Genomic DNA, 57,671 nt, shown 5'->3' on the forward strand with positions numbered 1-57,671 from the left:
TGGGCGATAACTAGGCGGTGAAAGTCCGCTGTGGGCTTGGTAGTGGGAACCACTAGCCAAGAGCAAGGATGTCCATCGAGAGACAAAGGGGATGGTTTGCTATGTATCGGGTAAAATTGAGGATTGCGATTTATAATTATTTCCAAAAAGTTTCCTTGTTTTTCCTCATTCCATTTCCTTATTCTCTCTCCATGTGTTATAATTTTTTTAAGAGCCATTTTTATTCATCTTGATAACTTCACATATGGCAACACGATAAAAAACTTTTGGGGGGAAAGATATTATGGAAAGCTTTGTTTTTTCAAGCCCTACAAAAATTATTTTTGGTAAGGGAACAGAATATCAAGTGGGTGAAGAGGTAAAAAAGTATAGCAGCAAAGTATTATTTTGCTATGGCGGAGGAAGCATAAAGAAATCTGGTCTTTACGATAAAGTTGTAAATTCTTTAAAAGAAGCTGGAGTTGAGTTTATAGAGCTATCAGGGGTAAAGCCTAATCCACGGCTTAGCCTTGTGCAGGAAGGAATAAAATTATGCCGAGAAAACAATATCGATTTTATTTTAGCTGTTGGTGGAGGAAGTGTTATTGACACTGCAAAGGCTATTGCAATGGGTGCGCCTTATGATGGCAATGTGTGGGACTTTTTTACAGGAAAAGCAAAGCTTGAAAGGGCTTTACCTGTAGGTGTTATTTTAACCATCCCCGCAACAGGAAGTGAAGCAAGCGATGCTACAGTCATCACAAATGAAAATGGATGGTTCAAAGTAGGGTTTCATGATGAAATGATTAGACCTAAGTTTGCAATTATGAATCCAAAGCTTACATATACTCTTCCTGCTTATCAAACAGCCTGTGGTGTTGCGGATATTATGGCCCACGTAATGGAAAGATATTTTACAAATGTCAAAAATGTTGATTTGACTGATAGGCTTTGTGAGGCTACTTTAAAAACTGTTATAAACAATGTTCGTATTGTGCTAAAAGATCCAACAAATTACAATGCAAGGGCAGAAATTATGTGGGCAGGTACTATTGCACACAATGGTTTATTGGGCACTGGAAGAATAGGAGACTGGGCTTCCCATAAGATTGAACATGAATTAAGTGCCATTTACGATATTGCACATGGGGCGGGACTTGCAATTGTCTTTCCAGCCTTGATGAAATATGTATACAAACATGATATAAATCGTTTTGTACAATTTGCTGTAAGAGTATGGGATGTGGACCTACCTTATGAAAACCTCGAAGAGATAGCATTAGAGGGTATAAGACGAATGACAGAATTTTTTAAAGAGATTGGTCTTCCTGTTACGCTCAAAGAAGCAGGCATTTCTGATGACAGATTTGAAGAGATGGCCAATAAATGTACAAACAATGGCAACAAAAAAATTGGCAATTTTGTAGAATTAGGAAAGGAAGATGTTATCAATATATATAACTTAGCAAAGTAAGATTTCTGAAAGTCAGTCATTCTTGGCTGACTTTTTTAATGGGATTTTATATTTTTTTAATAATTAATTAATAATTTGTTACAATTTGGACATAAAAAACTGATATAATTTGTGATATAATCAATATGATGCAGTAGAAGTTAGTATTTTTAATATGGGGGATCGATATGGAAAATAAGGCAAATTTAAAGCGCAGTGAAAGAAGAAAGCATAAAGAAAAAAGTAAAAATAAAAGTACAGTAAGGAGTATATTAAAATTTATAATATATGCTGTTATAATCTTGATATTTGCAGGGATTGGGGCGATTGGCGGCAAAGTTTTGGCTATAATTAAAAATACTCCACCAATTTCACAGGAGGCTTTGACATCACAAAACCAGTCCTCTATTGTATATGCGAATGATAGCAATGGACAATGGAAAAGAGTAGCAATACTTCACGGCGCTGACAACAGACTGTGGGTTCCTATAGAAAAAATACCCAAAGATTTACAGAATGCTTTTGTTGCTATAGAAGACCAAAGGTTTTACAGAAATAATCTTGGGATAGACCCGAAGAGAATCATTGGAGCGCTTATTGCAGATATTAAAGCAGGGGGTAAACCGGTTCAAGGAGCAAGTACAATAACGCAACAGCTTGTAAAGAATACTATGCTTTCCAGCGAAAAGACGCTTTCAAGAAAAATACAAGAGGCTGTCCTTGCGTGGAGATTAGAGCAAAAGTACTCAAAACAGCAAATACTTGAAGCTTACCTTAATACCATATATCTTGGAGGACCTAATGTAAATGCGTATGGAGTCCAGGCGGCAGCTTTAGCTTACTTTGGCAAAGACGTAAGCCAGTTGAATTTAGCTGAGTGTGCTATGATTGCTGGTATTACCAATAATCCTTCACTGTATTCACCTTATGCAAATTTAGAAGCTGCTACAGAAAGGCAACACCTTGTTTTGAAAGAGATGCTCGAACAAGGATATATTACAAAAGAACAATATGACAAGGCAATAGCAGAAAAACTGGTATTCAAAAAAACAAATTTTACCACATATGACCATAAATATTTTATAGACCAAGTGATAAACGACGTAGCTGATGCACTGTCTAAAAAGCTCAACATCTCCCATGATGAAGCAATAAACAAAATATACAACGGAGGGCTCAGAATTTATTCAACAATGGATTTGAGAATACAAAGTTATATTGAGGAGGCGTTTAAAAATCCGAAACTTTTCCCTGTAAATTCAAAAATTAAAGATGAAGCCCAAGGTGCAATGGTTGTGATGGATTGGAAAACAGGTGAAGTCAAAGGACTCGTAGGTGGCCGTGATACTTCTAATATAGTTAGAGGATTCAATAGGGCAACTCAAGCTTATAGACAGCCTGGTTCTTCAATAAAACCTCTTACGGTTTACGCACCAGCTTTAGAGAGTGGGCTTACTGCTGCAACAGTTGTTGATGATGTTCCCACGACTTTTGGCAATTGGACTCCTCACAATTACGAAAGTTCGACTTACAGAGGACTTGTAACGTTGAGAGAAGCTTTGACTCATTCATTAAACATTCCTGCGGTCAAAGTTGTTGATAGAATAGGGATAGCTACTTCTGCTAATTATGGCAAAAAGTTTGGACTTGATATAACCAAGAATGACATGTATTTACCTGCTCTTGCTCTTGGAGGCCTTTACAAAGGGGTTACGCCGCTTCAAGAAGCTGCTGCTTATGGGGCAATTGCAAATGGAGGAGTTTACACAACCCCTATCACATTTACAAAGATTACAGATTCTGAAGGGAATTTGATTTTAGAAAATAAACCGTTAAGACATGTAGTTTTAAGCGAGCAAAATGCTTATATATTGACGAGTATAATGGAAGACGTTGTAAAATATGGGACAGGTACTCGTGCAAGGCTTCCTAATATGCCTGTTGCTGGGAAAACAGGTACTACTGATAATTACAGCAATGCATGGTTTACCGGTTTTACACCTTATTATGTTGCAACAGTGTGGATGGGTTATGACAATAATTCAATGACTTTGAGAGATGATAGAAGAGGCGTTGTTGTAGGTGGCTCTTTTCCTGCAGAAATGTGGAAGACAGTTATGCTTCAAATACACAAAGACTTACCCTATAAAGATTTTGTAAGACCGCCAGGAATCATTTCTGTCACAGTATGTAAGGATTCCGGAGAACTTCCTACGGATTTGTGCCATTTGGATCCTCGGGGTGACAGAACCTATGCTGAAATTTTTGCACAGGGTACTCAACCCACAACTTATTGCACTGTTCATGTTACAGCAAAAATAAATTTTCAAAATGGAAAGCTTGCAACTGCTTTAACGCCTCCTGAGCTTGTAAAAGATGCTGTATTTATAGACCCGCCAGGTAGAACACCAGCGCAAAATGCAGTGGCACGAGATGGGAAATATGTAGTGCCGACGCAATATGATGACACCACTTCAATATTACCGGGGAATAATGAATCTAATAATGACAGCGCACCAACTGATAATGGCCAGCAGCCACCATCTGACAATAACAACAACACACAACCTCCTGGTGGAGAATCACCTAATCCGCCACTTAATAATGACAATACTCAGACGAATCCTGACAATACTCAAAATACAAACTCTAATATCTTACAAAAACTCTTTCCAAGAAAAGGAAATAACAGACCATAAAAAACTTAAAGCATACTTGAAGGCCTGGCTTTCGAGTATGCTTTTTTTATAAAATGTGTTATTATTAAGGTAATGGATGGTTGGAGGGGTCAATTTGAAAAAAATTATTTTTTTGATAGTCATTTTAGTGATAATTTTATCAGGATGTAGTGATTTAAAAACGCCAGGGGAAGCTATAAAACCTCCTAAGAATATGGCAGCTGTCATTTCGCAGGATGGAAATTTGCCCCTTTGGACAATTAGCAGCAGTGGAGAGAGGTTTTTTGATACGGCTTTTATATCGGATGACAAAATTGCTACTTTAGTGTATAAAGACAGTGGCATATATTTGAGAAGTTATAAAAAAAGTGAAATGATTAAAGAGAAATTTTTAGGTACAAAGGCAGATTACAGAATATTAGATAAAGCTTTAGGTAGATTTGTTGTTAAAAAAGGTGAGGCAGAAATAATACTTTATGATGACAAACTAAATGCAATTTTAAATTTTAATGTGGAGGCAAAAAAAGATGTCTATCAAAAAAATGCATTAGATGCCATATTATCTCCTGACGGCAATGTTCTTGCTATTTCAAATGTATATTACAAGGACAATTATCCAGTTGACGGTGAAATTATCCTATTCAATAAAGGGAAGATTGTCCAAAAAATAGATAATGTAATACCGCAACTTGCAAATTTCAGTGATGATAGCGGTAAGTTTTTGTTTGTTGACTTAAGTAGTGAAAATAAAGGCAATAACACTTTTGTATATAGTCGAGAAGGGAATCAGATAAAAGGAATGAAAGTGCCCATTTATTCTTCAATAATGAAGGAAAATTTAAACATAGCAAAAGTTGCGGCTGTATTATCTGGCGATGGAAATGCAATTTTGTTTTCTAATTATTATGGTGATGGGCTATATATAGAAAAATTAAATGACAATAAGATAAAAATTCCGATGGCAACAGAAAGATTTTACACTAATAAAAATGCGACCAAATTTGTCATAGGCAATTATGGAGTTTCTAAGATTTATGATGGTTATGGAAAACTTTTAGATTATATTGTAGTGAACTATGGACTTATAAATGATGTACATTTTGAAGGTAACAATACTTTCTTTGCGGTAAATGGGACGACGGTTCCTAATTCAAAGAGTAAAGATTACATAGGTGTTATGGATGAAAGCGGAAATATGGTATGGACTGCGAAAGTTTATGATACTGTGGCTATGCTTAGATTTTCTCCAGATGGCAAAAAGATTATGGCACAGTCCTCAAGATTTATATCGGTGTACGACTATCACAATGATAAAATAGATGTTATACCTCGTCCTATAAATGGTAAATATCCTGAATTTATTTGGAAAAGGGTATTAAATGAAGATAATGAAGGGGAAAGTGCTTTTATATTTACAGATGAAGTAGGAAATATTTATGCTGCGAAAAATAAAACTTTGATAAAATCAACAAAAAATGGTAATCAGTTTTGGATTGTAGATACAAGTAAGCCGATTAAATTTTTCGCTTTGTCTCAAAATGGGGAAATGATCGCTTTAGCTGTAGAAGATGACAAAGGTAGTGAAATTATAGTTTACAATAAGTCGGGAATGGTGATATCTCACAAATATATAAGAAAGGGGCATCAAATCACTTCAATTGCAGTATCCCCTGATGGAAAATATTTTTCTTATGCTGTATCCACTCCTGAAAATGAGGAATATGGGTCATTTATAGACTTATTTAATGATAAAGGGTACATGATATGGGAACAAAAAATTAAATCAATACATGTTTATAATTTGGATATAAATAAAAATGTGGTTACTGCATGTTTTAATGATGGTAAATTTTCAGGATATTTAGCTTTAGATTTTAGTGGTAGAATGCTTTATAATAAAGATATGAAAAACAATATGCCTTTTATAAAAAGTTCGAGAGATGGCCAAATATTTTTTATAATGGGCTTAGATGATGAATTTGCGTTTTATAATAGAGAAGGTACGTCCTTAAGTGAAAGTTATACCAAGAAGGGCATTATACAAGATGTATTAATGTCTGAGGATGGTAAAGTTGCAGTATTGATATCTTCTAGTGAAGATTATAAAAAGTACGATATCACTTTTTTCAATAATTTTAAAGCCATAAAAAATGTAACTTCAGATTGGGGTATTACAAAAGCAGTCATGACACCTGATGGAAAGTACGTTGTAATTCTATCGCGGGAATACAGTAATATAATGAATAATGATAATAAATTGACCATGTATGACAGTGAAGGAAATACGTTATATACTTATTATCATAAAAGTGGTATTTATGATATTTCGGTTACAGATGACGGTACGAATTTGTACTTGTATTGTGCAGACGGTTATGTATACAGATATCGCAATAAATAGTATTTTATTGGAAGGGGGCTTTTAATTTGAAAAGCATTGACTATTTAAAAGAATTAACTAAGTTTGAACACAGGGGCTCTGCGACAAAAAATGAAAGGCAAGCCGCAGAATATATTTTACAACAATTGAAGAGGATGGGGTATAAAGTTGAGAAGCAGACTTTTAAAACTACAAGAGACAATCTATATATGCTTCCTTTACAAGTGGGTGTTTTGCTATTTATTTGCGGTTTTTTCTCATTGATGTACGGCGGACCTTTAGAAATAGCACTATTTTTACTCAGTTTATTTGCGATAAGTCTTTTGTTATTAGAAGTAAGTGGTAAGCCAGTTGAAACAAGTATAATGCCAAAGTTTTTATCTCAAAATGTTTTTACAAGTTTTGATGAAAGCCGCAGCAAAAGAATAATTGTATCAGCTCATTATGATACGCAAAGAGGCAGTATAATGTTTCATCCTAAAATTGTTGATAAACTGAGTATCATTTATAATATTTCTTATGTGGGATTTGGGCTTATACCAATTGGAATTTTGTTTAATATTTTCAATTTAAAATTTATAGCCTCTGCAATATTGTATATTGGACTTGTTATTGTTTTTACTGATATAGTTTTCATGGCTATATGTGAAATAACAGGTAGGTACACACAAGGGGCAAATGATAATGGCACAGGGGTAGCTTTAACTTTAGCATTGGCAGAGTATTATATAAACCATAAAGACAAATTGCCAGATAATGTTGATGTGATATTTTTATTTACTGGCAGTGAAGAAACAGGAGAAAGAGGGATGAAAAGTTTCATAAAAAAATACCGCAAAAAACTTTCTAAAGATACTCAATTTATAATACTTGACAACCTTGGAACTGGTAAAATTACATACCTTGAGGGGGAAGGAATGATATTTTATAAAAAAGCTGGAAAAATGTTACTTGATATAGCAGAAGAGATGGAAAGAAGTCATGCTGGAAAAGTTCAAAAAATGAAAAATTTGCTCCTTCCCACAGATGCTCTTCCAGCTATGGCAGCAGGTTTTGATGCTATAGCTTTCCTTGCAAAAGATGAAAATGGAAGACTAGGTAACTACCACTGGCATACAGATACGATAGAAAATGTTGACACACAACTATTAAGTTATGAAGAAGAGTTTTTTAAAGAGTATTTAGTTAAAGTAGCAGAAAGGTTGAACAAAATGTGAGCTTATTATGAAAAAGACCAATGAAGAGAAGACATTTTTGAATGGGTAGGATTACATCCTCAACTTTGTGCAGATGATGGAGACAGGTATTTAAGGGAATTATTAAGAGGAGCACAAATAGATGAACTTTATGTTGCTGCCTGTGATCCTACAATGCAGAAGAAAATGTACAGAGATGCTTTTAATGATGCAGGTTTTTCAAGAGATAAGCATATTGGAATCGAAATAAGAAACATGAATACACAGTAGGTTATAGATGAAATAAAGAAAGCTGTACACTTAACGGGAAATTGTTAGTTCTACCTGTGAAAGTTAAATAAAGTAACTATCTGGCCGTATGGCCAATTTTTTTTAATAAAAATCTTTGCTTTTTAAAAGAGCAATTTTGCTTTTTGTTTTATGACAAAGATATGTTACAATATGTATGCAAGCAATTACTTGCATACATATTGTGAGGTGTTTTAATGGGTGATTCGGTGAAGGAAAAGATAGTTATGTCTACTTTAAAACTAATTTCTGAAAAGGGATATAAGTCTACAACTACAAGAAATATTGCAGAAGAGGCAGGAGTAAATGAAGTTACAATTTTTAGATGTTTTGGAAGCAAAAAAGATATAGTGCTTTATGCATTAAAAGAGCTGGAATTATTAAAGCCTGTAAATGAAAGAATATTAAACAAATGTACATGGGATTTAAAAGAAGACCTACTCATGTTGGCTCATGAATATCATAAAAATTTTACAGAAGAAAAAGCGAAAATTATGATAGGTTTGAGAAGTCCAGAGATTTTTGAAGAAGTAAAAGAATATCTGCTCAGGATTCCAAAAGGCTTTAAAGAAGTTTTGATAAAGTATTTTGAAATAATGTATGAGAAGGGATTATTAAATACTGAGGATTTTGAACTTTTGGCGTTTGCTTTTATATCATTGAATTTCGGCTTTGTTTTAATGAATGTTTCCTATGGTAACAAGCTATTTGGTTTTAGCGATAGAGAATTTGTCAAAAAAACCATAGAAATTTTTGTAAAAGCAATAGAAAAAAGTGATTGAAGTAGTGTAAAATATGATATATGATGTACTTGGAGGAGAGGAGAGCAAATAATGAAAATAGGTATTCCAAAAGCTTTAATGTATTATTTTTATTATCCATTCTGGAAAACTCTTTTCGAAAGCCTAGGTTTTGAAGTGGTCACCTCTGACGATACTTCAAAAAGTATTTTAGACATAGGGGTAAAAGAAGCAGTTGCGGAAATATGTGTACCTATGAAGGTATATACAGGACATGTTTTAAACTTGCTGGATAAGAATGTTGATTACATATATATTCCTAGGTTTGTAAGCTTAAGGAAAGGTATATTTATGTGCCCTAAATTTATGGGGTTGCCTGACATGATAAAAGGTCTTTTTGATGGCATTGAGAATAAAATTTTGACTCATAACATAGTGTCAAAAAGTACTGACATATCAGAGTTTCACAATTATACAGTTTTTATCGATAAATTGGGTGTGAGTAGAAAAGATTTAAAAAATGCTTTAAAGAAAGCCCGAGACAAATGGCTTGAGTTTAGAGCTTTGAATAAGCAAGGATATGATATAAATGAGCTTTTGACGAGTGATAAACCAAAAAAATATGATGGCGATATTACAATAGGTCTAATTGGTTATGTATATAATGTTTATGATAGATTTGTCAATATGGACTTGCTTAATGTTTTTCGCAAGCTCAACATAAAAGTTGTGACTTTTGATATGATGGAAGAAAGGATAATACAACGTCAATTGAAAAAATTTAAAAAAAATATGTTTTGGGAATTTACTAATATGCTCTTAGGTACAGCTTATGAGTTTATGGAAAGAGATGACATTGATGGTATTATTCATATTACTGCCTTTGGATGCGGTCCTGATTCAATTCTTGAGCCTTTTTTAACTATAGATTCTGAAAAACACAAAAAACCTTTTATGACTTTAAGAATTGATGAGCAAACTGGTGAAAGCCACGTAATTACACGAGTTGAGGCATTTACGGACCTCATAAGGATTAAAAAATATAAAGCTGAAAAATCTGTGGAAGGCGTGATTTAAGTGAAGATAACATTTCCTTATATGGGTTCTCCTTATATGTATGAAAAATTATTTAGTTTGCTTGGTCACGAAGTTATAACGCCACCGCGGCCATCTCAAAGAACGATAAATTACGGTGTAAAATATAGTCCTGAATTTGCTTGTTTTCCTTTAAAGATTATTTTAGGGACTTATCTTGAGGCTTTAGAATTAGGAGCGGATACTATAGTGACTTCTGGTGGGAATGGCCCCTGCAGGGCTGGTTACTATGGAGAGGCTCAGAAAAAAATACTTCAAAACATGGGTTACGATGTAGAATTTATAATATTTGATGAGCCGAAAAGAGATTGGAAATCTTTTTTGGAAAATGTAAAAAAGATAAAAGGAAATAATTCATGGCGACGGGTTATTAAAACTGTAAAAACTGTATATGATATGGCAAAATCAATGGATAAGGTAGAGAAGATTGTAGAAACGAAGAGGGCTTATGAGTGTAATAAAGGGGAGTTTACTAAAGTATGGCGTGAAATTACAGAAGAATATAGGAAAATAGAATCTTCTGAAGATGTAAAGAGGGTAGAAAAAAAGGCGATCGAGAGGTTAAATAGTATAAAGATTTGTGAAGTACCGGAAGAAGAAAAGATAAAGATTGGAATAGTAGGAGAAATATATGTAGTTATGGAACCTTCTATAAATGCTAACATAGAGGAGGTTTTGAATAGTTATGGTGCAGAAGTGGAAAGGTCTCATTACATTTCCGAATGGATTGATTTTAATTTAATACCTTTGCCTTCTTACAAGGAGAAAGAACACGAGATTTTGAAAAAAGCTGAAAAATACATAGAGATAATAATTGGAGGCCATGCTAAGCAATCTGTCGGTGCAATAATTGATTTTATGGAAAGAGGATTTGATGGAGTTATTCACTTGAAACCTTTTGGATGTTTACCAGAACTGGTTTCTCAAAGTGTGATAGATAAAATAATGAGAGAATATGACTATCCAATTTTGTCACTTTCTGTAGATGAGCAAATGGCTATTGCCAATGTATTAACGAGAATAGAAGCTTTTTTAGATGTAATAAAACTAAAAAAACACAGAAAAAGGATAGCGAGGTAGACAAAAGTGGAGAAAATATATATTGGTGTTGATGTAGGGTCAGTAAGTATAAAGGTTGTAGCCATTGATGAAAATAATGAGGTCTTGTTCAATTCGTATGTGAGAAATGTTGGGCAACCAATTGATACTGTAAAGGATGAACTAGCAAAATTACACAATGAATTGCCCGACAAAGAAATAGGCGGGGTTGGCGTAACTGGAAGTGGTAGACAGCTTCTTGGGTATGTTCTAGGTGCAGATGTAATAAAAAATGAGATAACTGCCCATGCTACTGCTACATTGCAGTTTCATCCAGATGTTAGTACTATTTTTGAAATTGGCGGCCAGGATTCTAAACTTATTATTATAAATGATGGAACAATAGCTGATTTTGCCATGAATACAGTTTGTGCTGCTGGTACAGGGTCATTCCTTGACCATCAAGCACAAAGGCTGGGGATAAAGATTGAGGAATTTGGTGAAATTGCATTGACTGCAAAGCGAGATGTGAGAATTGCAGGTAGATGCACAGTCTTTGCAGAATCTGATATGATATCGAAACAGCAATACGGGTTTAGTAAAGCTGAAATATTAAAAGGTCTTTCTAAGGCCTTAGTGAGAAATTATATGAACAATCTTGTAAGAGGAAGAAAATTGAAGCCGGTTTTTGTATTCCAAGGCGGTGTGGCGGCAAATATTGCGATAAAAAAGGCGTTTGAAGAAGAAGTAGGACATGAGGTAATTGTGCCAAAGTATTATGACATCATGGGAGCAATAGGAATAGCGATGTTGGCAAAGGATGAAATGAAACGGACAGGCAATTCTACTAAGTTTAAAGGGTTTGAGGTTTCAGAGGAGAAGTTTGAAACGACGAGCTTTATTTGCAAAGCTTGTCCTAACGAATGTGAAATAATACAAATTAAAGCAAACGGCAAAGTAATAGCGATGACAGGAGATAGATGTGGCAGATGGTCAAACTCTGTTATATAAGCATAAGGAGGCTTAGATATGGCCCATCATCATGATCATGGTGAGATAAGCAAAAAGAACTTAGTTATTGCGATGATACTAAATTTTGTGATAACAATAGGCGAAATAATAGGAGGTATATTGTCAGGCAGTTTATCTCTTATATCAGATGCACTCCACAATTTTAGTGATGGAATCTCAATAATTGTAAGTTACATTGCAATAAAAATATCTAAAAAAGAGAACAATGAAAAAATGACATTTGGCTATAAAAGGGCAGAGATACTTGCGGCGCTGTTTAATTCGGTGGTTTTGGTAGTTATATCTTTATATCTTTTTAAAGAAGCATATGTAAAATTTTTTAAACCGGAACCGATCGATGGCGTTTTAATGATAGTAGTTGCTATTATAGGACTTGTGGCAAATACGTTATCAATGTTTTTACTGAGGGAAAATGCTCAAAAAAATTTAAATATAAAATCGACATATATACATCTGCTTTCTGATGCTTTGTCATCGCTTGGGGTAGTTATTGGAGGTATATTTATCTATGCATACAATATTTACTGGATTGATCCGCTGCTAACAGTTTTAATAGGAGCTTATATAATAAAAGAAAGCTTTGAAATAATAGATGAAACGATAGGAATATTGATGCAAAAAACACCCGAGAATATAAATCTTGACATCATAAAAAAGGAAATTGAGAAACTTCCAGACGTAAAAAATATACACCATGTACACGTGTGGCAAACTAATGATAAAGATATACATTTTGAGTGCCATGTCAACACAAGAGATGACATTAAATTAAGCCAAGCGAAATTATTAATGGATCAGATTGAAACTATTCTTGATGAAACTTTTGGCATACATCATGTTACTTTGCAGATGGAATATGAATGTTGCGAGAATGTTGGGCTGATAAATAGAAAGGGTTAGTAGTACAAAAAAGTCTCTAGCTTAGTTCGCCAAACAAGGGGAGAATAAAACCTTCTCCCCTTGCTTTTATTATTGTTCTTTCGCTTTTTTGAAGTAATTTTCAAGCAATGCAATTACTATAATTCCTAGCGTACCTCCTATTAAAGCTGTTATAAGCTGTGGAGTTGTAAAAGCTTGTACAATTTTTAATGGAACTTTTACATTGAACAGCTGCATTATATATTTTACTGATAGGGCCAGCCATATAAATTTAACTACAGCACCTACTATCATTCCTATTACTTTGTTTTTTTGCGTTGAAAAAAGTATTACATATAATCCATTACCTACCATTATAAAAGGAATCATGAGAGGAAATCCCATTATGCCTACTAAAAATGCAATTACCGGTGTTAAAAGTCCTATTATAATTCCTGACCACATTCCAACAGTACCAGCGGCAATTAGAAGCATAGCGTTTACGAGGGAGCCTGTTATTAGTTGAGGCATTTTTAAAAACTGAAATATTAAAGTAATAGCTAATAGGATAGCTGTTCTAGTTATAAATTTTGTATTCACACAAATCGCCTCCTTTCCTCTTATTGTCAATTATATTTTATTACTTTAGAAGAAGAATGTCAAATAAATATCAACGTTCCAAAGAAATTTTTGACTCTGTTGACTTTCGCACAAAGAAAGGATACAATTTAGATATAAATGTAACAATTGTTACAATAGAGGTGATTTATGTGAATGAAATAGAATTTAAAGATGTAAGCTACAATCGTTTTGGAAAAGAGATATTAAAAAACATTTCTGTAAAATTTGAAGGTGGAGCAATACATACTATTGTCGGCCCTTCTGGAGCTGGAAAATCCACGTTGATTAAACTGATAAACCGATTGATAGATCCAACCCATGGCAGTATTTTAATAGACGATGTGGATATTAAAACAATAGATGTGATAGACTTAAGAAGGAGAGTTGGAATGGTTTTTCAGCAGCCTCATCTTTTTGAAGAAACAGTTAAAGAGAATATTGAGTATGGTCCAATGCTTAAAGGCGAAAAAAATGTCAATGTGGAGTATTATTTGAGCATTGTAGGATTGAATATTGAGTATGCTACAAGAGATGTGAAAAATTTATCAGGAGGGGAACAGCAAAGAGTTTCTATAGCGAGAACTCTTGCAAATAATCCTGAAGCTCTTTTACTTGATGAACCTACTTCAGCCCTTGACCCTACTTCTACAGAAATAGTAGAGAAATTGATATTTAACCTAAAAGAAAAAATGAATTTGACGATTATTTGGATAACTCACAACATGGAACAGGCTAAGCGCATTGGAGATTACACAGCACTGCTTAACAAAGGGCAATTAATAGAATATGCTAAAACTTATGATTTTTTTACAAATCCCCAAAATGAAATTACAAAATTGTTTATACAAGGTAAGTTAAAGGAGGAAGTTAAATGAGTGTATTGTCTTTGACATTGGCGTCAAGTCTTGTGCTAATATCAATTTTTGTTTCTTATTACCAAAAGCTAGGGATTGAAAAGGAAATAGTTATAGGTACTATAAGAGCAGTTGTGCAGCTTACAATAGTGGGATACATTTTACACTACATATTTGCTGCAAATAATGCTTTATTTACCTTGGCAATGGTGGCTTTAATGATAGTAGTTGCTGGAAATAATGCTTCAAAGAGAGGGAAGGGCATACCGAATGTTTTTTATTTTATCACTTTTTCAATTGCCTTAAGTGCCGCGATTACAATTTCTCTGCTCATTTTGTTTGGAAATATACACTTTAGACCCCAGGAAGTTATACCTGTATCAGGAATGATAATAGGAAATTCAATGGTAGCCTCAGGACTTGCTGTTTCAAGACTAAAAGACGAAATAAAAAATAAGTCAGAGGAAATAGAGGCGTATTTGTCACTTGGTGCAACTTCAAGGCAAGCCGCACAAAAAGTGATAAAGACTGCGATAAAGACGGGAATGATACCAACAGTTGACAGCATGAAAACTCTTGGTATCGTCCAACTTCCAGGGATGATGACAGGTCTCATATTGGGAGGAGTGGACCCTATTGAGGCAGTTAAGTACCAGATAATGGTTACTTTTATGCTGGCATCAACTGTTGCTATATCCTGTTTTAGTGTAACTTTCTTGACATATAGAGAATTTTTTACAAGTAATCATCAGTTAAAAGAGGTAGGGAATTAAGTGGCGAGATGGGAAAGAAAAGGCAGGATTACCCTGCCTTTTTATGGAATAGATATTTGTGATTTAACTGGGTTGTATTCATACATTAATGATATTCCATCAGTGGAGATATTGAACATTAGCTTATCTTGATTCCAGAAGTTTGCCTCTATTTCATCAATTTTTGTATCTTTAAATAATGTTTCTAAATCAGTTTTTTCTCCTGTTTTTAGATTGTACAGGTACACTTTTTGCTTTCCATCATCGGAGAAAAAGTTCGCTGCCAAAAAGTTCCCGTTTCCATCAAGCTTAAGTTCAGCAAAAGCTCCATTGTCAATGCTGTTAACAAGTTTAAAAGTTTTTGTGTCTAAGTTATAGCTTAAAAGTTTTGACTGACGGTTATCCAGTCCCAAAACTGTAAAGTATAGCGTGTTTGTCTTGGCGTCAAAAGCAGAAGCTGTAAATCTAAAATTTCCTTCAGGAAGGTATTCTTTTGGAATGTCAGTTTCTCTAAAAAGAGACTTTCCTTTTTCTCTATTAATGCGTTCATAAAAGGTATTATTTTTATCATAAAACTCTAATGTTTCCAAGCCTTTTATGCTGTCAATTATATAACCATTTTCACTGGGTGTAACGTAATATCTTTGTTTTTCTATGGAATAATAGGTATCTCCCCAATATCCCATGTATAGCTCTGCATCCACATATGTCTTTTCACCTTCTTTGCCAGTCCCTAATATATTATATCCTACAGGGTGAGGATTTGATATTGTCAGGAAAGAAGGAGGATTTTTCATAAGCATTTTTGCAAAATCGTCATCCCTTGCTATTAAAGCCTGTAAAAATCTTCTTACAGTGTAGTCAGCTGATAATTTTTCTTTTGAAAGGTCTATTTTCATAAGAGTCATCATATTTCCTCTTACATCTTCATTTAAATTTTTCAAAACATATATACTGTTAGAATCATTGCTCCAGGAAGGCAGATAATAATCATACTCTCCTTCTGTAACTAAGTCGGATTTTATTGGCGAATTTTTATTTTTTTCTTTCACACTTTCTACAAGACTTTTCAAATTTGGCTTTGAAAAGTTCTCTGTAACCTGTTTTTTAGTGGCAAAGCCTACGGCATCAGTGACCCACACATTGCTTATATGCTCTGTTACCTCTACTCCGTCAATGGTAGAGTTTTTTATCTCTGATTTTACATATGCTATATAGTTTCCATCAGGAGATACAGAAGGAAATCTGCCTTCAACTACTGTTTTTTCTTCTCCTGTCTTTAGGTCTTTGTAAATGATCTTATTGTCTTTTTCAAAAACAATGGCATTTTGATTTTTTACATAGCTTCCATAAGAGCCTTCGGCTATTTCTGTAAGCTGTGAAGTTTTGAGGTCATACTCCCATAAAGTTGATTTTTTTTCAAAACCATGACCTCCTTCTCTTGGAGTGTATACATTTTTAGTAAAGATTATCTTATTTCCATCAGGAGAAAAAGAAGGGCTTTCATAGAAAATGTCTAAACCATTGCCTGTTACACGAATTTTTTCTGTTTTATCTATTGAAAGGTCTTTTATATAGTATTGGTAGTTTAAAGAATATAAAAGTTTTTTTCCATCTGGAGATACAGCTACGTCTCCTACTCCAATGGGCACGTTTTTGCTTTTTTCACCCACTATCTGTCTAAAGCCGTTTTTATTATATTCAAAAAGCCCTTTTTCGGGGATGGCTATATAAAGGGTGCCATTGTATTCAGCAATTCTTCCCGTGTTACCCTTGCCAATGTCAAAAAAGGAGATTTGATTGGCAATTTTTAAATCTGCAGCGTTTGCTTTTGAGATGAAAGGACTGGGGCTTGTTATATAATTTGGACTGTAATTGTTGTGGGATAAAAAGCTTGCAAGGGCAAATCCTACGATTAAAAGTAAAGAAGCGGCAATGGCTATAAACTTGTAACTTTTTTTAGTATTTTTCTTAAACTCTTTTTTTAATTTTTCTTTTAATTGATAATTTACAGGGATGTGTTCTTTTAGTTTTTCTAGATTTTTTTCTATATCTTTCTCTTTCATTATTCATCCCTCCAAACATTTAATAACAAGATTTTTTAATTTTTGAATAATCCTATGGGCTTTCATTTTTACTGCATCTTCAGTTTTTTCAATTAACTGTGATATTTCTTTATGGGTCATTCCCGAAAAATACTTTAAGTTTATTATTTCAATTTCATTTTTTGGAAGGCTGTAAATTGATTTTTTTAAGCAATTAAGTTCTACTTCTTTGTTAAATTTGTCCTCCCAAATATCCGGATAATAGTATTTTTCAAGTTCATCATTTGTTACAATTTCTTTCTTCTTTCTATAAAAGTCTGTGACAGTATTTCTTGCAATCGAGAAAAGCCAAGACTTTGGATTGGTTCTTATTGTACTATAATTTTCATAGGCTTTTTTAAAAATTTCACTTACGATGTCATCGGCATCCCAGCTATTACCTACTTTAAAATACACGTACCGGTACACATCGTCAAAAAAAGTTTCATAAAAGCTTAAAAAACCATCTTTCACCCATGGGCCTCCTTTCACTTATATAGACGCATCAAAATTTTATAAGTAACTTTTTGGAACTCGGCTGTTTTTAATTTCCACAATCATAGACGAATTATAAGGCGCAAAGTAACAGTTTTAATTACTTTAATTATAAAGATTTTCAAAAGATATTGCATTTATTTCTATTTTGTAATAAAATAATGTACAAATCAATTTGTAAATGCAATGAAGTGGAGCAGTAGGCATTGTAAGCTTTAAGAGAGCCGTTGGTGGGTGCAAAACGGTAGCCTAAGATGCCGAAACTCGCCATGGAGCAGGCATACTGAAGTGTAGTAGGTATGCACGGTTACTGCCGTTACAGGTTTAAGTGGGCTTATGCCAAGAAGAGTGGTACCACGGAAGTGCAAGTCTTTCGTCTCTTAAAGATGAAAGACTTTTTTTAATAAAATCGAGTTTGCTAAAAAATCATAGATAGGAGTGGAGGTTTATGGCTTACTCAGTGGATGTTGATAGAAAATGGCAAAAAAGATGGGAAGAGACAAAACTTTACAAGTTTAATCCTGAAAATGTAGATAAAAAGCTTTATTGCCTTGAGATGTTTTCTTATCCTTCGGGTGCAAAGCTCCACGTAGGACATTGGTACAATTACGGACCTACTGATTCTTGGGCGAGAATGAAAAGAATGCAAGGCTATGAGGTTTTTCATCCAATGGGATTTGATGCCTTTGGACTTCCTGCAGAAAATTACGCGATAAAAACAGGAATACATCCTTATGATTCCACTATGGAAAACATAAGAACAATGGAAAAGCAGTTAAGAGAAATGGGGGCAACTTTTGATTGGGACTATGAAGTAATAACTTGCTTACCGGAATACTATAAATGGACACAGTGGATTTTCCTTAAGCTTTTTGAGGTAGGCCTTGCCTATAGAAAAAAAGCTCCAGTGAATTGGTGCCCAAGCTGTCAAACTGTTCTTGCAAACGAGCAAGTTATAGATGGAAAATGTGAAAGGTGTGGCACTGAAGTTACAAAGAAAGATTTGACTCAGTGGTTTTTCAAGATAACTGCTTATGCAGAAGAACTCCTTGAAAAACTGGATGAACTTGATTGGCCTGAGAAGACAAAAATAATGCAGAGAAATTGGATTGGAAAGTCGGATGGGGCAGAGATAGAATTTAAAGTTGACGGCAAAGACCTGACATTTAAGGTGTTTACAACAAGAGCTGACACGTTATATGGAGCGACGTATGTAGTTATTGCGCCAGAACATGAGATTGTGGATTTAATTACTACAGAAGAATATAAACAAGCTGTTGAAGAGTATAAAGAATACGCGAGAAAACAGAGTGAGATTGAAAGGTTGTCTACTGAAAAAGAAAAGACAGGGGTATTTACAGGAGCCTATGCTATACACCCTCTGACGGGAGAAAAACTTCCTATTTGGATAGCAGATTACGTCCTTGCAACATATGGAACAGGATGTGTCATGGCTGTTCCTGCCCATGATGAAAGAGATTATGAATTTGCAACAAAATACAACCTTCCTATAAAAAGAGTGATAAAAGGAATAGGAGATATAGACGATAGTTTGCCTTTTGTTGAATTTGGAAAGCTTGTAGACAGTGGAGAGTTTACAGGTTTGAAATCAGAAGAAGCGAGGATAAAAATTGTAGAAAAATTAAAGCAAGAAGGTAGAGCAGAGTTTAAAGTAAATTACAGATTGAGGGATTGGCTTGTTTCAAGGCAGAGATACTGGGGTGCTCCAATACCTGTCATTCACTGTGAACGCTGTGGCATAGTCCCTGTCCCAGAAGAAGATTTACCAGTATTACTTCCTTATGATGTGGAATTTGCTCCAACAGGTGAGTCTCCACTTAAAAAGCATGAGGGCTTTATGAATGTAACTTGTCCTAAATGTGGAGGTAAAGCGTTAAGAGACCCCGATACTCTTGACACTTTTGTAGATTCTTCTTGGTACTTTTTAAGATATCCCGATAACAAAAACGACAAAGAGCCTTTCAATAAAGAATGGATAAATAAAATGTTGCCTGTTGACAAGTACGTAGGTGGAGCAGAGCATGCAACAATGCATCTTTTGTATGCAAGGTTTGTTACAAAGGCTTTGAGAGACTTAGGATATCTTGACTTTGATGAGCCGTTTAAATCTTTGGTGCATCAAGGCACAATATTGGGACCTGATGGCAGCAGAATGAGTAAATCTAAAGGAAATGTAATTTCGCCTGACGAATACATTAAAGAATACGGTTCTGATGTATTCAGACTCTATCTGATGTTTGGATTTGCTTATTCTGAAGGTGGGCCATGGAATGATGATGGTATTAAGGCAATTTCCAGATTTGTCAATAGAGTGGAGAGATTTATAGATAAATTCATAGAGACAAGAAACAATCCTGGCAAGACTAAAGACGAAATGGGAAAAGATGAAAATGAATTAAACTATGTGAGACATTATGCTATAAAAGGTGTGACAGAAGATGCAGAGAGATTTCAGTTTAATACTGCAATAGCGAGGATAATGGAGCTGGTAAACGCTCTTTATAAATACGAGACGGATGTGGAAGTTAAAAATATCAAATTTTATGAAGAAGTGGTGACAGATTTAATAAGACTTTTAGCTCCATTTGCTCCTCACTTTTCTGAAGAAATGTGGGAAAAACTTGGATATGAATATTCTGTTTTCAATCAAATATGGCCAAAGTGGGATGAAAAAGCTCTACAAAGAGATGTTGTAGAGATAGCTGTCCAAGTAAATGGCAAGGTAAGGGGAAGACTTGAAGTTCCTTCAAATGCTACTGACGAAGAAGTACAGAGGATTGCACTTTCAGATGATAAAATAAAATCCTATCTTGATGGAAAAGAGATAAAGAAGGTCATAGTTGTTAAAGGCAGGCTTGTAAATATCGTTGTTAAATAATTAAAGGCAGGAGGCTCACTCCTGCTTTTAAAAAAATAAATATTTTTTAGTGATGGTGAGGTTTATGATAGTAGATGGTGATGTTAGGAAGAGTATAAATGGAGTTAAAAGTGCACTACCTATTGTGTTAGGATATTTGCCAATAGGCTTTGCCTATGGACTCGTTGGTGTGAAAAGCGGTTTTACTATTTCACAAGTGGTGGCATTGTCCCTTTTTGTATATGCGGGTTCAGCACAATTTATTGCTATAAGTTTGCTTAGTGCAGGAACAAGTATTGTTACACTGGTATCTACAATATTTATAGTAAATTTGAGGCACTTTTTATATAGCACATCGCTATCGCAGTATATGAAACACATATCGAGGAAACATATACCAATATTATCTTTTTTTATTACTGATGAGACATATGCTGTTGCGATTACAGATTTGCAAACTAACTCTGAATATACTGAAGGTTATTTCTACCAACTATTTTTAACCTCGTATACTGCCTGGGTATTTTCTTCATTTTTAGGTGCTGTATCAGGAAGTTTGATAGGAGGCTCTATAAACATAGGGCTTGATTTTGCACTTCCAGCAATGTATATTGCCTTGTTGTTAATGCAAATATCAGGGTATAAAAAAGTTTTTATAAGTGTCTTTTCGGGGCTGTTGTCTATAACTTTGATGTTTGTATTACCGGGAAATACAAATGTCATTGTAGCCGCATTAATAGGTGCAGGAATGGGGGTATTGCTTGACAAATGGGTACGAAATTTATAATAAGTGTTATTGGAATGTTTTTAGTGACATATATTCCGCGATTTATGCCTGTTTATGGCTTAACTAAAATAGAACTTCCTCAAGCTGTAAAGTCGTTTCTTGAGTATGTGCCTGTAGCAGTTCTTTCAGCTCTTTTATTTCCGGTAATTTTCATTAAGGATGGAAGGTTATTTCTAGCTTTGTCAAATATATATTTACTTTCAGCAATACCGACATTTATAGCTGCGTATTTTACGAGAAAGTTATTTACACCTGTTGTTGTTGGTATTGTCAGCTATGTGATTTTATCATTTATTATTAAGTAGATTGGTATGCTTTCTGGATAATAATGTTTTTACTGCTTTTTAAAATAAGCAGTTTTTTTGTTTGCATTTTTGTGATATAATATACTTGCAAATGTTTGATAAACAAATAATTGTTTGGGAGTGTATTGATGTGGCATTGACACAGAGGGAAAAAGAGATATTGAGATTTATAAAGAAAAATCCAATGATTTCTCAAGAAGAATTAGCACAGCTTATGGGTATTAGCAGGTCAGCTGTTGCAGGGCACATAGCAAACCTCATGAAAAAGGGCTTTATATTAGGAAGAGGCTATGTGGTGAGGGACTTTAAAGGTATTACTGTAATTGGAGGAGCAAATATAGATATAAAAGGTAAACCCTATTCAGAGCTTAAGCAGCATACTTCAAATCCGGGACACATAAACATAGCACCTGGTGGTGTAGGAAGAAATATTGCTCACAACCTTGCACAGCTTAGCTTACCTGTTACACTTTTGAGCGTTGTGGGTAATGATGATGAAGGAAGAAGGCTTCTTGAGGAGACAAGGCAAGCAGGGGTAAATGTTGAACAGATTGTAATTTCAAACACAAGACGTACAGGCATATATCTTGCCATTCTTAATGCAATTGGCGATATGGATGTAGCTCTTTCAGGAATGGACATTTTAGAAGAGTTAAATATACAATATCTTGAGTCCAAGATGGAAGTTATAAAAAATAGTGAGATTGTAGTTTTTGATACAAATATTCCCAAAGACAGCATCAAATATATTGTGGAGTTTTGCTACAATAATAATATTCCTGTAGTGGCAGAGCCCGTTTCCATCGACAAAGCAAAAAAATTAATAGGTGTACTTGACAAAATCGATTATGTAACTCCAAATAAAGAAGAACTTGAATCGATATCTGGAGTTAAAATAGCAAATGATGAGGATATGAAAAAAGCAGTTAAATATTTAAGACAAAAAGGTGTCAAAAATGTCATAGTAACTTTAGGAGAAAGAGGGGTATATATTTCTTCAGAAGAAGTTGAAAAATTTATAGAACCATATCAAGCCGAAATTGTTGATGCTACAGGTGCAGGAGATGCTTTGACGGCTGGCTTGGTCTATGGTATTTTTAATGGCTATACTCTGGATGTATCGGCAAAACTTGGTCTTGCTGCGGCATCTTATACAATATCCTCACCTTATACAGTAAATCCATTTTTAAATGAAAATCAATTAAAAAATATAGTAAAGGAGATTGTAAAATGAATAAGTTTATTGATTTGTCAAAAGAAGTTAAAGAAGCAATGGAAGAAAGGAAGCCTGTTGTTGCCCTTGAGTCCACTATAATATCTCACGGAATGCCTTATCCTGAAAACATTGAGACGGCTAAAACTTTGGAGAATATTGTAAGAGAACATGGAGCTATACCTGCTACAATTGCCATTATAAATGGAAGAATAAAAATTGGATTAAGCGAAGAAAAACTCGAATTTATGGGAACTTCAAAAGAAATATTAAAAGCTAGCAGAAGAGATTTACCCGTAGTTTTAGCAAAAGGACTTAGTGCAGCCACTACAGTTTCCGCAACAATGATTTGTGCAAATCTTGCGGGCATAAAGATTTTTGTTACAGGAGGTATAGGAGGTGTCCACCGAGGAGCAGAACAAACATTTGATATATCTGCTGATTTACAAGAACTTGCAAATACAGACGTAGCAGTTGTATGCGCAGGTGCAAAGGCAATACTTGACCTCCCACGTACTTTAGAGTACCTTGAAACCTTTGGGGTTCCTGTGGTAGGGTTTAAAACTTGGGAATTTCCAGCTTTTTATACAAGAGAAAGCGGACTTAAAGTTGATTATAAAGTTGATGACGAAATAGAGGCTGCAAAAATTATAAAGATAAAATGGGATTTAGGCTTAAAAGGTGGGGTTTTGATTGCAAATCCTATTCCAGAAGAATATGCCTTGGATAAGGCTTATATAGATAAAGCAATAGAAGATGCTCTTTATGAGGCAGAAAAACGCAATATAAAAGGTAAAGAAATAACGCCTTTTTTGTTGGATAAAATAAAAGATTTGACACAAGGTGAAAGTTTAAAAGCTAATATTGAACTTGTCAAAAATAATGCCCATGTAGGTGCGAAAATTGCCATTGAATTAAATAAATTGTATAAAGAGGCGTAGTCTACTCTTTCAAACTGTAGACAAACTTTCGTAAGGGAGAGATTTTGCATAAGGAGCGACTTGTTACAAAGCGATAACAAAACTTAGCAAGACCGAGGGTGGAGGCAGGGCCGAAGCCATGGATGGCGGAGGCGGGCACCTTAAGGCATGGATGCCGGTTGTGCCCGGTACCCTGCCGGAGCCTGAAGGTCGAGCTTTTAGTTTTGTCGCTTTGGAACATCGGAGCGACGATGCAAAATATCTACTTTGAAAATTTTTTTAACTTTATCAACAAATTGAAAGAGGCGTAATCCGCCTCTTATACCTACTTTCTGTCGTTGTCGTGTACTTCATCTATTATTTCTTCTCTCATGTTCTGTATACTTGTCAGCCTGTTTTTGTTTTTCTGTTTAATCCTTTCTATTTCTTCAGGAGAAAGTTCTTCTGCGTGTAATTTTAGGTAATCTTCTGCTTCTCTATAATTTTCTATAGTATCGTGTATCATCTGTTGCAATTTCTCTACATTATCTGAGCGGTCATCCGGCTTTGGAGGTTTTGTGTATTTATCATTTTCCTTTGCCATAACATCACCCCAATTTTAAAATTTCTCATATTTATTTTGTTCATAAAGAATATTTATATGTATTGTAGAAAAAGCATGTTTTTAAGTGCAGAAAATTTTAAAACATGCTTTTTGTTTTTTAAAATTTGAAGTACATGTAAATAACTTGTATAATTGTGTTAAGTATTTGTGCGTAAAATAAAAGTTAAATATATACTTTTTTACTTGAGGTGATGTCATGGATTTTTATTCTATCACAATCATAGTAATATTTTTTTATATATTTGTAACTGGTTTTCACGACGAAGGAAATCTTGTTGCTACTATTATATTTTCAAGGTCTATAGATGCAAAAAAAGCTTTTATTCTTGCAGCTGTTGCACAATTTTTGGGTACAACAATAATAAGTACTAATGTCAGTCAAACAATGGCAAAGGATATTGTAAAATATGAGTATTTATTTAAAAGCGGTTCCACTATTAGTTTATTGATATTATCCAGTTTAATAGGTGCCATGACATGGAACTTTATCACTTGGTATTTTGGAATACCTTCTAGTTCTTCTCACGCGTTAATTGGCGGAATGTTGGGACCTTTTGTCTTAGAATATGGTTTTAACTCAATAAATGTACAAGGTATACTATTTAGAGCTATTCTTCCGTTGTTTCTGTCTCCTATAATAGGATTTGTTACGGGATATTTAGTAACATTTTTTTTATCAGAAATATTGAAAAATCAAACACCGGAAGCGAATAACGTGCTTAAAAAACTGCAATATTTTACTCTCTTTTTTCTTAATGCAGGACAGGGGTCAAATGATGCCCAAAAAGGAATGGGTTTAATCGTTATTTTAATGATGATAAAGGGGCAAACTCATAATTTTGAAGTACCTTTTAACATAAAATACATGGCAGCTTTAATGATTTCTTTAGGACTTATATTAGGAGGATTTAGGATGATCAAAAGTGTAGGAACAAGAATATACAGAATAAAGCCTTTTCATTCCTTTAATGCACAGCTTTCTTCCCTTTTAGTTGTAAGTATAGCATCAATCATTGGTGCACCAATCAGCGGGACACAGTTAATTAACTCTTCGATTTTAGGCATTGGGGCGAAAGAAAGGCCTACTGCTGTCAGATGGCAGTTTGCCAGAGGAATGATTATGGCGTGGTTCATAACAATTCCCGTTTCTTTTATAATCTCTTATTTAATTTACGGTTTGACTAAACTTTTATGAGGGAGGTGAAGAGAATGAATGTATTTAAATGGTTATTTTCTAAAGAAATAGATTTCTATAAATTACTAGAAGAACAATCAAAATTGACATTACAAGGAGTTTGTGCTCTTGAAAAATACATGATGACAGGGAATATAGAAGATGGGCATGAAGTAAATAAATTAGAAAAAATTGCGGACAGAAAAAGGGAAGCATTAGTAAATGAGCTCGACAAGACTTTTATAACTCCTTTTGACAGAGAAGATATTTTTCAATTGTCGAAGGCTATTGATGATATACTGGATTATTCCGATACTACTGTAAAGGAGATGGAAATGTACAAACTTAAACCGACTGAAGAGATATTGGAAATTGTTACGGTCATAAAAATAAGCACAGAATTTATACACAAATCTGTCTGTAATCTTAATAAAAATAAAAAAGAAGGTATGAAACAGGCATTAAAAGCTAAAAAATATGAAAATGAAGTGGAGAATTTATATAGAAAAAATTTAGCGAAATTGTTTGAAGAAGAAGATGTAAAATATATTTTAAAAATGAGGGAAATTTTCAGGCATTTAAGCAACTGTGCAGACAAAATAGACCTTGCAGGGGATATATTAGGGCATATTTATGTAAAGATGATGTAGAAGCTATAATTGCTTTTATGAAGGAGTCCTGCGGGTTCTTTTTATTTATATAGAAAAATTCCTTAGAAATCTTAATAATGATTAAGTGTTTTAAAGTGTATTATTTTTTGTCTTTTATGATAAAATGTATCGTAAAGGTGGCGAAGGATGTGAAAAGAATTGACAAAGTTTATAATTGTCTAAAGGAATTGTGCAATAAGCAATTCGCTGAAAAAAGAGAAGTAGTGGGAGTTTCAGCTATGGAAATTGCACATGCCCTTAATATACAAAGAACAAATGCTTCCAGCGATTTAAATACCCTTTTTAGAGAAGGAAAAGTCATAAAAGTTGAAGGTAAACCAGTTTTGTATAAGGTTAAAGAACTTGATATGGTTTCTGATGAAAGTGATATGGTAGTGAAAGATGTATTTGACAGCATAATAGGAGCTAATTTAAGCCTTAAAAATGCCGTACAGCAAGCAAAAGCTGCTATAATTTATCCTCCTAATGGCCTTCATACACTTTTGCTTGGGGAGACGGGTACTGGCAAATCCATGTTTGCAGAAGTCATGTATAGTTTCCCAAAAGAAATTGGGAGAATAAAAAGAAATGCTCCTTTTGTGACTTTTAACTGTGCTGACTATGCTAATAATCCGCAACTTTTAATGTCACAACTGTTTGGAGTGAAAAAAGGAGCGTATACAGGTGCCGATAAGGATAGAATAGGCCTTGTTGAAAAAGCAGATGGTGGCATACTTTTTCTTGAAGAATTATCCGAAAACAATGGATTTGTTGATTAATCATAACCGGTTTTTTCGCCGGTTATTTTTTTATCTTCAATTTTGTCAAAGAAAACGAATGACAAAACTGATTTTCTTTGAATTGCATAAATGCATATAGGGGTTTACAATAATTATAGAAGAATAAATGCAAAAAGGAGGTAAAACTTATGCAAAATACTAATGCTCTCATAACTGGTGGCGGAAGTGTGAAAGCGAAGTTGCAAAAGCTTGGTGGCTTCTTGGCTGGCATGGTAATACCTAATATTGGTGCCTTTATAGCATGGGGACTTATTACTGCTTTCTTTATTCCAACAGGGTGGATTCCAAATGAACATTTGGCTAAACTTGTTGGACCTATGATAACTTATCTTTTACCAATTTTAATCGGTTATACAGGTGGTAAACTTGTATACGATGTAAGAGGTGGAGTGGTAGGAGCCATTGCAACAGCAGGTATCATAATCGGTTCATCTATACCGATGTTTCTCGGTGCTATGCTGATGGGTCCTTTAGGAGGCTATGTTATTAAAAAATTTGACGAGCTTGTAGAGGGAAAAATCCCAGCAGGTTTTGAAATGCTTGTCAACAATTTCTCAGCAGGCATTTTAGGTGGTTTATTAGCGATTATAGCATTTCTTTTCATTGAACCTGTTGTAAACGGCATCTCAGTAGGGTTGGGCGCAGCAGCTCAATGGGTTACAAATAAAGGCTTATTACCGTTAATAGCGATTTTTATAGAACCAGGGAAGATATTGTTTTTGAATAACGCTATAAATCACGGTATATTGGCTCCTCTTGGAGTAGCAGAAGTTAAAGAGTTTGGAAAGTCAATATTCTTTTTGCTGGAAACTAATCCGGGTCCAGGTTTGGGAGTTTTGCTGGCATATTGGTTCTTTGGAAAAGGCGATGCAAAACAATCAGCTCCAGGTGCCATCATAATACACTTCTTTGGCGGAATACATGAAATATATTTCCCTTACGTTTTGATGAATCCATTACTACTCTTGGCAGTTATAGGTGGTGGAATGGCTGCAGACGCGACATTTGTTTTGACAAAAGCAGGGTTGGTAGCTACACCTTCACCTGGTAGTATATTTGCAGAGATAGCTATGGCACCAAAAGGCGGACTACTTCCTGTACTTGCAGGTATTACAGTTGGTGCTATTGTTTCCTTCCTCATAGCTTCTGTTATTGTAAAAAGGGCAAGTGAAGAAAGCATGAGTGCCGAAAGCATGACTTTTGCTCGCTCGATCGTTAGCGGACTTAAAGCGCAAAGCAAAGGACAAAAAGTTGAAGAAGTAAATCCTAGTGTACAAAAAATAGAAGGTATGCCTAAAATGATTGTTTTTGCTTGCGATGCTGGTATGGGTTCTTCAGCAATGGGAGAAACTATTTTAAAGAAAAAATTAAAAGAAGCAGGATTGGATATTGTAGTTAAGCATTCTGCTGTAAATCAAATACCAAAAGAGGCCGATGTTGTATTTACACAGGAAAACCTTGCAGAAAGAGCTTCTCAAGTTGTGCCCCATGCTAAAATTGTAACGGTCAAAAACTTTTTAGACAATACAGTCTATGATGAATTTGTAAAGAACCTTAAAAAATAAAATAAAATTTATGGTGAAGAGTATGGAAGATCTAACTGTAAGACAAAAATTTATATTAAAAACTTTATTAGAGAAAGGTCCTTTCAATATAAAGGACCTTTCCAACCTTATGGATGTAAGTGAAAGAACTATTATGAGAGAAATAGCCTCTATAAACAATAATTTAAAAAAATATAAAGCTGTTATTATAGAGGACAATGGACAAATCATTTTAAAAGGAGAGGAAGAAGCGTTAGATAAAATCCATGCTTCTTTAGGCGCCATTCCTCTCCAATGGCTTTTAACTCCAGAGCAAAGGCAAATATTGATGACAATACAATTGTTGCTTTCAGAGGAACCTATAAAAGCTGCTTATTTTAGTTATCAATTTAATGTTGTAGAAGGAACTATAAGTCTCTATCTAGACAAAATAGAAGAATGGTTGAAAATGAGAAATTTATCTCTTATCAGAAGAAGAGGTTACGGGATTAAAGTAGAAGGAAGTGAATTAGATAAAAGAAATGCAATTGTGGAGCTGTTTTATAACTATAAACCCATAGAAGAACTTTTAGCTTTTGTCTATAATGATGAAAAAGACAAATATGTATACACATTTTTTAGCACAGTTTTTGACAATGAGTTAGTTCAATTAGTGAAAAGAATTGTACAACAAATTAAAAATGTTATACATGATCACTTATCTGACTTAAATTACTTTGGAATGTTTATACATTTACTTGTTTCTATTTACAGAACAAAAATAGACAAGCCAATACAACTTAACGATGAATTTGTAAAGGACATTTTACTTTCTAATGAATTTATTTTCATGAAAGATGTAGAAAAAATATTGAAAGAAAATGAAATATATTTGCCAGATGCTGAATTGGCATATTTGGCTATTCATTTAAGTCCCAAAAAATACGTTTATAAACAAAATAGATTTGAAGAACTTGGCATTTCTTTACAAGATTTATCAAAAGAGGTTGTGGAAGAAGTTTCTCGGCTTTTAAACATAAAGATAAATTGCGACGAACAACTTATTGTAGGGCTGTCACAGCATTTTGAACCTGCCCTTTATAGATTGACAATGGGACTTCAGACTACCAATCCATTAGTAGAAGAAATTAAAAATTACTATGGTGATTTGTTTAAAGCGGTAAATAGAGCTTGCAAGTTAATTTTTTCTAAATATAATCTTATGATACCTGAAGAAGAGATTGGTTATATTACAATGCATATTGGAGCTGCAATTGAAAGACAGCAAGCTTTATCAAAAAAACTGAGAGTTTTTGTTATATGTCCGAATGGAATGGGAACTGCGAGAATATTATCAGCTAAATTAAAAACTCTTTTTAGAGAAATTGATGCTATTGACATAGGGTCAATATGGGAGTATAAGAAAAAGAGTGATGACTATGACCTAATAATTTCTACAGTAAAGCTTGAAGATTTAAAAGATAATGTAATTGTGGTATCGCCTTTTTTGACAGAAGAAGATATTAAAAAGGTCGAAGAGTTTATAGAGAAATATGCAGTCAAGAAAGAAAAAGAATTGCCAGGGAATTTGCCGATGGTGAAAAAGAGACAAAACTTTGAAATAGCAGATGAAATACTTCGGAATTTGCAGTTGAAATACGTGGAAGCAAAAACTATTGCAGATTTAATAAAATTCATTGCAAAAGATTTATATGATTTAATGCTTACTGAAGATGCAAAAGAAATAGAAGAGCTAATCTTTAAAAGGGAAGCCATGGGCAATGTTGTCATACCAAACACACACATTGCTTTAATTCATACAAGAAGTGACAAAATGGTAATGCCTTTTGTCGGCGTCTATAAACTAAAAACTCCATTGAAAATGAAAAGTGTTGGTTTTTCTTATGAAGAAGTAGATACTTTTCTTGTGATGTTAGCAAGGAAAACAGAAAGCAGTGAAATATTAGAGATGTTAGGTAAAATAAGTATTTCGCTAATTGAGGATAAAGCTTTTAATGAAATATTGAGGTTTGGTGATATTAAAGATATTAGAAATAGCTTAGTTAAAATACTAAATGATACACAGGAGGCTTTGGAGGATGAATAGAGAAATACTAAACGAAAATAATATCGTATTAAATGTACCATCAGAATCTAAAATACAAGCTATTGAGAGAGTAGGAAATTTGCTTTTTAAAAATGGCTATGTTGAAAAAGAATATATAGAAGGTATGAAAAAAAGAGAAGAAGATGTAACAACTTATATAGGTAATGGTATTGCTATTCCTCACGGTGTTTCTGGGTATGTAAAATATATAAAAAAATCTGGAATAGTTATAGCGCAATATCCTAAAGGAGTAGATTTTGGAGATGGAAATATTGCCTATATTGTCATAGGAATTGCAGGCAAGGGAGATGAACATTTAGAGATATTATCAAAAATAGCTCTTACCTGCCAGTATGAAGAAAATGTCGAGAAATTGAAAAAGGCAAGGACAAAACAAGAAATAATAGAAATACTTCAAAAAGGTGATGAATAATATGTTAAAAGCGGTTCATTTTGGAGCAGGGAATATAGGCAGAGGATTTATAGGGTATTTGCTTTATAAATCTGAATATGAAATAACTTTTGTTGATATATCTAAAGAATTGGTAGAAAGTATAAATACCTATAAAAGATATAATGTGATTATTTTAAAAGATAATGTGGAAAAGGAAGAAGTAAAAAACATCAAAGCTATTCATATCGAAGATGAAGAAAATCTATCCAAGGCTATTGTAGATGCAGATATAATTACGACTTCAGTAGGAGCTAATAATCTTAAGAGCATAGGGGAAAAATTAAGAAATTATTTAAAGATAAGAAAAGCTAACATTGATAAACCTTTGAATATAATGGCATGCGAAAATGCACTGTTTGCAACAAATATACTAAAAAATAGTATATTGGAAAAAGAGGATAAAGATTTTATTGAGTACGTAAATCAAAAAATTGGTTTTCCTAATACGGCTGTGGACAGGATAGTACCGAATGTAGATATAAAGAAAGAACTGCCAATAGATGTAGCAGTTGAAGATTTTTATGAATGGGATATTGACAAAAAAGCAATTATTGGGGATTTAAATATCAAAGGGGTGGAACTTGTCGCTGACCTTGAACCTTATATAGAGAGAAAATTATTTTTATTAAATGGAGCCCATGCTACCACTGCATATTTAGGATATTTAAAAGGGTATAAATATATACATGAAGCGATTGAGGATGATTTTATAAGAAATATAGTGTCTGGAATGCAAGAAGAAGCTTCTCTTGCGCTTTCTAGAAAGCACAATATAAAAAAAGATGAGTTAGGGAGGTATGCAAGTAAGGTAATAAAAAGGTTTAAAAACTCCTATTTAAAAGACGAAGTTGTAAGAGTAGGGAGAGAGCCTACAAGGAAATTAGCGGGAAATGACCGGTTAATGATGCCTGCTAAGTTTTGCTACGAAATTGGAGTTATGCCCCAATTTATACTATACGGTATAGCTGCAGGGCTTTTGTTTGATTATAAGGAAGACCCTAAAGCTTGTGAAATCCAAAATGACATTAAAAATTTCGGTTTAGAAAAAACAATAAGCAAAGTTACAGGTTTAGAAGAAAATAGTGGTTTATTGCAGGAAATTGTAAAAAAATATAAAGAATTGAAAGAAGCTTTTGGAAAAAGATGATATAGATTGGATTCTATATTATCTCAGACTGTAAACAAACTTTCGGAAAGGAGATATTTTGCATAAGGAGCGACTTGTGACAAAGCGTTAACAAAACTTAGCAAGACCGAGGGTGGAGGCAGGGCCGAAGCCAAGGAGGGCGGAGGCGGGCACCTGAGACAGGATGTCGAATGTGCCCGGAACCCTGCCGGAACCCGAAGGTCGAGCTTAGTTTTGTCGCTTTGGAACACTGGAGCTACGATGCAAAATATCTCCTTTAAAAAATTTTTGACTTTGTCAACAAACTGAGATGATATAGATTGAATTCTATATCATCTTTTTCTAAAGGAAGATTATTATAATAAATTTAAAAATGTCTACAATACTAAGTAAACGTATAAAAGAAAAAGCAAAGGGGAGTAAAATTGGAAATAAATATGTGACATTGTCCTAAATCGTTGTTGAAGGTCAAAAAAGTGTTTTATATAATTATATTAAGACTTGTCTGACATCTGATGTATGATGTAATTTACACAAAATTAATAATAGTTTAACTTCTATTTAACATTCATCTGGTATGCTTAAAATGTCAGGAATTTTTCCGCATTGTTGTATTATATGGAGGTGGTCAATAGGAGATATATTTATTTAGTTGATCCAAAGATCCAGTGAAAGGGAGGATGTAAATGTTTAGGCAAAGGTCAAGGGTACTGGCTATACTTGTTGCAGCAATAATGGTATTTAGCATGTTTTTCTCTGCAATACCGCAGATAGCCTTTGCTGCAACGTCAAAAACGTTTGACTTTATTGAAGTTACCGATTTTCACGGTTATTTACAAAATGATGGTAAATTAAGTAATGGGACAACTTATAAGCAGCAAATAGCAGGTGTTTTGGCAAAACAAATTAAAGATATAAAAGCTCAAAATCCTGACAGAACTGTAATTTTATCTGGCGGAGATATGTTCCAAGGAACGCCGCTTTCCAACGTCTTAAAAGGACAGCCAGTTATTGACATGATGAAAAACATTGGCTTTGACGCAATAACTCTTGGGAATCACGAATATGACTGGGGTATTAATTCAGTAATTGATACGCAAAATGCTACACTTAAAGATTCAGCAATTCCCGTTCTTGCAGCAAATGTGTATGATAAAACAACTGGGAAGCCTGTGAGTTATGTAAAGCCCTATGTAATTATTGAAAGAGATGGAGTAAAAATCGGCATAATTGGCATCGTAGACAATAAAGAATTCCCAAATATAATAATGCCTGCATATATACAAAATGTTGAATTTAAAGATCCTGTTCCAATTGTAAATGACTTAGCGCAGCAGTTAAGACAACAAGGTGTGCAAATTGTTGTTGTACTGGCACATATGGGTGCATATCAAGATAAGTCAGGTAATGCAACAGGCAATCTTATAGACTTTGCAAAACAAGTTAAAGGTGTAGATGCTATATTTGGTGGACATACACATTCAATTGTCACTACAAGAGTAAATGGAATTCCTGTAGGGGTTGCTTACTATTATGGCAGAGGATTCATCGATTTAAAGATAACATTAAATGATGATGGCACAGTTACAACAGGCGATATGCAATACATTGATATTACAGGTTTGTATTCTACACAAAATCCTGTAGTGGATCCTGATGTACAAGCCATTGTTGATAAAGCTTCTAAAGATGTGGGACCTATATTTAACGAAGTGATAGGTCAAGCTGCAATTGACTTGACAAGGACTCAAAGTGCGCAACCTTATGGAGACTCTCTCTTAGGTAACTGGGCAGCACAAGTGACAAAGGATGCAGTAGGAGCAGATTTTGGTTTTGCTAATAATGGTGGGCTTAGGAGAGATATTCCAAAGGGCGATATAACTGTTGGAATGATGTATCAGCTGATGCCTTTTGACAACACAATAGTTACAATGAAAATGACAGGTGCGCAAGTAAAAACTATCCTTGAGCAGGCTGTTCAAGATGGAGGAAAGGGCATACAAGTTGCAGGACTTTCCTTTAAATATGACCCAACGAGACCTTCAATGCACAGAGTATTTGACATGAAAAAATCCGACGGAACACCAATAGCAATGGATAAGACTTATCTTGTTGCTACAAACAATTTCATGGGTACTGGCGGAGATGGCTTTAAAGGTTTTACAGACCCTGATGTTGTAAAAACCTATGTTGACACATATAAGCTTGTAAGAGATGCATTTATAGAGGCAGTTAAAGCGCAAAAAGTTGTTACTTCAAAAGTAGATAATAGAATTGCACCTGGTGCAAATAACAGTATATTAGTAACAGTACTTGCTACATCAGATATACATGGCAATATATTCCCATGGGACTACAACACTGCAAAACCTGCGAATAGAGGTCTTGCCAAAGTAGCTACTTATGTAAAACAAGTAAGAGAACAATATCCATATGTAGCATTAGTTGATAATGGAGATACAATTCAAGGAACGCCACTTTCTTACTACTATGACAAAATAGATACTAAAGCAGAGTATCCACTGGCGAAAGTAATGGGAGCAATGAAATATGATACCTGGACATTGGGCAACCATGAATACAATTATGGACTTGACGCCTTAAATAGGGTCATAAAAGACATGAGAAGTGAAGGTATCCATGTGCTTTCAGCAAATACTTACAAAGATGACGGAACAAACTTTGTTGACCCTTACTATATTAAGACATTTGATACGCCACAAGGACCTGTAAAAGTGGGTATATTAGGCCTTACAACCAAAACTATACCATCATGGGAAGATAAAGACCACTATGCAGGATTACACTTTAATGACCTTGTAGAGGAAGCAAATAAGTGGGTGCCTAAGTTAAGAGCAGCAGGAGCAGACATTGTAGTTGTTACTATGCATACAGGCGAAGAAAAGCCGACAGATGTGATACCAGAAAATCAAGTTATTGCTGTAGCAACGAAGGTAAATGGCATTGATGCAATAGTTGCAGGACATACACATATTAATATACCAGAACACGATTATAAGAACCCTGCAGGAAATACTGTTATAGTAACACAACCTGGTAAATGGGGTGAATATGTATCACAAATATACTTTGACATTGTCAAAAATGCGGAAGGCAAATGGGTAGTAGGAGATAAATGGAGCACGACTGTAAAAATGGACGATTCTATACAGGCAGATCCTGACATCATTAAACTGGCACAACCATATCAAGATGCAACACTTAAATACATAGGAACAAAAATTGGTGTTGCAGCAGGTGACTTCTTAGGTACTGAACAGACAGTAAAAGAGACAGCTATAATGGACCTTATCAATAAAGTTCAAAAATATTATGCAAAAACTGATCTATCAATTGCTGCACCACTTAGCAGTTCAGCAAAGATATTGAAAGGCGATATAACAATTCAGGACATCATGGGTGTATATGTATATGAAAACTACTTGTATGGAATAAAGATGACAGGAAAACAATTAAAAGACTGGATGGAATGGTCAGCAAGGTATTACAAACAAGTTTCCTCGCCAAATGATCCTATAACAAAAGATCCTACTTTAAATATACCTGATTACAATCTTGACCAACTATACGGCGCAAGCTATGTAATAGATTTAACACAACCAGCAGGGCATAGAATTAAGAATCTCAAAGTCAATGGCAAACTTGTAAAAGATGACGATGTATTCACAGTAGCAATAAACAACTATAGGTTTAACGGCGGCGGTGGATTTATGCAAGCTGCTGGAATAACAAATCCAGAAATCGTATTTGATTCCGCAAAAGCTTATGGCGACGACGGACAGGTAAGGAATTTGATGATCAGATACATTCAGGAGCATGGTACAATTACACCAACTGTTGAAAATTACTGGTATATCTCAACAACACCTGTAGAAGAAGAAATTGAAGCACCAGTACTACAACCTGCACCACAACCTGTATACAACTATGGCATTGTAACTGCATCAGCGCTTAACGTGAGGGCCGGCGCAAGCACTTCAGACAAAATTTTAGGAGTCCTTCCTGCCGGAAAAGTTGTGACATTGCTTGAAGAAGTCAACGGATGGTACAAGATTGACTACAATGGCAAGACAGGATACATCTACGGCAAATACGTTGCTGAAACGCCAAATCCGTCAAATGTAACTGTTTTGAAAGCTGTAAAAGTTACTGCTAAGAGCGGATTAAATGTAAGAGTAGGGAATTCTATAAATGCAAAGAAGATAGGAGCAGTACCATATGGTACAGAACTAAAAGTAGTTGGAGAATATAATGGATGGTATCAGATACAGTATAATGGCGGATTTGGATATGTATACGCAAAATATACAAAATAAGAGCTAAAGAAGAGAAAAGCTGTGGGAAACCGCAGCTTTTCTCTTTTGTAAAGACAGTTAGAGAGAAGAAAATATATGATAAAATATATAGGTAAGTAGATTATATACAGGAGATTGACAGCGAAAGGGATGAAATAAGTTTGAAAATAGGCGATGTAGTTTTAAAAAATAACGTATTTTTATCTCCTATGGCAGGAGTTACAGATAAGCCCTTTAGATTGATTTGTCAAGAAATGGGTTGTGGCCTTGCATATTCAGAAATGGTAAGCGCCAAAGGCCTTTATTATGGCAGTGAAAATACAAAAGTGTTGACAGATATTGATGAGGAAGAGAAGGTGGCTCTTCAAATATTTGGTTCTGATCCAGATATTATGGGGGAGATAGCAAGAAGGCTAAATGATAGCAAAGCTTTAATTCTCGATATAAACATGGGATGCCCTACCCCTAAAATAGTTAAAAATGGTGATGGGGCGGCACTCATGCTAAAACCAGAATTGGCAGAAAAAGTGATGGAATCTGTCGTAAAGGCTTCAAATAAACCTGTAACAGTTAAAATAAGAAAAGGTTGGGATGATAGTCACGTAAATGCAGTAGAAATAGCGAAAATCGCTGAAAGCTGTGGTGTCAAGGCGGTAGCTGTTCATGGAAGGACGAGAGAACAATTTTATTCTGGAAAAGCAGACTGGAGTATAATAAAAAAAGTTAAAGAAAGTGTAAAAATACCTGTTATGGGCAATGGCGATATATTTACACCAGAAGATGCAAAAAGAATGTTGGAGGAAACGGGATGCGATGCAATTTTAATAGGACGAGGGGCGCAGGGTAATCCCTGGATATTCAAAAGAACTGTACATTTTTTAAATAGCGGAGAATTACTTCCTGAGCCGACAATACAAGAAAAAATAGAAGTGATTATCAGGCATTTGGAAATGATGATAGAATACAAAGGTGAACGTACAGGTATTCTTGAAATGAGAAAACATATTGCTTGGTATTTAAAGGGATTATATGGAAGTGCCAAACTCAGGGAAGCAGTGTTTAAAATGGAAAAGTATGAAGAAATAAAAGAATTTTTGTTAAATATAGGAAAGACCTATGTTTAGCTGTAATTTAAAAGTCTTGCAATATTTAGCAGGGCTTTTCAGACTGTAGACAAGGTCATTTAATAAGTCTCCGCTTTTATGCGCAAAGTGCATTGCGGAAGAATCTTAGTGTGCCTTGGCGAAGTTTTGGATAAGCAGCTTCTCATGAGCAGTATAAAAATGCATACCACCTTTAAAAATGCTTTTCTAATTTGTATAAAAGCTATATTTCGGATTATATAATATGCAGTAAAAATGATTTTTGACGCTATAAAACATTAAAGTAAGACATGCACAAATGATTTAAAGAAACCACATATATGTATCATAGGGAGATGATGCATATATGATGAGGGACAATATAGAGAAAAAATATGGTGGAATTGATATTATAGAATTTTATTATAAAGAGGGAATTAAAAAGAAAAAGGCAATACCTAAAGAAACTTTTTATGACAGATTTCTAAAAATTGGAGACCTTATAATGATATCAAAACCTTATGAAAGGAAGTTGGACGCAAAAAAATATAAAATCAGCCTATATGAGCTTTTGAAAGACGTAGATTATGAAGAAGTATTTGGGATAAACATCTCTCCCAAAAGAAAAAAAGAGATCTATTACAACAATCTCTCTTTTAAAAATTTTACCATAGGCGATATTGTTTTGGCTACAAGTCCTGGCTTTCACATACAAGGTGCTATTAGACATGCTGCTATATTCGATAGCAGAAGATATCATGGGAGCGTTGATGATGAATGCTTACTCACTGCAGAACCAAACAAAGGAGTAATATACGAATCTATTCGATTTTATCATGAAAACTTTGGGGAAGCTTGGGGACTTTATGTGCCTAATACAACTTTACAGCAAAGAATTGCGGTTGTTGATGAACTTACAAAACACTTAGGAGAGAGATATTATTGGAGCGCCCATAAAAACAATCCAAAGGCGTGGTATTGTTCTTTAGTTCCTTGGAGAGGCTATTACAATATAACGGGAATCGACATCGATTATAATGATGGATACTGGGTTTTGCCTATAGATATTTTTATGAGTGAATACACTGAAGTTTTTGAGTATTCGAGGGGATAGGGATTGCCTCCTATCTTTTTTAAAAAGAAAAACAAAACAGGCTGATGGCTGTTTTGTTGAGTAGATTGTTTATATTCAAATTTACCTTTTTTTCAAAGAGGCAAGTCCCATGATTATTAGTGATACAATGACTATGCTGCCGCCAGGTGAAAGATTTAAGTAAAAGGATAAAAATATTCCCAAAAAAACTGATATAAATGAAAACAAGATTGCATAAAATATTGTCTGTTTAAAGCTTTGGGCAATTCTTAGACTTGCGGCAGCCGGTATTACCATTAAAGCAGATACTAAAAGTGCTCCTACAATTCTCATGGAAAGAGCGACGGTCAATGCTACAAGTATTGTAAAAAAGAAGTTTATATAGCTTACGGGTATTCCTGAAATTTTTGCTGCTTCTTCGTCAAATGTAATGTATAAAAGTTCTTTATATAGTAAAACAATTGATAAAACTACTATAATGCCAAGGGTTAAAATCAAAAGAACATCGGTATTTGTTACAGAGACAATACTTCCAAAGAGATAATTCATTATGTTGGTGGCGCCGCTTCTTGAAAGACTTAAAAGAATTATTGCTACTGCCATTCCTGCAGACATTACTATGGCTATTGATATTTCTGAATACCTGAAATATGTATTTCTCAGTCTTTCTATTCCAAAAGAAGCTAAAAGTACTACAATTATGGAACCTAGTGTAGGATTTATTCCAAGTAAAATACCTGCTGCCACTCCTGCTAAAGCAACGTGAGAAAGGGTATCACCTATTTGTGAAAGCCGTCTTAGGACAAGAAAGCTACCTGTTAAAGGTGCAATTATTGAAATGATACTTCCTGCGATAAAGGCTCTTATCATAAATTTATATGAAAAAATATCAATCATTGTTAACACTCCCATTGTGATGATGTTTTGCTATTTTTACTGGATATCCGTATACTTCAGCTAATTCTCCTGCTGTAAGGTCGACGGCTTCACACTTTTCGTTGATTTTACCTTCACTCATGCATATTATTCTTGTAACCTTGTTGGTAATTGCCCAAACGTCGTGGGTTACCATTACAATTGTTATGCCTTTTTCTTTATTTAGTTTTTCAAGGATAGCGTATAAAGCCTTTTCAGACTTTGCATCAATTCCTGCTGTAGGCTCATCCAAAAAAAGTATTTCTGGTTTTGCAACTAAAGAGCGAGCTATGAAAACCCTTTGCAGTTGTCCACCCGATAGTTTTCCTATTAAACTTTGTTTATAATCGAGCATGTCTACAATTTTTAAAGCCTCATAGACTTCTTCCCAATCTTTTTTGGATAGTCTTTTAAATAACCCCTTTTTTGCGTATAATCCCATTGATACTACTTCTTCTACACTGGCAGGAAAAGAGGCATTAAAAGAATAAGATTTTTGGGGTACATAACTTATAAAAGACCTATTTTTTATATTTTGTAGGTTTACTCCATCGTACAAAACTTCGCCGGAAGTGGGAATGAGATTTCCCACCATGATATTGATAAGTGTGCTTTTTCCTGACCCGTTTGGTCCAATGATTGCTATGAATTCTCCTTTATTTATTTTTAAAGAAACGTTGCTGAGAACTTTTTTACTATCGTAAGAAAAATTCACATTTTTAAGTTCAATCAAATTCATTTTCACCTACTCCAATGCTTTTATTAAGTTTTCAAGGTTTTGTTTCATTAAAGAGATGTAATCTTCTTTTTTCTTTATGTCCTCTTTCGTCAGTCCTTCAATAGTATTTAGAGGCAAAACTTGCACTCCTGTTTCTTTTGCTATAGTCTGTATTGGCTTTGGTGAAGTTAAAGGCTCTGTAAAAATGTACTTTATGTTTTCTTTCTTTATTAAGTTTATAATTTCACCTATTCGAGCAGGACTTGCTTCTGCCTCTTCATTCATTCCCACCAGTGCTTCTTGCTTTAGTCCATAGTCTCTTGCCAAATAATCAAAAGCGCTGTGGTATACGATAAATGTTTTGTGTTTTGTCTGTGAAAGAGCGTCAGTATATTCTTTATCAAGATTTTCTAATGTATTTTTTAAGCTTTGATAATTCTTTTCAAAATAATCTTTGCTTTTTGGGTCTGCTTTTTGCAACGCTTCCTTTATGTTTTTAGCCATTATCAAAGCTTCTTTTGGAGACAACCATATGTGTGGATTTGTCTCATTGCCGTATTTTATTGGGTTTACACCTTTTGATACTTCATAAAATGCTACATTAGGAGCATTGCTTTTTATTTTGTCAATCCAGGAATCCATACCAAGTCCTAAATACAATATAGTGTTTGCCTTTGTCATCTCAGCCACATCTTTTGTAGTAGGTTCCCAATCGTGAGGTTCAACACCCGATGGTATAATGGTTTTTACAACTATTTTGTTTCCACCTATTTTAGATGACAAGTCATAGATGGGATAAAAAGATGCGTATACTACTGGTTTTGAAGGTTCAGCTGTCTTTGTGCCACAAGAAGTTAAACCTAAAACTAAAGCCATTATAAGTATCATAGAGATTAAAGCTTTTTTCATAAATATTACCTCCGATAGTTAGTTTTTATTGGCTCTGCAGTCTTTGCAATAACCAACAATTTCTATTTTGTGGTCAACAATTTCAAAGTCTTTTATTTGGTTTATCCAAAGTTCAAGAGGGCATATGTTTAGCTCAAAAATTTTACCGCATTTTAGGCATTTCATAGTGTGATTGTGTATTTCTTTTTGCATTACATACATAATATTATTGCCAATTGTTGTTTCATTTAAAATATTTATGTTTTTTAAAAGGCTTAAGTTTCGATAAACTGTGTCAATGCTTATCTGAGGGAAAACCTCTTTCACTTTTTCATATATTTCCCTCACAGATAAATATCCCTGCTGGTTTAACATTATATCCAGTATTAATTCTCGCTGGGGTGTGAGCTTGTAATTGTGGTCTTTTAATTTTTTGATTGCTTCTTGTTTACGCATTGTAATCACAACCTTTTATTAAATAAGAAATCTTTCTTAATTAAGATAATATTACGATTTAACAAAAATGTCAACAGAAATTTTGTTATAAATTTATATAAAATGTTAACTTTTACATATGCTATTGATATTTGAAAAAATGTTTTCTATAATAAAAAAGTAAAGATGTTTAAAAATCAAAATTTGTATAGAAAAAGGTGATCCAAATGAAAGAATACAGAAAAATATTAGAGAATATTATAAATTAACATTAAAAAAGTAATAATAGGAAAAAGAGAATATGGAAATATAGATTTTACTTTACAAAATAAATTGTATAATAGTATTGTAAAAAATTTTTGAGAGGGGAATGGAAGTGAAAAATCCTTTAGTCGTTGTATTGATTGTTTTAGTTTTAATAGTTATACTGGCATTTGGGACGATTTACGGCACATATAATCAACTGGTAGCATTAGACGAAAATGTAAACAGTAAATGGAGCCAGATTGACAACCAGCTCCAAAGAAGGGCTGATTTAATTCCTAATTTAGTTGAGACTGTTAAAGGATATGCAGCCCATGAAAAAGAAGTTTTTGAAAGTGTAAATAAAGCGAGAGAAAAACTTTTAAGCGCTAACACTGTTGCTGAAAAAGCAGCTTCAAATGATGAATTAAATACAGCATTGGGAAGGCTTCTTGCTATTGCAGAAAATTACCCTAATTTAAAAGCTGATGCAAATTTCAGGCAGTTAAGCGACGAACTAGCGGGGACTGAAAACAGAATAGCTGTAGCGAGAATGGATTATAACAATGCTGTTCAGGCGTATAATACCAAGATAAGGTCTTTTCCTACCTCTATCATTGCTAATATGTTTGGCTTTAAAGAGAGAGAATATTTTAAAGCAGATGAAGCTGCAAAAACTGTGCCCAAGGTGGATTTTTCCAAATAAGCATTCCTGTAATAAATTAAAATAGGACTTTGCAAAAATGGTTAATATTTTACTTTATCTCAGTTTTTTGCGGAGGTCCTGTTGTCAAAATGTTGAAGCTGATGGGTTATTTTAATCGGTGTGGCTGCAGGTTGTGCTTTGTGGCGCTACCTTATGCTGTAATTATAAAGGTGTTTTATAAACTCTTCGAACAGATTCGACTTGAACTTATCTTTATGATAAATGATGCTAAACTTCCTTTCAAACCTTATATTTTCAATGTCAACTTTTACGAGCCTACCGCCTCTTATCTCCTTTTTCACGGCCAGCTTGGATATGACCGAAACGCCTATATTGGCTTGGACGGCCTTTTTTATGGCCTCTGTATTGTTAAGAACGTATTTTATTCTGTACCTCATATTATTTTTCGCCATGGTCTCCTCAAAAACCTCCCTCGTCCCGCTTCCCTTTTCTCGCATGATTATATCCTCATTTTCAATCTCTGCGGGGCTGATGCTTTTTTTTCTGCCCACCTGTGGTTTTTTGAGCATACAAGATATAGCTCATCGTCTATATAGGGTGTTACAACAATGTCCCTTGAATGAACTGGCCCTTCGACAATGCCAAGGTCTATAGAATTGTCAAATATCAGCTTTTCTATCCCTGCCGTATTGTCAATCGTAAAGTAGACGTCGACACTGAACCTTTTCCTGAACTCGCCGATTATCTCCGGGAGCAGGTAAATTCATAATATCATATTATTTTACTAATGAAAAGATAAAAGGAAAATTTTGGTATTATTTAACTCCCTCAAGTCTTGCGCTTTACTGCCTTTGTGATTTTTTCGAATTTTAGAGTTTAGTTTACTATAGTATAAAGAAATAGACGCACAAAATTGTAAGTTTATGCAAATGATCATTCATAATATAATTGTTATGCATAATATAACTATTTATTATTAGACTAAAATTTTTGTAAATGTTATAATTATATCAAAGAATGTTATAATTATATCAAATTAGTTGGTTAAGAGGAGGAGGAAGATGAGCTATTGTGTAAACATTAAAAGGATGAATGAAATCTTAAAAGAATTGCAAAAAGAGTATAAGATATATGCTCCTGTGCGCTTTGAAAAGCGTGGTCGTTATTCAGACACTGATTTGATCAGATATGCAGAAATTAATTCAATTGAGGATGTAGTCTACGATGAGAAATCAGATTTCTCACCAAAGGAAGTGATATATCCGATTACCCAGCGATTATTCTACTTTACTGAAGATGAATATATGGAAAGCAAAGTGGATGACAAAAAGATTCTGATACTTGCTCGCCCTTGTGACATAAATGGTTTTAGACGACTTGATACCATATTTCTCAAAAACGGGGGAACGGAAGATATTTACTACAAGCGTTTACGGGAAAAAGTAAAATTTATTTTAATGGAATGCAAAAAAGGAGGTTGGGATAGTTGTTTTTGCGTCTCAATGGGTTCTAATAAAACCGACGACTACAGTTTAGCAATTAGATTTGATAGTGATAACATATTGGTAGAAATAAAAGACAATGAATTTACCGGTTTATTTGCCAATGAAAAAGAAGTAGAATTTACTCCTGAATTTGTTACTTCTAACCCGACAAAAGTTAATATTCCTGAAATTGATAGCTATGAGTTATTAAAAAAAATTTACGATCTCGATATGTGGAAAAGTTATAATTCAAGATGTATAAGCTGTGGAGCCTGTACCGCCGTGTGTATAACTTGCAGCTGTTTTACCACATTAGACGTAACATACACTGAAAACGGAAAAGTTGGCGAGAGGAGAAGGGTTCAGGCCAGCTGTATGCACGAAGATTTCACGACAATGGCAGGTGGATTAAGTTTCAGAAAAACTGCGGGAGAGCGGATGAGATTCAGAACTCTGCATAAAATTTATGACTACAAACTTCGTTTTAAAGACGAACACATGTGTGTAGGATGCGGGCGATGTGATGAAAGATGTCCTGAATTAATATCTTTTCCTGCTACAATTAATCGCTTGTACGATGAAGTGGAAAAACTCAAAAAAGCGGAGACAATTAAAAAAGATATAAGGCAAACAGCATCAATTGAGGAGGTAAAGTAAATGAGTGGAAATATAATGCTTCCAACTCCCCATAAAATAATCGATATTATACGCGAAACAGAAAATGAATATACTTTCAGGATAGAAACCATTGCAAAGGTAAAACATGGACAATTCTTTCAGGTATCTTTACCTAAGGTAGGAGAAGCCCCCATATCGGTAAGTGCGATGGGAGATGGTTGGGTAGAGCTCACCATACGAAAAGTGGGAAAGGTCACCAATGAAATATTTAATTTAAAACCCGGTGATAAGATATTTATGCGAGGGCCTTATGGTAATCCATTTCCTCTAGATGATTTTAAGGGTAAGGATTTAGTTATTATCGCTGGTGGTACTGGGGTTTCCCCCGTCAGAAGCCTTTTAAAGTATTTTTATGAACATCCAGATGAAATACACTCTCTGTATTTCATTGCGGGATTTAAGGACGAAAAGAGTATACTGTTCAAGGAGGATTTAAGTAATTTTAGAAAAAGGTTTAACACGATTTATACTCTTGATAAAGATAAGATAGAAGGCTTTGAGGTCGGCTTTGTTACAGAGCACATTCAAAAAATACCGTTTAACAATTTTGAAAATTACAATGTAGTAATTGTAGGTCCTCCTGTTATGATGCACTTTGCTGCTTTAGAATGTTTAAAGAAGGGTGTGACCGAAGATAAAATCTGGTTATCTTTTGAAAGAAAAATGTCTTGTGGTGTTGGCAAGTGTGGCCATTGCAAGATAAATGAGACATATGTTTGCTTGGAAGGACCTGTCTTTAATTATACTAAAGCAAAAAATCTGTTGGATTAATAGGAGGGATAATTATATGAGTTATGATATAGATATAAAAAAACTTCGAAAAAATTGTTACCGCCAGTCAAAAGTGCGTGGGGAATTCATGCTCCAAATGCGTGTTCCTGGTGGTGTCATAGAGGCAAAATATTTATCGCTCTTTCAGCATATTGCGGAAACCTGGGGAAATGGAGAATTTCACTTTGGGCTCAGGCAGACGGTGTCAATACCAGGGATCAAATATGAATATATAGATGAGGTTAACAAATATATAAGACCATATATCGAAGAAATTGAAGTAAATTTATGCGGCGTTGATATGGTAGTTGATGACAACGGGTATCCGACTATAGGTGCTCGTAATATAATGGCTTGCATAGGCAATCGCCACTGTATAAAAGCCAATATAGACACAACCGACCTTGCTAGAAAGATAGAAAAAGTCATATTCCCCAGTGACTATCATATAAAGATAAGCATAGCAGGATGTCCTAACGACTGTGCTAAAGCTCATTTCACTGATTTCGGCATAATAGGTATTACAAAAACTGAATACGATTATGAACGCTGTATAGGGTGTAAAAAGTGTGTAGAAGCGTGTGCTCGTCATGCAACGGGTGTTTTATCTGTAGAAAAAGGAAAAATCGTGAAAGATACCTGCTGCTGTGTCGGTTGTGGCGAATGCGTCCTAGTGTGTCCAACCGGTGCTTGGACCAGGAACCCTAAAAAATTCTACAGGGTATTGATCGGTGGCAGAACAGGAAAGCAAACACCTCGTATGGGAAAAATCTTTTTAAACTGGGTTACAGAAGATGTAGTTTTAGGCGTACTTAAAAACTGGGAGACATTTTCTGCTGATGTTATGAACAACAAACCTGAATACATCCATGGTGGACACCTTATTGACAAAGTGGGATATGACAAATTTAAAGAAATGATATTAAAAGATGTCAAACTAAATCCAGAAGCTATGGTGGCTCAAAGGGTATTATGGGCAGAAACCGAATACAGGTCTAATTTTAATGTAAAACCCGTAACCCAACGTTAATGTTAAAGAAAAAACAGTGAGGAACATGCGCTATACTATCTGTACGCAATTAGATATAACATAAATAATATCCATCTTCCGAATAATCTAAAGTCTATGGGCTACTACAATAGTAGTACGCCCTTTATTAGCATCTTCAGCACTTTTGTTTTTCTGAGGCTGAATCTAAAAACGGAAGCAGGCTTTATCAACAATATAGGAGTATCAGTTGCACAAAATGAACGATTGGCTGAAGTTATTAACCGTATGGATGATGAAGCTGATTATAATGTTGTTAAAAAAGAAGTTTTTGTAACTTGATGTAGTTTAACAAAGATCTAGAATAGGGCAGGTGAATAAGATTGATGAAAGAAATTGTAGATTCTCATCTCATGTACATGTTTCATTACTTCCATTCGAAGGATGGGAGAGTATGGCACTAGCCGGAGTAAGGAAAATTATTGGCTGCTTCCTATTTTTTGGGCAAAACATGCAGAAACACTCTTTGATCATTTCCATCAGATGTTAACTCTTTCTATAAGTAATGCCGCTGAAAATGATATTAAGCTTTACGTTGCTGCTATGATCCGCTGAGCGTACCCAAACCGTGTGGTACCTAGAATTGAACGGAGCTTCCCCGGAAATCATTGCTCGAATTTGAGGCCTAACGCTTCTCCGCGTAATAATATAACCTAATTTTTTAGAAAAGGCAACATATTTTAAAAATTTGTATTGATACTTATTATTATCTATGCTAATATACTAGACATGAGGAAAAGTAAATTAAATTATCAAAAACAAAAACTAAATTATACAAAATATGTAATATATAAACGTCAAAAACTTCATTTGAGCATTGAAAATTAAATGAATGTGAAAAGGGAGTCTAAACGAAAGAATGTAATACATTAAAATAGTTTAAATTTAGCGAAAAAATGATATTTTTAAAGCTTAATTAAGTTAATCACAAAATATTGAGATAGGGAGAAGTAGTGTGAAAGTAAAATAGTTAAATTTGGGCATAAGGAGTAAGACCAGCCCAAGAGCAAAGGTGCTTGTCAGATTTAAAAACTGTCATATCCGTGCCAATTTCAGCGATGATATAAGTTGCCGATTTTTCGGTTATGCCAGGTAGGGTAACAGAGATATCAATCAAGTCTTGATAAGGTTTGGCCAATTGAGAAATGGCTTTATCCAACTCAGAAACACAAAGATTGATAAAGTCATAGTGTTTTCTGCAAACCTTCATCTTGACTGATTGATCAACCCTAGAGATAAAAATTAAAATATATAGACATTGACTGAATATCCAGCACAAAAACACTAAGGAATTGCTTATACAATGATTAGTGTACGTGATCAAAGTCACACTTATTTGTGCTTGAGAAGATATTCTACACATGTTAAAATGCGGACTTGAGTCCAATGAGTGGTAAAAATAATTCCACTCCCTCCTCCGTGCTTTGTAGTATATCTATATATTTTAAAGAAATTATATCAAAAATATCGCTCAATAGCACACTTTCATTACAATTTGTGCTTGAGCAAAGCGAAAGGATGTGGGTTAAAATGAAAAAGAAAGTTTTTTTACTTCTAATTGCCTTTTTATTATTATTTTTTTAATTCAATAGCATTTTGTGCTCCTGATGTTCCACCTAAACCTATTCAGTTTAGATATGTATATGACTATGCGGGGCTTATGTCCCAAAATGATATAGAAGAGATGGAAAAACTAGGGAAAGCTTTGGATGATGCAACAAAGGCGCAAATAATAGTTGTGACAGTTGACAGCATTGGAGATTACCCAATAGAGGAATATTCTCTTAGCCTTTTTAGAAAGTGGGGAATAGGAGACAAAGAAAAAAACAACGGTGTTCTCTTTTTAGTGGTAAAAGATAGACTTTTAAAAGGGCAATCTGGCAAAGTGAGAATTGATGTAGGTTATGGCTTGGAAGGGGCAATACCGGATTCTGTTGCAGGAAGGATTTTGGACGATTTTGTTTTGCCTTACTGGGCAAGGGGTGAATACTCTAAAGGCATATATGAAGGTTATATGGCAATAGCTTCAAGAGTTGCAAAAGAGTACAATATAGACCTCCAGGGACTGGATGCTTCCAAATACAGTGTCAATGCAAGTAGCAATGATAGCGGTATATCGTGGGAAGATATTGCTGTAGTGATTATACTCATTTTAATATTTATTATCTTTGGAAGAGGAGGAAGAAATATAAGGGGAAACTGGTGGGGACCGGGAAGCTTTGGTTCTGGAGGAGGCTTTGGAGGTTTTAGAGGTGGTGGCTTCGGCGGCGGAAGTTTTGGCGGCGGAGGAGGCTTCGGCGGAGGTTCTGCCGGCGGTGGAGGAGCCAGCCGCTAAGCGTAAATTTTCAAAATAATTATTGAATTTTTTAGGTTTGTGGTATAATTACTTAAGCGCATTGGACAAAACTAAATAAGACAAGTGCTAGGGGAGCCAAAAAGTGGCTGAGAGGGGATTCGTTCCCGACCCTTTGAACCTGTCAGGGTAATGCCTGCGCAGGGAAGCACGTTTTACGAAGTTTGTAAAAAGTGCTCACCTGAACAGGTGGGCATATTTTATTATTTTGGAGGTGTTTTTATGAAATTAGCCCTTACTATTGCCGGCTCTGACTCTGGGGGAGGAGCAGGTATACAGGCAGATTTAAAGACTTTTTCAGCCCATGGAATATACGGCATGAGTGTCATTACTTCAATAACAGCGCAAAACACCATGGGAGTTTTGGGAATTGAGGATATAAGTCCTGATATGGTGTATTTGCAGATGAAGGCAATTTTTGAGGATTTGTATCCCGATGCAGTGAAGATAGGTATGGTGTCTAATGAAGACATAATTAAGATGATTGCAAAGGGATTAAAAGATTACAATGTAAAAAATGTTGTGCTGGACCCTGTCATGATTTCAAAAAGTGGAAGCTATTTATTGAAGCCGCAAGCAGTGGAGGCTTTGAAAAAAGAATTGATACCTTTAAGCCTTGTAGTCACGCCAAATCTTATGGAGGCAGGGGAGTTAATCGGAAAAGAAGTCAAAAGTGTATCCGATATGAAAGAAGCAGCTAAAAAAATTTTAGATTTTGGAGCAAAAACAGTAGTTGTAAAAGGTGGACATCTTACAGGTGATGCTTTAGATGTATTTTACGATGGAAAAGAGTTTTATGAAATTACATCAGAGAGGATTGATACTAAAAACACCCATGGTACAGGCTGCACATTTTCCTCAGCTATAGCTGCCAATATCGCTTTAGGCCATGATTTAGTTGAGTCGATAAAAAGAGCGAAAGCATACATTACAGGGGCTATAAAACATTCGTTGGCCATAGGGCATGGAGTAGGTCCTACTAACCATTTTTGGAATATAGAAATAAGGAAGGTGTGAGATATGGACTTAACCCTTTATGCTATAACGGATAGGTCTTACATAAAGAATATGGATAATGCTGAAGCAGTAGAACTAGCGATAAAAGGCGGTGCAACAGTAATTCAACTGAGAGAAAAAGATATATCAAGTAGGGAATTTTATGAAATTGCTCTCAAAGTTAAAGAAGTGACAAAAAGAAATAGAATCCCTATCATTATTAACGACAGAGTGGATATAGCTTTGGCAGTAGATGCAGATGGAGTTCACGTTGGACAGGAGGATTTGCCGGCAGATATTGTAAGAAAAATAATAGGTCCTCATAAAATAGTAGGGGTATCAGCGAGGACAGTGGAAGAAGCTTTAAAGGCACAAAGGGATGGAGCGGATTATTTAGGGGTAGGTGCGGTGTTTAAGACTCCAACAAAGCCGGAAGCGGAAGCCATTGGAATAGAAGGGTTAAAAAAAATAAAAGAGTCAGTCAATATTCCCGTAGTTGCAATAGGTGGTATAACAAAAGATAATGTCTATGAAGTCATGTTAAAGTCGGGAGTAGACGGTATAGCTTCAGTTTCAGCTGTCTTTTATGGGGATATCGAAAGCAATACCAGAAAACTTTTAGAAGTTATAACAAAAGCGATAAATGACAGGAGGAATTTGAAATGAAAAAAGAATTGTTGAAAATTTTAAGAGAGAAAAAACCTTTAGTTCACCATATTACAAATATAGTTACTGTCAATGATTGTGCTAATATAACACTGGCTATAGGAGCACTGCCAGTCATGGCCCATGCCTTGGAAGAAGTAGAAGAAATGGTAAGTGCAGCAGATGCTTTAGTTTTAAATATAGGCACTCTTACAAATGAACAAGTAGAAGCGATGATAAAGGCAGGAAAGGCTGCAAATAGATTTAAAGTACCAGTTATATTGGACCCTGTTGGAGCGGGAGCTACAAGGCTTAGGACACAAAGCTCAAAAAAGATATTAGAAGAGGTAAAAATTTCTGTGATAAAAGGGAATAGTGCTGAGATTTCAATACTTGCAGGCAAAGGTGGGAAGATACGGGGTGTAGAATCTCAAAGCGGAACAGATGATATTGCTGAGGCTGCTAAAGATTTAGCAAATACTTATAGCGCTGTAGTAGCAGTATCAGGCGCTACAGATATAATCACTGATGGAAAAAGAATTGCCTATGTAAAAAATGGACATCCTATGATGGGCACTATCACCGGTACGGGCTGTATGCTTACCTCTGTAGTAGCGAGTTTCTGCGGAGTATGTGAAGATTATTTTGAAGCTACAGTAGAAGCTTTTGTAGCTTTTGGAATAGCCGGTGAAAAAGCAGCTCAAAGCAGCAGTGTCAAAGGTCCTGGTAGTTTTAAAGTGACATTTTTTGATGAGATATATAATCTCACGCCGGAGATAATAGAAAAAGATAAGAAGGTGGAAGTATGAATAAAATACATCGTATGGTTTTTATGGCACTTATTATTGCTATAGGCACCTTGACTTCTCAATATGTATGGTTTAGTGTAGGTGTTGCCAAAGTTACACCCGTTCAACATGCTATTAATGTTATTTCAGCAGTTTTTTTGGGCCCTTGGGGAGCGTTAGAAGTAGCTTTTATTATAGGGCTTTTGAGGAATATCCTTGGTGTTGGGTCGCTTCTGGCATTTCCTGGAGGCATGGTTGGAGCTTTCATTGCTGGATATCTTTATAGATTTACACGTAAACTTTATTTTGCGCCTGTAGGAGAAGTTATAGGCACAGGTATTATAGGGGCTTTACTTTCTTATCCTATAGCTAAATATATACTGGGAAGTTCAGGCACGGCTTTTATGTTTTTCATTCCATTTTCACTTTCTAGTGCAATAGGTTCGGTGATAGGGTATGTAGTGTTATTGGCTTTAGTAAAATATAAGAAATTGGATTATTGTAACTAAATATACTAACTTATGGTGAAAGGAGGGGGGAATTAGAGGAAGTAGAAAAACTCTATAAAGAAATGGGGAAGGTTTTCAAAAAGCTCGACACATGGTCTTTTTATTTACTTACTTCCCATGAAAGATTTAAAAAACTCTTTGGAAGAGAGGCTTCTAAGAAAAGAAAGCTTTACAATGGCATGATAAAAGCCTATTATTGCCAGTATTATGGACCAAAACCTAACAACCGATTTTTGTTGAGTTTTCTTGATTTGATGATATAATTAAAGTAAGAAATTGATAAAATTGGTGGTGAAAGTATGGATAATGCAGTGAAAAAGAAAGCGAAAGAATATATAGATAAGTTACCTGAGGGTAAGGTGAGAGAAGTCATCGATTTTATGGAATATCTGAGTGAAAAAATAATTTTTAAAAAGGGGGATTTTTATGAAAAAAGGGTATGTGCAAGTATATACGGGAGACGGAAAAGGTAAAACAACAGCAGCTTTGGGGCTGGCTTTTAGAGCAGTAGGAAGAGGCATGAAGGTGATAATGTTTCAGTTTTTAAAGGGTATGGCTACAGGTGAACTCAAAACAGCAGAGTTACTTAAGCCAAATTTTGAAATACGTCGCTTTGCTGAAGCAAAGAAGTTTACGTGGGATCTTACAAAAGAAGAATTTGAGGAGCTAAAACAAAAGGTAAAAAGTGAATACAATCAACTTCTCGATATACTAAAAAGCGGAGATTATGATATTGTCATTGTGGATGAGGCTATGGCAGCCATACATAGAGGTCTTCTTACAGTAGAAGAGGTAGTAAGGCTTATTGACGAAAAGCCTGAAACTGTTGAATTGGTTTTAACAGGTAGAAGTGCACCGCAGGAGATTATTGAAAAAGCTGATTTGGTTACAGAAATGAAAGAAATTAAGCATTACTTTAAAAAAGGTGTACCAGTGAGAGTTGGAATTGAAATTTAAAATTTAATAAATACACCAAAAGTTTTAAAATTAAAAAGGTTTGTTATGTGGACTCTGGGCAGTTTTTCTGGCTTCACGTGGCCTCAAATTGCAGTCCTTGTTTTTATTTCCTTTCATACGCTTTTTGCAGCATTTTTGCTTTCTAAACCTTTAAATGTATCAATATAACAGGATTAAAAGGGCAAATTATCTGTCTTTTAGGACCTAATGGTTCTGGAAAATCTACTATATTAAAGACTCTTTCGGGGCTTTTATCCCCCATATCGGGAGCTGTTTATATAAAGGGGGAAGAAATTACAAGTATTAAGCCGCAAAATATAGCAAAAAAGCTTTCTGTTGTTCTTACGGAACCTTTAACTGCTGAACTTATGACAGCATTTGATATTGCCGCTTTAAAAGATTGTATGACATAAAGTGGGCGGATTATAACAGCCTTTTGGGAAGTATAGAACTTTTGTATGACTTACCTCCATCTGTTTTTGTGGTAGGAGGTGGCGGTACAGGTACGAGATTTTTCGTATTTTAGCAAAACAGGGATTTGGAATGTATACAGGCATTATTCACGAAAATGACGTTGATTTTTATGTGGCGACTTCTATGGGAATTAAAGTGATAAAGGAAAAAGCCTTTGAAGCCATAGCAAACGATACTTTTGAAAAAGCATTACAAAAATTAAATGAAATAAATTACGTTATTGATGCGGGATATCCTGTGGGTGTTTTGAATGAAATGAATACTCAGCTTATCAAAGAAGCTGTAAAAATGGGCAAAAAGGTCTTTAGTGTGCGAGCAATAGAAGAGGGTAAAAAGTTGTTTAAAGGTGTGGAAGAAGGGATTACATTTTTAAACAATACCGCTTCTCTTGTTAAAATATTATCAACAGCTAAGGAGGTAGAAAATGGTGATGATATATGAAACCTCTATGAAAGACCCTGTTTACAGGTATCAAAACGCAATTGTCATTTCTTTTAACGGAAAAAGGAATGTATTATCTACTTCACCATTAAATGGAGGGTATAGAGAAGATATAAAGGCAGTGTTTAATCAAGGTGAGAGTGCAAATTCATGCACTGCCTGTAAGGAAAAGACGCCTGCTCCCAAGGAAAGCGGCTGTAAGATGAGAGCACCCACTTATGAAGAGCACTTGGCAATTATCGCAAAAGAGCTAGGATTGGATGCTAGTTACACAACAGGACTCAGCACAGCAGCTTTTGCGGAGAATGCGGCTATTGTGGAAGAAAAGCATAAAAGCCTTACAGTTACTGCAATAGTGACAGGAGGAGTTGAGGTAAATGGGGGAAGGGTGGGAGACCCTGCCTCTTTTGATGAAATGGACAAAAAGGTACCTGTACGCGAGGGTACAATTAATATAATTTTATTAATAGATGCCAATTTGCCACCTGGGACTCTTACAAGAGCTTTAGTCACTTGTACAGAAGCTAAGACAGCGGCTCTTCAGGAACTTATGGCACAGAGCAATTATTCCAGTGGACTGGCTACAGGTTCTGGCACTGATGGGACAATTGTCGTGTCGAATATGGAGTCTGATATTCACTTGACCTGGGCGGGTAAGCATTCTAAGTTGGGTGAGTTGATAGGAAGGGTAGTGATAAAAGCTGTCAAGGAAGCTCTTTACAAGCAAACAGGATTAAGTCCTCAAATGCAACACAGCCTTTTGAGAAGGATTAAGAGGTATAAAGTTACAGAAGAGACTATGTGGAATAGGTATAGAGTATTATTTGGAGATGACGGTTACAAAAAATTTGATTTTATGCATAATCTGCATTTATTGGATAGGCAAGAGGATTTGGTTACTTTGACTTCTTTGTACGTTCATTTGCTGGACCAGCTTCAATGGGGTTTGCTTAACAAAAGAGAGGTGAAAAAGGCTTCTGAATTTATCTTAAAGGAAATAGCTGAGGATGTGGTATTGGAAAAAGCTGACCCTTCGAAATCCGATGAAGATTTTATAAAAGATTTGCTGGAACTTTATGAAGAAACGTTAATCTCTCGCATAAGGAGGGAGTCGGGTGTTTAAGTTGTTGTTGATATTTGATCACGGTATGGAGTCTTCTTAGGTGCTCATTATTTCAAAAGCTTTAACGAAATTTTAGATAAAATCAGAGGGCATAAAAAGTTTTTCTTTGATTCGGGCATTGAAGACGAGGTTTTATCATTAAGGGATAAGATGGGATTGACCCAACAGGAGTACTATACCATTTACAGGTACTATAAAATGAGGTCAAAGGAAAACACAAAAAATTTAGTACTGTGGATGGCTCACCATTTTAAGGGTCTAGACCTTCAATATGAAGAAGCTATAAAACCTAAGTGGGAAGGGATTTACCATCCTTTGAGAAATATTCATGACGAACAAGGTTACATAGAAGAAATTTTACAGCAAGGTAAAATAGTAGTAGGTGTGCCTACCTAAATTATTTTTGAGAAGGGAATAAAAGGCATCTGCCTTTTCGAAGGTATCTTCAAAGACTATTGACTTAAATAATGAGTAGAGGTAAAATAAAGGTGTACAAGTGAAGACAGAAATCTTATGGTCCAAAAGGTTAAAAGGGAAAGCGGTGAAAATCCGCTGCAGCCCCCGCTACTGTGAGCGAGGATGAAGCCCTAATATGCCACTGTCCGGCATTTGGCGTTGGTGTTGGGTGTTGGATGGGAAGGCAGGGCGGAAGATGAATCGCGAGCCAGGAGACCTGCCATAAGATTTAAGAAGTTCGCCTTCGGAGGGAAGGGGAAGTGGTATTTTTTTGCTTAATTTTGCGAAAAAGGTCTACCTCCGCGGGTAGGCCTTTTTTGATACTTAAAAAATTTTAATGAGGAGGGTACCTATGAGAAAATTTAAAGGTTTACTTGCTTTATTGTTAGTATTTGTTTTAGCTTTTTCCCTTACAGCATGTTCAACAAACACTGCTACCAAACCAGAAAACACTTCTCAAACAGCAACTGAAACTGTTAAAAGTCAATTCCCTTTAAAGATTACTGATTTTTTGGGAAGAGAGGTAACTATTGAGAAAGAACCCCAAAGGATAGTTTCTCTTGCGCCTTCTATAACAGAGCTTATATATGCTTTAGGAGCAGGAAATAAAGTTGTGGGTGTTACAGACTTTGATAATTATCCACCTGAGGTTAAAGATGTGCCAAAAGTGGGAGGTTTTAAAGGACCAAATATAGAAGCGATTACTGCTCAGAAGCCTGATATAATATTTGCTTCCACTCTTTCAGGTAAAGAGCAAATGGAATCTTTAGAAAAGATGGGTATACCTGTTGTAATGCTGGAAGCTAAAAACATTGACCAGATATACCAGTCTATAAAATTGATAGGCCAAATAACAGGGACAGAGAAAAAAGGCGAAGAATTAATTAAAGAAATGCAAGACAAAATAAAAGAAATAAATGACAAAGTCAAAGACCTTCCGAAAGTCAGCGTATTTTATCTGGTCTCTCTTGACGGAAACTGGACAGCAGGTAAAGGCACATTTATTGATGAGCTTATAAACCTTGCAGGTGGGGAAAATGTTGCAGATGATGTAAACGGTTGGGCTCAGTACAGTGTGGAAGAATTAGTCAAGAAAAATCCTGATGTGATAATAGCCTCTTCAATGGGAGGTAAAGTAAATATAGAAGATATCAAAAAGATGGCAGGATACAAAGACACAAATGCTGTTAAAAACGGTAAGGTATTTGTGGTAAGCAATGATGACATAATATCAAGAGCTTCTAATAGAATTGTTTTAGGACTTGAAGAAATTGTAAAATTCTTACATCCGGAGGCATTTAAGTAAAGTGAAACTGAAAAGAGGTATATATTTTGTTACAGCTTTTTTGCTGCTTGTTTTCACAATGATTTTATCTATTTCTGCAGGGGTGGTAAAAATACCCCTGCAGGAAATTTTAAATATTTTTTTAGGCGGGGGAAATGAAACCTCTAGGACAATAATTCTTAATTTAAGACTTCCAAGAGCTATTGAATCTGCGATTGTAGGTATGGGACTTTCTGTTGTTGGAACATTTTTTCAAGGGCTTTTGAGAAATCCAATGGCAGACCCTTATGTTTTGGGGATATCTTCAGGAGCAGCTTTTGGCGCTACTATTGCGATAATATTAGGGCTTGGAATATTTGGACTGAGTTTTATGGCATTTGTTACTTCTTTAATGACTGTGTTTTTTGTGTACACTATCTCTAGAACTGGCACAAGAGTATCCATGACCACAATGTTGCTTGCGGGAATAGCCATAAGCGCTTTTATGTCTGCAATTATTTCTCTTATGATGCTTTTAAACCATGATGAGTTTTCGCGAATTGTTTTTTGGACTATGGGAGGATTTAGCCTCATAAATTGGAATCATGTGGCTTATTCTACTCCTGTTATATTGATTGGTTCTTTTGTTATGTATGTATTTTCAAGGGATGTAAATGCGATATTGACAGGAGAAGAGGTTGCAGAACATTTAGGTGTCAACACAGAATTGGTCAAAAAAATAATTCTTGTGACAGGGTCATTGGTTACTGCAACAGCGGTATCAGTCGGTGGAATTATAGGTTTTGTTGGTCTTATTGTGCCCCATATATCAAGGCTTATTGTAGGACCTGACAATAGAATTCTTGTACCTTTTAGTGCTATATCAGGAGCGATATTTTTAACTTTTGCAGACCTATTAGCACGAGTTATTTTAAAACCAATGGAAATTCCAATTGGGATAATTACTGCGGCATTTGGAGGACCATTCTTTTTGTATCTGTTAATAAAGAGCAAACAAAAAAGTGAAGGAATGTGATGATATGGCTATTTTACAGGTAGATAAATTACATTTTTCTTATGGGGAAAGGGAAGTTTTAAGAGGGATAGATTTCACCATAAATAAAAGCATAGTGATAGGGATAATTGGTGCAAATGGAAGTGGCAAGACTACACTTTTAAAGAATATATCAGGGTATTTGACGCCAACCTATGGTAATGTCTTTGTGTTAGGGAAAAATATAAA

The 57,671-nt window shown here is 34.9% G+C and carries 53 protein-coding genes, 6 pseudogenes, 2 riboswitches and 1 other annotated feature (1 of these 62 cut by a window edge); of the genes and pseudogenes, 49 read left to right on the forward strand and 10 right to left on the reverse strand.

Annotation, left to right across the window (positions count from 1 at the left end; translation table 11 throughout):
- Positions 1–283 precede the first annotated feature (283 nt).
- From TKV_RS01275 to TKV_RS01315, 10 genes and pseudogenes are all read left to right on the forward strand, one after another.
- Positions 284–1,453 (forward strand): iron-containing alcohol dehydrogenase, encoded by a 1,170-nt coding sequence (locus tag TKV_RS01275; RefSeq protein WP_049684436.1) that lies wholly within the window; start codon positions 284–286, stop codon positions 1,451–1,453.
- Positions 1,454–1,620: 167 nt separating this feature from the next.
- Positions 1,621–4,131 (forward strand): transglycosylase domain-containing protein, encoded by a 2,511-nt coding sequence (locus TKV_RS01280; RefSeq protein WP_049684437.1) that lies wholly within the window; start codon positions 1,621–1,623, stop codon positions 4,129–4,131.
- Between the two features lie 94 nt (positions 4,132–4,225).
- The gene (locus tag TKV_RS01285; RefSeq protein WP_049684438.1) at positions 4,226–6,511 is read left to right on the forward strand and encodes a WD40 repeat domain-containing protein; all 2,286 of its coding nucleotides are present in this window, start codon (positions 4,226–4,228) and stop codon (positions 6,509–6,511) included.
- Positions 6,512–6,537: 26 nt separating this feature from the next.
- The gene (locus TKV_RS01290) at positions 6,538–7,707 is read left to right on the forward strand and encodes a M28 family peptidase (RefSeq protein WP_049684439.1); all 1,170 of its coding nucleotides are present in this window, start codon (positions 6,538–6,540) and stop codon (positions 7,705–7,707) included.
- Between the two features lie 24 nt (positions 7,708–7,731).
- Positions 7,732–7,956, forward strand: a pseudogene (locus TKV_RS12195) (heterodisulfide reductase subunit A-like protein); the annotation flags it as partial.
- Between the two features lie 215 nt (positions 7,957–8,171).
- Positions 8,172–8,756, forward strand: a complete 585-nt coding sequence (locus TKV_RS01295; RefSeq protein WP_049684440.1) for a TetR/AcrR family transcriptional regulator — start codon at positions 8,172–8,174, stop codon at positions 8,754–8,756.
- A gap of 51 nt (positions 8,757–8,807) precedes the next feature.
- A complete protein-coding gene (locus tag TKV_RS01300) occupies positions 8,808–9,791 on the forward strand; it encodes an acyl-CoA dehydratase activase-related protein (RefSeq protein WP_004399731.1) in 984 nt (327 codons plus the stop codon).
- Complete coding sequence (locus tag TKV_RS01305) at positions 9,792–10,889, forward strand: 2-hydroxyacyl-CoA dehydratase (protein WP_049684441.1); 1,098 nt, start codon at positions 9,792–9,794, stop codon at positions 10,887–10,889.
- Positions 10,890–10,895: 6 nt separating this feature from the next.
- Positions 10,896–11,858, forward strand: a complete 963-nt coding sequence (locus TKV_RS01310; protein ID WP_049684442.1) for an acyl-CoA dehydratase activase — start codon at positions 10,896–10,898, stop codon at positions 11,856–11,858.
- 18 nt (positions 11,859–11,876) lie between these two features.
- Positions 11,877–12,779, forward strand: coding sequence for a cation diffusion facilitator family transporter (locus tag TKV_RS01315; protein ID WP_049684443.1), 903 nt, complete (start codon positions 11,877–11,879; stop codon positions 12,777–12,779).
- A gap of 69 nt (positions 12,780–12,848) precedes the next feature.
- Here TKV_RS01315 and TKV_RS01320 read toward each other — a convergent pair whose 3' ends face one another.
- Positions 12,849–13,337 carry an ECF transporter S component gene (locus TKV_RS01320; RefSeq protein WP_049684444.1) on the reverse strand — a complete coding sequence of 163 codons (489 nt, stop codon included), beginning with the start codon at positions 13,335–13,337 and terminating at the stop codon, positions 12,849–12,851.
- Positions 13,338–13,507: 170 nt separating this feature from the next.
- On the opposite strand from TKV_RS01320, the gene TKV_RS01325 reads away from it, so the two are divergent.
- Positions 13,508–14,233: an ABC transporter ATP-binding protein gene (locus TKV_RS01325; RefSeq protein WP_049686163.1), complete on the forward strand. Its 726-nt coding sequence runs from the start codon at positions 13,508–13,510 to the stop codon at positions 14,231–14,233.
- Positions 14,230–14,985: an ABC transporter permease gene (locus tag TKV_RS01330; RefSeq protein WP_049684445.1), complete on the forward strand. Its 756-nt coding sequence runs from the start codon at positions 14,230–14,232 to the stop codon at positions 14,983–14,985. The genes TKV_RS01325 and TKV_RS01330 overlap by 4 nt, the downstream gene beginning before the upstream one ends.
- Positions 14,986–15,026: 41 nt before the next feature.
- Here TKV_RS01330 and TKV_RS01335 read toward each other — a convergent pair whose 3' ends face one another.
- Together TKV_RS01335 and TKV_RS01340 are read right to left on the reverse strand one after the other, a co-directional pair.
- A complete protein-coding gene (locus tag TKV_RS01335) occupies positions 15,027–17,030 on the reverse strand; it encodes a TolB family protein (RefSeq protein WP_049684446.1) in 2,004 nt (667 codons plus the stop codon).
- A 3-nt stretch (positions 17,031–17,033) separates the two neighbouring features.
- The gene (locus tag TKV_RS01340; protein WP_003869901.1) at positions 17,034–17,522 is read right to left on the reverse strand and encodes an RNA polymerase sigma factor; all 489 of its coding nucleotides are present in this window, start codon (positions 17,520–17,522) and stop codon (positions 17,034–17,036) included.
- A 198-nt stretch (positions 17,523–17,720) separates the two neighbouring features.
- Positions 17,721–17,927: a binding site (T-box leader), on the forward strand.
- 64 nt (positions 17,928–17,991) lie between these two features.
- Between TKV_RS01340 and leuS the strand changes: the two genes are divergently transcribed.
- From leuS to TKV_RS01365, 5 genes are all read left to right on the forward strand, one after another.
- Positions 17,992–20,442, forward strand: coding sequence for a leucine--tRNA ligase (gene leuS / locus TKV_RS01345; RefSeq protein WP_049684447.1), 2,451 nt, complete (start codon positions 17,992–17,994; stop codon positions 20,440–20,442).
- Between the two features lie 64 nt (positions 20,443–20,506).
- Positions 20,507–21,208 (forward strand): AzlC family ABC transporter permease, encoded by a 702-nt coding sequence (locus TKV_RS01350; RefSeq protein WP_049684448.1) that lies wholly within the window; start codon positions 20,507–20,509, stop codon positions 21,206–21,208.
- Complete coding sequence (locus TKV_RS01355; RefSeq protein ID WP_049684449.1) at positions 21,190–21,513, forward strand: AzlD domain-containing protein; 324 nt, start codon at positions 21,190–21,192, stop codon at positions 21,511–21,513. The genes TKV_RS01350 and TKV_RS01355 overlap by 19 nt, the downstream gene beginning before the upstream one ends.
- A 130-nt stretch (positions 21,514–21,643) precedes the next feature.
- A complete protein-coding gene (locus TKV_RS01360) occupies positions 21,644–22,747 on the forward strand; it encodes a PfkB family carbohydrate kinase (RefSeq protein ID WP_049684450.1) in 1,104 nt (367 codons plus the stop codon).
- Positions 22,744–23,667 carry a pseudouridine-5'-phosphate glycosidase gene (locus tag TKV_RS01365; RefSeq protein WP_049684451.1) on the forward strand — a complete coding sequence of 308 codons (924 nt, stop codon included), beginning with the start codon at positions 22,744–22,746 and terminating at the stop codon, positions 23,665–23,667. The genes TKV_RS01360 and TKV_RS01365 overlap by 4 nt, the downstream gene beginning before the upstream one ends.
- A gap of 304 nt (positions 23,668–23,971) precedes the next feature.
- On the opposite strand, the gene tlp is transcribed toward TKV_RS01365, so the two are convergent.
- Positions 23,972–24,229, reverse strand: coding sequence for a small acid-soluble spore protein Tlp (gene tlp, locus TKV_RS01370; RefSeq protein ID WP_003869895.1), 258 nt, complete (start codon positions 24,227–24,229; stop codon positions 23,972–23,974).
- A gap of 217 nt (positions 24,230–24,446) precedes the next feature.
- Here tlp and TKV_RS01375 point away from each other — a divergent pair, with 217 nt between their 5' ends.
- The 10 genes and pseudogenes from TKV_RS01375 to TKV_RS01420 all read left to right on the forward strand — a co-directional run bounded on the left by TKV_RS01375 (position 24,447) and on the right by TKV_RS01420 (position 38,596).
- Positions 24,447–25,445, forward strand: coding sequence for an inorganic phosphate transporter (locus tag TKV_RS01375; RefSeq protein ID WP_049684452.1), 999 nt, complete (start codon positions 24,447–24,449; stop codon positions 25,443–25,445).
- A gap of 14 nt (positions 25,446–25,459) precedes the next feature.
- Positions 25,460–26,074 carry a DUF47 domain-containing protein gene (locus TKV_RS01380; RefSeq protein WP_049684453.1) on the forward strand — a complete coding sequence of 205 codons (615 nt, stop codon included), beginning with the start codon at positions 25,460–25,462 and terminating at the stop codon, positions 26,072–26,074.
- Between the two features lie 149 nt (positions 26,075–26,223).
- Positions 26,224–26,826: pseudogene (locus TKV_RS01385) on the forward strand (sigma 54-interacting transcriptional regulator); the annotation flags it as partial.
- Between the two features lie 176 nt (positions 26,827–27,002).
- Positions 27,003–28,439 carry a PTS mannitol transporter subunit IICB gene (locus TKV_RS01390; RefSeq protein ID WP_049684455.1) on the forward strand — a complete coding sequence of 479 codons (1,437 nt, stop codon included), beginning with the start codon at positions 27,003–27,005 and terminating at the stop codon, positions 28,437–28,439.
- A gap of 10 nt (positions 28,440–28,449) precedes the next feature.
- Entirely contained in the window at positions 28,450–30,504 is a 2,055-nt protein-coding gene (locus tag TKV_RS01395; protein WP_049684456.1) for a BglG family transcription antiterminator, read from the forward strand.
- The gene (locus tag TKV_RS01400; protein WP_049684457.1) at positions 30,497–30,937 is read left to right on the forward strand and encodes a PTS sugar transporter subunit IIA; all 441 of its coding nucleotides are present in this window, start codon (positions 30,497–30,499) and stop codon (positions 30,935–30,937) included. The genes TKV_RS01395 and TKV_RS01400 overlap by 8 nt, the downstream gene beginning before the upstream one ends.
- Before the next feature lies 1 nt (position 30,938).
- The gene (locus tag TKV_RS01405) at positions 30,939–32,105 is read left to right on the forward strand and encodes a mannitol-1-phosphate 5-dehydrogenase (protein WP_049684458.1); all 1,167 of its coding nucleotides are present in this window, start codon (positions 30,939–30,941) and stop codon (positions 32,103–32,105) included.
- A gap of 665 nt (positions 32,106–32,770) precedes the next feature.
- Positions 32,771–36,421 carry a 5'-nucleotidase C-terminal domain-containing protein gene (locus tag TKV_RS01410; protein WP_049684459.1) on the forward strand — a complete coding sequence of 1,217 codons (3,651 nt, stop codon included), beginning with the start codon at positions 32,771–32,773 and terminating at the stop codon, positions 36,419–36,421.
- Positions 36,422–36,561: 140 nt separating this feature from the next.
- Positions 36,562–37,524 (forward strand): tRNA dihydrouridine synthase DusB, encoded by a 963-nt coding sequence (gene dusB, locus TKV_RS01415; RefSeq protein ID WP_049684460.1) that lies wholly within the window; start codon positions 36,562–36,564, stop codon positions 37,522–37,524.
- Between the two features lie 325 nt (positions 37,525–37,849).
- Positions 37,850–38,596, forward strand: a complete 747-nt coding sequence (locus TKV_RS01420; RefSeq protein ID WP_049684461.1) for a hypothetical protein — start codon at positions 37,850–37,852, stop codon at positions 38,594–38,596.
- Positions 38,597–38,677: 81 nt separating this feature from the next.
- Here TKV_RS01420 and TKV_RS01425 read toward each other — a convergent pair whose 3' ends face one another.
- The 4 genes from TKV_RS01425 to TKV_RS01440 are packed head-to-tail and all read right to left on the reverse strand — an operon-like array spanning position 38,678 to position 41,552.
- The gene (locus TKV_RS01425; protein WP_049684462.1) at positions 38,678–39,472 is read right to left on the reverse strand and encodes a metal ABC transporter permease; all 795 of its coding nucleotides are present in this window, start codon (positions 39,470–39,472) and stop codon (positions 38,678–38,680) included.
- Positions 39,465–40,229 (reverse strand): metal ABC transporter ATP-binding protein, encoded by a 765-nt coding sequence (locus TKV_RS01430; protein ID WP_049684463.1) that lies wholly within the window; start codon positions 40,227–40,229, stop codon positions 39,465–39,467. The genes TKV_RS01425 and TKV_RS01430 overlap by 8 nt, the downstream gene beginning before the upstream one ends.
- A 6-nt stretch (positions 40,230–40,235) precedes the next feature.
- Positions 40,236–41,117 carry a metal ABC transporter substrate-binding protein gene (locus TKV_RS01435; RefSeq protein ID WP_049684464.1) on the reverse strand — a complete coding sequence of 294 codons (882 nt, stop codon included), beginning with the start codon at positions 41,115–41,117 and terminating at the stop codon, positions 40,236–40,238.
- A gap of 18 nt (positions 41,118–41,135) precedes the next feature.
- Positions 41,136–41,552, reverse strand: coding sequence for a Fur family transcriptional regulator (locus tag TKV_RS01440; RefSeq protein WP_049684465.1), 417 nt, complete (start codon positions 41,550–41,552; stop codon positions 41,136–41,138).
- 355 nt (positions 41,553–41,907) lie between these two features.
- On the opposite strand from TKV_RS01440, the gene TKV_RS01445 reads away from it, so the two are divergent.
- Entirely contained in the window at positions 41,908–42,480 is a 573-nt protein-coding gene (locus TKV_RS01445; RefSeq protein ID WP_084574307.1) for a LemA family protein, read from the forward strand.
- A 146-nt stretch (positions 42,481–42,626) separates the two neighbouring features.
- On the opposite strand, the pseudogene TKV_RS01450 reads toward TKV_RS01445, so the two are convergent.
- Positions 42,627–43,198: pseudogene (locus TKV_RS01450) on the reverse strand (LysR substrate-binding domain-containing protein).
- A 304-nt stretch (positions 43,199–43,502) separates the two neighbouring features.
- Here TKV_RS01450 and asrA point away from each other — a divergent pair.
- The 5 genes and pseudogenes from asrA to TKV_RS14045 form a co-directional block, all read left to right on the forward strand.
- Positions 43,503–44,582: an anaerobic sulfite reductase subunit AsrA gene (asrA, locus tag TKV_RS01455; RefSeq protein WP_049684467.1), complete on the forward strand. Its 1,080-nt coding sequence runs from the start codon at positions 43,503–43,505 to the stop codon at positions 44,580–44,582.
- Entirely contained in the window at positions 44,583–45,374 is a 792-nt protein-coding gene (gene asrB, locus TKV_RS01460) for an anaerobic sulfite reductase subunit AsrB (protein ID WP_049684468.1), read from the forward strand.
- A gap of 16 nt (positions 45,375–45,390) precedes the next feature.
- The gene (asrC, locus tag TKV_RS01465; RefSeq protein ID WP_049684469.1) at positions 45,391–46,404 is read left to right on the forward strand and encodes a sulfite reductase subunit C; all 1,014 of its coding nucleotides are present in this window, start codon (positions 45,391–45,393) and stop codon (positions 46,402–46,404) included.
- Positions 46,405–46,500: 96 nt separating this feature from the next.
- Entirely contained in the window at positions 46,501–46,704 is a 204-nt protein-coding gene (locus TKV_RS12670; RefSeq protein ID WP_148307232.1) for a hypothetical protein, read from the forward strand.
- Between the two features lie 40 nt (positions 46,705–46,744).
- Positions 46,745–46,959, forward strand: a pseudogene (locus TKV_RS14045) (hypothetical protein); the annotation flags it as partial.
- A 433-nt stretch (positions 46,960–47,392) separates the two neighbouring features.
- Here TKV_RS14045 and TKV_RS01470 read toward each other — a convergent pair.
- On the reverse strand, positions 47,393–47,632 hold the full coding sequence (locus TKV_RS01470; protein ID WP_236617295.1) for a transposase: 240 nt from the start codon (positions 47,630–47,632) through the stop codon (positions 47,393–47,395).
- A 320-nt stretch (positions 47,633–47,952) separates the two neighbouring features.
- Here TKV_RS01470 and TKV_RS01475 point away from each other — a divergent pair.
- The 16 genes and pseudogenes from TKV_RS01475 to TKV_RS01535 form a co-directional block, all read left to right on the forward strand.
- Positions 47,953–48,757 (forward strand): annotated as a pseudogene (locus tag TKV_RS01475) (TPM domain-containing protein).
- A gap of 79 nt (positions 48,758–48,836) precedes the next feature.
- Positions 48,837–48,939: riboswitch (TPP riboswitch) on the forward strand.
- Positions 48,940–48,997: 58 nt separating this feature from the next.
- Positions 48,998–49,792, forward strand: a complete 795-nt coding sequence (thiD, locus tag TKV_RS01480) for a bifunctional hydroxymethylpyrimidine kinase/phosphomethylpyrimidine kinase (RefSeq protein WP_049684470.1) — start codon at positions 48,998–49,000, stop codon at positions 49,790–49,792.
- A gap of 3 nt (positions 49,793–49,795) precedes the next feature.
- Positions 49,796–50,437: a thiamine phosphate synthase gene (gene thiE / locus TKV_RS01485; protein ID WP_049684471.1), complete on the forward strand. Its 642-nt coding sequence runs from the start codon at positions 49,796–49,798 to the stop codon at positions 50,435–50,437.
- Positions 50,434–51,225: a hydroxyethylthiazole kinase gene (gene thiM, locus TKV_RS01490; protein ID WP_049684472.1), complete on the forward strand. Its 792-nt coding sequence runs from the start codon at positions 50,434–50,436 to the stop codon at positions 51,223–51,225. Before thiE ends, thiM begins: the two co-directional genes overlap by 4 nt.
- Positions 51,222–51,713 carry an energy coupling factor transporter S component ThiW gene (gene thiW / locus TKV_RS01495; protein WP_049684473.1) on the forward strand — a complete coding sequence of 164 codons (492 nt, stop codon included), beginning with the start codon at positions 51,222–51,224 and terminating at the stop codon, positions 51,711–51,713. Before thiM ends, thiW begins: the two co-directional genes overlap by 4 nt.
- Before the next feature lie 11 nt (positions 51,714–51,724).
- A pseudogene (locus tag TKV_RS01500) lies at positions 51,725–51,976 on the forward strand (hypothetical protein); the annotation flags it as partial.
- Positions 51,977–52,012: 36 nt separating this feature from the next.
- Positions 52,013–52,186 (forward strand): hypothetical protein, encoded by a 174-nt coding sequence (locus TKV_RS12970; RefSeq protein ID WP_158506584.1) that lies wholly within the window; start codon positions 52,013–52,015, stop codon positions 52,184–52,186.
- Positions 52,140–52,670 (forward strand): cob(I)yrinic acid a,c-diamide adenosyltransferase, encoded by a 531-nt coding sequence (locus TKV_RS01505; protein WP_049684475.1) that lies wholly within the window; start codon positions 52,140–52,142, stop codon positions 52,668–52,670. Before TKV_RS12970 ends, TKV_RS01505 begins: the two co-directional genes overlap by 47 nt.
- Before the next feature lie 188 nt (positions 52,671–52,858).
- Entirely contained in the window at positions 52,859–53,083 is a 225-nt protein-coding gene (locus TKV_RS14050; protein ID WP_236617450.1) for an ATP-binding cassette domain-containing protein, read from the forward strand.
- Positions 53,071–53,196, forward strand: a complete 126-nt coding sequence (locus TKV_RS13760; RefSeq protein WP_268870088.1) for a hypothetical protein — start codon at positions 53,071–53,073, stop codon at positions 53,194–53,196. Before TKV_RS14050 ends, TKV_RS13760 begins: the two co-directional genes overlap by 13 nt.
- A gap of 17 nt (positions 53,197–53,213) precedes the next feature.
- A complete protein-coding gene (locus TKV_RS01510; protein ID WP_049684476.1) occupies positions 53,214–53,585 on the forward strand; it encodes a hypothetical protein in 372 nt (123 codons plus the stop codon).
- A complete protein-coding gene (locus tag TKV_RS01515) occupies positions 53,569–54,708 on the forward strand; it encodes an adenosylcobinamide amidohydrolase (RefSeq protein WP_236617296.1) in 1,140 nt (379 codons plus the stop codon). The genes TKV_RS01510 and TKV_RS01515 overlap by 17 nt, the downstream gene beginning before the upstream one ends.
- 198 nt (positions 54,709–54,906) lie before the next feature.
- Positions 54,907–55,104, forward strand: coding sequence for a hypothetical protein (locus tag TKV_RS01520; protein ID WP_049684477.1), 198 nt, complete (start codon positions 54,907–54,909; stop codon positions 55,102–55,104).
- Positions 55,105–55,205: 101 nt separating this feature from the next.
- Positions 55,206–55,403: riboswitch (cobalamin riboswitch) on the forward strand.
- A gap of 113 nt (positions 55,404–55,516) precedes the next feature.
- Entirely contained in the window at positions 55,517–56,470 is a 954-nt protein-coding gene (locus TKV_RS01525) for an ABC transporter substrate-binding protein (RefSeq protein WP_049684478.1), read from the forward strand.
- Between the two features lies 1 nt (position 56,471).
- A complete protein-coding gene (locus TKV_RS01530) occupies positions 56,472–57,464 on the forward strand; it encodes a FecCD family ABC transporter permease (protein ID WP_049684479.1) in 993 nt (330 codons plus the stop codon).
- A 4-nt stretch (positions 57,465–57,468) separates the two neighbouring features.
- On the forward strand, positions 57,469–57,671 hold the 5' portion of the coding sequence (locus TKV_RS01535; RefSeq protein ID WP_049686166.1) for an ABC transporter ATP-binding protein. The gene runs 598 nt beyond the window's last position; 203 of the gene's 801 nt are visible here — the first part of the coding sequence; its start codon is at positions 57,469–57,471; the stop codon falls past the right edge of the window.

It is taken from the genome of Thermoanaerobacter kivui (assembly GCF_000763575.1).
GTDB lineage: Bacteria > Bacillota > Thermoanaerobacteria > Thermoanaerobacterales > Thermoanaerobacteraceae > Thermoanaerobacter > Thermoanaerobacter kivui.

Excerpts from the sequence above, each read along its gene's own strand:
- TKV_RS01275 (WP_049684436.1), top strand. The coding sequence starts at position 284 with ATGGAAAGCTTTGTTTTTTCAAGCCCTACAAAAATTATTTTTGGTAAG.
- TKV_RS01280 (WP_049684437.1), top strand. The coding sequence starts at position 1,621 with ATGGAAAATAAGGCAAATTTAAAGCGCAGTGAAAGAAGAAAGCATAAA.
- TKV_RS01295 (WP_049684440.1), top strand. The coding sequence starts at position 8,172 with ATGGGTGATTCGGTGAAGGAAAAGATAGTTATGTCTACTTTAAAACTA.
- TKV_RS01300 (WP_004399731.1), top strand. The coding sequence starts at position 8,808 with ATGAAAATAGGTATTCCAAAAGCTTTAATGTATTATTTTTATTATCCA.
- TKV_RS01315 (WP_049684443.1), top strand. The coding sequence starts at position 11,877 with ATGGCCCATCATCATGATCATGGTGAGATAAGCAAAAAGAACTTAGTT.
- TKV_RS01330 (WP_049684445.1), top strand. The coding sequence starts at position 14,230 with ATGAGTGTATTGTCTTTGACATTGGCGTCAAGTCTTGTGCTAATATCA.
- TKV_RS01335 (WP_049684446.1), bottom strand. The coding sequence starts at position 17,030 with ATGAAAGAGAAAGATATAGAAAAAAATCTAGAAAAACTAAAAGAACAC.
- leuS (WP_049684447.1), top strand. The coding sequence starts at position 17,992 with ATGGCTTACTCAGTGGATGTTGATAGAAAATGGCAAAAAAGATGGGAA.
- TKV_RS01350 (WP_049684448.1), top strand. The coding sequence starts at position 20,507 with ATGATAGTAGATGGTGATGTTAGGAAGAGTATAAATGGAGTTAAAAGT.
- TKV_RS01355 (WP_049684449.1), top strand. The coding sequence starts at position 21,190 with ATGGGTACGAAATTTATAATAAGTGTTATTGGAATGTTTTTAGTGACA.
- TKV_RS01365 (WP_049684451.1), top strand. The coding sequence starts at position 22,744 with ATGAATAAGTTTATTGATTTGTCAAAAGAAGTTAAAGAAGCAATGGAA.
- tlp (WP_003869895.1), bottom strand. The coding sequence starts at position 24,229 with ATGGCAAAGGAAAATGATAAATACACAAAACCTCCAAAGCCGGATGAC.
- TKV_RS01375 (WP_049684452.1), top strand. The coding sequence starts at position 24,447 with ATGGATTTTTATTCTATCACAATCATAGTAATATTTTTTTATATATTT.
- TKV_RS01380 (WP_049684453.1), top strand. The coding sequence starts at position 25,460 with ATGAATGTATTTAAATGGTTATTTTCTAAAGAAATAGATTTCTATAAA.
- TKV_RS01390 (WP_049684455.1), top strand. The coding sequence starts at position 27,003 with ATGCAAAATACTAATGCTCTCATAACTGGTGGCGGAAGTGTGAAAGCG.
- TKV_RS01395 (WP_049684456.1), top strand. The coding sequence starts at position 28,450 with ATGGTGAAGAGTATGGAAGATCTAACTGTAAGACAAAAATTTATATTA.
- TKV_RS01400 (WP_049684457.1), top strand. The coding sequence starts at position 30,497 with ATGAATAGAGAAATACTAAACGAAAATAATATCGTATTAAATGTACCA.
- TKV_RS01405 (WP_049684458.1), top strand. The coding sequence starts at position 30,939 with ATGTTAAAAGCGGTTCATTTTGGAGCAGGGAATATAGGCAGAGGATTT.
- TKV_RS01410 (WP_049684459.1), top strand. The coding sequence starts at position 32,771 with ATGTTTAGGCAAAGGTCAAGGGTACTGGCTATACTTGTTGCAGCAATA.
- TKV_RS01420 (WP_049684461.1), top strand. The coding sequence starts at position 37,850 with ATGATGAGGGACAATATAGAGAAAAAATATGGTGGAATTGATATTATA.
- TKV_RS01425 (WP_049684462.1), bottom strand. The coding sequence starts at position 39,472 with ATGATTGATATTTTTTCATATAAATTTATGATAAGAGCCTTTATCGCA.
- TKV_RS01430 (WP_049684463.1), bottom strand. The coding sequence starts at position 40,229 with ATGAATTTGATTGAACTTAAAAATGTGAATTTTTCTTACGATAGTAAA.
- TKV_RS01435 (WP_049684464.1), bottom strand. The coding sequence starts at position 41,117 with ATGAAAAAAGCTTTAATCTCTATGATACTTATAATGGCTTTAGTTTTA.
- TKV_RS01440 (WP_049684465.1), bottom strand. The coding sequence starts at position 41,552 with ATGCGTAAACAAGAAGCAATCAAAAAATTAAAAGACCACAATTACAAG.
- asrA (WP_049684467.1), top strand. The coding sequence starts at position 43,503 with ATGAGCTATTGTGTAAACATTAAAAGGATGAATGAAATCTTAAAAGAA.
- asrB (WP_049684468.1), top strand. The coding sequence starts at position 44,583 with ATGAGTGGAAATATAATGCTTCCAACTCCCCATAAAATAATCGATATT.
- asrC (WP_049684469.1), top strand. The coding sequence starts at position 45,391 with ATGAGTTATGATATAGATATAAAAAAACTTCGAAAAAATTGTTACCGC.
- TKV_RS12670 (WP_148307232.1), top strand. The coding sequence starts at position 46,501 with ATGGGCTACTACAATAGTAGTACGCCCTTTATTAGCATCTTCAGCACT.
- TKV_RS01470 (WP_236617295.1), bottom strand. The coding sequence starts at position 47,632 with ATGAAGGTTTGCAGAAAACACTATGACTTTATCAATCTTTGTGTTTCT.
- thiD (WP_049684470.1), top strand. The coding sequence starts at position 48,998 with ATGAAATTAGCCCTTACTATTGCCGGCTCTGACTCTGGGGGAGGAGCA.
- thiE (WP_049684471.1), top strand. The coding sequence starts at position 49,796 with ATGGACTTAACCCTTTATGCTATAACGGATAGGTCTTACATAAAGAAT.
- thiM (WP_049684472.1), top strand. The coding sequence starts at position 50,434 with ATGAAAAAAGAATTGTTGAAAATTTTAAGAGAGAAAAAACCTTTAGTT.
- thiW (WP_049684473.1), top strand. The coding sequence starts at position 51,222 with ATGAATAAAATACATCGTATGGTTTTTATGGCACTTATTATTGCTATA.
- TKV_RS12970 (WP_158506584.1), top strand. The coding sequence starts at position 52,013 with ATGGATAATGCAGTGAAAAAGAAAGCGAAAGAATATATAGATAAGTTA.
- TKV_RS01505 (WP_049684475.1), top strand. The coding sequence starts at position 52,140 with ATGAAAAAAGGGTATGTGCAAGTATATACGGGAGACGGAAAAGGTAAA.
- TKV_RS01510 (WP_049684476.1), top strand. The coding sequence starts at position 53,214 with ATGTATACAGGCATTATTCACGAAAATGACGTTGATTTTTATGTGGCG.
- TKV_RS01515 (WP_236617296.1), top strand. The coding sequence starts at position 53,569 with ATGGTGATGATATATGAAACCTCTATGAAAGACCCTGTTTACAGGTAT.
- TKV_RS01520 (WP_049684477.1), top strand. The coding sequence starts at position 54,907 with ATGAGGTCAAAGGAAAACACAAAAAATTTAGTACTGTGGATGGCTCAC.
- TKV_RS01525 (WP_049684478.1), top strand. The coding sequence starts at position 55,517 with ATGAGAAAATTTAAAGGTTTACTTGCTTTATTGTTAGTATTTGTTTTA.